The sequence below is a fragment of the Sphingomonas montanisoli genome, assembly GCF_008274695.1.
Classification (GTDB): Bacteria; Pseudomonadota; Alphaproteobacteria; order Sphingomonadales; family Sphingomonadaceae; genus Rhizorhabdus; species Rhizorhabdus montanisoli.
In genome coordinates, this window is the sequence record NZ_VTOU01000003.1 from 443,830 (window position 1) to 498,920 (window position 55,091).

Below are 55,091 nucleotides of genomic sequence, written 5' to 3' on the forward strand. Positions count from 1 at the left end.
CACTACACTCCGTAGCTGCGCTACGCACAGCCGAGACGCAACTCGGCTGAATGTTCAGCGCGTAGGTCAGACCGTGCGACAAGAGGCGAAGCGGTTTGAGATGTGCCCACCGTGAGGGCCTAACCAATCCTCAGCGATCGAGCAGCACTGCGTATACGAGGTCCAGTTGATCAGCAGTCGCCGCGCTCTCCGACGGTCTATCTGACGATCATCGCGAATTACTACTGGCGGACCGGAACAGCTTGGAGCGCACTGTGCTCGCCTGCTTGAGCGTCAATACGCGCAGGAATGATATCGCCTGCCTTAAAGCTCGCATTGCCACCCTTCATAAGCAGGCCCAGAGGTCCCCACGCAATGATCCCCAGTACAACGCCGGCCGTGTTGGATTTTCCTTCCGCGCCCACCAGCCCGGTGATGGGGACAACGCCCCATTGCGTTTCCACGTTGGGCAGGCGCAGGCTGATCTGTCCCTTGCCGCCAGCAGAACCGGTCCCGGATGCTGCCACGATCTCCGCCCAGGCCCAGGCGCCTACAGGTATGGCGACCACACCGTCGATCGAGACCGGCGCGTTCACGCGTAGCTTTACGCGCTCGCCCGGGTGGACATCGCGACTGTTGATCTCGCGGATCACCATGAGCTGCAGCTCGGTGCCGTCGGTCCAGCGAGGCGCTGGCGCAGTCGCCTGGTCGATCGCGACGACCAAGGGCATGGTTTGCGCGGACGCCACCGACGACAACGCCGCACACACGGCCAACATATGTCGACAGAGCCCGCGCATCACCATTATTGTGCGGGCGCAGCAGTTGCGGGCTGCGCGTCGCCAGCCGGCAGGAACTTGACCGCAGTGCCCGTGGCGTTGGTCTTGCCCCAGCTGAACGCCGTGACATGGGCATCACCATATTTGGCATTCACGACGGCGTCAGCGCCGAGTTTCTGTGCGCGTTCCCACAGCTCTCCGTAGATTTTATCCTGCGACGGGGACTTGCTGAACACGGTCGCCTTGCGAACGCCGGCTTCAACCTCACCCAGGACTTTATAAGGCTTGTCGGTGATGACGTACGGATAGACCGGCACCGCTGCTGTCCCGGCAGCCCAGGCTGCAGCGACCGGAATGGCGGCAGGCGTTGCGGCAAGAACGGCCGCTGCGACCAGGATCTTCTTGATCATAAATATCTTCACTTCACTGTTGAACACTTGCGCGCGTCAGCGCTGCATCGCGGTGGTGGTGGGCGCTGGTGCCGCCTGAGTGGCGACGGCCGGAACCACCGCCGGAGCCGGCTGGGCCGCGACAATCGGCGCCGCATCGACGGGCGCACCGGCTACGGGAACGTCTTCGTCGAGGAAGGCCGATACCGCCGAACCTGCGGGGATCTGCGCGCTCGTACCGGTGGTGAAGAAGCCTGCCACCGGGATCAGCGCGATAGCCGCGACTAGCGACTTCGCGTGCAGTCAGTTGATCTTCCGCTGCGTGCAAAGCGATCTCCTGAGCGATCTTGGGCAGGACATAGCGTTTGACTTCGCCAAGATGGTCGAAGCGCGGCTCATAGTTGCCGCCCATGATGCGCTTGGTCTGAAACTCGACGAGACCGAACCGCAGGACGATCAGATCGGCGCCTGAACGGGCGCTCGTCCCGTCCCAAGCCTTCGCAGGCCGGGGTAGGACGAGCTGGCCCAAGGCCACGTATGGCGCCTAATCCCAACCTACTTAATTGGACTCTTGCGTGAGTTACCCTTTTTCAACATCCTACTCGAGCGCGCAACTGACGCTGCTTCTTCAAGCCGAAGCCGGGCGGCTCAGGCTTGAAACGAGAGACAGAAAAAAGAGCATCGCGTGCCGGCTTAGACGCAGCAATAGCGTGAGGCGAGCCGGTGTTCTCAAGTATACCTGACGGAATATAATGACGCGCCAAAAAACCGCTCCTTCCACTGCTCAACTCAAGGCTGCGCAAAACCAACTCCGAGGTGCAAAGAGCCCGAGATCAGGGCTCTCGAAAGCTCGGCCTATGGTGCCGGCGTCTGAAATGGCTGCTTTCGTAAGGTGGCTCCCTACCGTTAAGCGCGCGGGAATTGGATTAGTCTTCGATCACTTTCCTAAGACCGTATCTGAACTATGGCGCAGCGGTACGCTCGCTTCGACGTCATTAGCGCGCGAGATCGCGTGGGCGGGCGCAATATTTCAGATACATGCTTCTACGTTATCGAAATTTCGCCAAGAGGCATTGGAGTACGAAGCCCTTTTGATTCGTAACCGCTTGGATGATTGCGCCAGGCTCCTCTCACAGATCCAAGAACAATTCGGCGTGTCGCTGTGGCTCATCGAGACTAGGTTGGCGCTTATCCAGCGCACGGACGGACTCGAGGCTCAGAAAGCCTTCGCGTCGTCGATACAAGATGCTCGTGCTAGGAATGATGTGATCGCATTTCTCGCCTACCATCTTAGTCGTCGAAACGAACCAAGCACGACGGCCTTTCGTTACGTTCAACATCTTCAAGACCTTATGGGTGAGTGGGAGAACGCGAGCGACCTCGCGTCCTATCTTTTATTCCGCCTTGCGAACCAGGCGCCCCGCTCACCTCGCGATTTTGCAGAAGTACTACGATACGAGTCGAGTGCCGCCCTCGTGGATCATTATGAAACTTTTGTCAGACTGAGCGCATGGGCTGGTTCCGGCGTCGATAAGGCCGTCAGGCAGGCCTTCAACCCCGAGGTAGAAAAGCTCGCACGGTTAATCGCTGACAAGCGTCTAAGTCGTACCGCTTTCCTACTGTCTGGACAGGCGGATTGGCTAGATGCGGCAGATCTCGATGTCGTACTCGCAGAGGATGCGAACCTCGTCGGTGATCAGGAATCCGCTATTTCGTCATTGAAGACGATCCTGCGCAATCGACCCGCCGACGCCTCGTCGTGGCTAACCCTTGCTCGCCTTCGTGCCTGTTCTGTCAATGTAGGCCAAGAACTAACACCCGGAGGTATTGCGGACGAGATAGTGTGCCAAATGGTGTCCGTGATGTCCTTCAACGACGATGCGGATGCGGCAGCAGCTAAGCTGCTGATAGATATCCTGAATCATCGGCTACAAGGCTTTTCGCCCTGGACCGCCGCTGCACTCTGGAAGGAAGCGCAAAGCCCTTTGAGTGGCAACAAGTCCCACGATGCCTTCGCTTTCGCTTACGGTGACTTAATCCGACCCTCCGACGTTAGCCGTATGCCGTCGCGGACTCTGTCCCAGACAGTTGCAAATCGTGTCGCCGAGGCCGCGGTTGGATCGCCGACCTTGGCGAGTGAAGCTGTGCGCGCCAATCTCGGAATGGTGCAGGTTGGCAGTCTTCCGCCTGAGCTGTTGCCTCCTGACGTTCTGCTTGAAGCTCAAATTGACCAAGCCATGAACGGAGAGGACTACGAGGCGGTATTGGGCATGGCCGATCAGATGCCGATCGACACGGATTACATGCGTCGTCGCAGGGTCAGCCGTGCTGTAGGGTTCTCCCTGCTTCAGACTGGTCAGATCGTCGAGCTCACGAATCTAATTGCTAATAGCTGCGTAGCGGACACAGCACTCGCCCGGCTTATGCCGTTGGCGGATTGCGCGAAGCGTCTTGATCGAGACGTGCGGAGGCGCATGGCCGGCGATGTCTCTGTTGCCATTGTTCTCGACCTCTTCTCGCAACGCTTCGATGACACGCTCGATGACGTGCGTGGCTATGCGTATGAGGACTTCCTGTTGGCCAATGGGATAGAAAGGCCTTCACAGCTTGAAGGGCATGAAGATGAGTTCGATCGCTCCCTACTTATCTACTACCTGAGGAACTTGTGTGTGCCAGCGGTGATGCAGATGTCGTCAGCGTTTCAGGGGACGCGAGAACTCGAGGAAGAGAGAAAGCGGGTTCTGTCGCTTCTCGTGAAACTCGACCCCGATTCCGCCAAAACCTACGAGGATGAACTGCGCGAGGTCACAAGAACTCAACTGATAAATCGTGGTGTCAGGCAGGTCGAGCGGAGCAAGATCTTTGTCGATGTTCCTGCCATTAAGCGCGGCTTCGAGAAACGGCATCGCGAGACGTTTCAACGATATCTGGCGCTCAGCCGCGCCGGCATGGGTGCGGACGACGGGGAGATCGGCAAGGCTCTGGAAGAGGCGCTGACCGGCACGCCTCTACCTGCCAAAGTGCTCTACGTTCCGGACGACGAAGCGAGTGACTTACTCAAAGACATGGTGCGGTGGCTATTCTCGGAAAGCACCAACAGCCCGGAGCACGGTTTAGACTGCTACCTTAGTATGCGAATCCGTCACGGCACACTATCCGGTCAGCTTCGGACCCCGGTGGAAGTGGAAAACCTCATAACGCAAAGGGCGGCCGGCACTGACGAATATGAGGTTAATAGATATTGGGCTGACCAGTTTGGCGAGCTCGATGTTGAGACTCGAGAAGCTGCGAGCGCGCGGCTGTCGAAGTTCTCGGCGGACTACGATGCGCTGATTAGCCGCATGGCGAGTGAACTGATTCAGGTGCGCAGTTCTGACAAGCCAGACGGCCTTTTCAGCATGAACCTCAAAGCTGTCAGATTTCGTGTGTGGATCGCTCACATCAATGTCGGGGTAACCTTCGATCAATTCTTCGATAGCGCAATGGAGTTGTTCTGGGAGTCGGTCGACGCCTCCCTCGTTAGCGTTCGTGGTATGATCGATGGGTTCTTCAAGCCAGAGGTGCACGACCTGTTCGCTGACTTGGAGAAAGATATGCAGGGTATCGTGCAAGGCATCGCCATACCAGATCTAGAACGAGCGATTCGTTCTGCCCGTACAGCTGCAATCCAAGCTCTGGATATCGTGAAGGACTGGTTCCGCCTATCGCAGCCGATCTCGGAGCCAGCCTTCCCCATTGGCGATCTGATCGACGTCGGATTGCAGTGCGTCACTGCCATCCATCACGATTTTAACCCAGACGTCAAAAAGGATCTTGACCCGCTCCCACCGTTTGGGAACGGTCTCACGCTGTTCTCAGACATCTTCTTCATACTTTTCGACAATGTGCGACGGCATTCCGGCAAGGGGGCTCGTCCCGAGATAGCTATTGAGGTCCGGGAACGTGAAGACATGCTTCACCTAACTGCGCGTAACAAAGTGGAGCCCCAATCATGTTCCGACGACGCCGTGGCTCGCGTCGAAAAAATTAGAAAAGCTATCGCAGACGGGGATTTCGAACGCGCGATGCGATCGGAGGGCGGCACGGGGCTTATCAAATTACACATGCTCATTAATCGCCGGCAAAGCGAGGACGGTCGGCGCAAACTGGACTTTGGCTTCGACAATGGAGAGTTTTTCGTCTCGTTGGAGATGCGGGTACGTATGAAAGACATGGAGGTCGGTCGGTGAGATTTCTCATCGTTGAGGACGACGAAAATAAGCGGGTGCAACTCGACCGTTTCGTGCGTGAGACCTATCCGTTTGCCGAATTGGAGGAGTCTCGTTCGCTACAGTCCGGCCTTAGACAGGTAAGAACGAAGGCCTTCGACCTCATTCTTTTGGACATGACCTTACCAAATTACGAGGCAGGTCCGGACGAGCCCGGCGGAGGTACGACACATAGTTTCGGCGGTCGCGAGTTTCTAAAGCAAATGGATCGTTTCAACATCCGGACGCCAGTCGTCGTCGTCACTCAATTCGAAACCTTTGGAAAGCCCCCGCAATCGCTCAACCTTGTCGAGCTAGATGCGCAGCTGAACCGAGAACATGCAGTCAACTATCGCGGCGCAGTCTACTACCATGCATCGATTCACGGCTGGCGGGAACGGCTGCGGACTGCCTGCGAGGTAGCCCTCGATGGCGATGGTTCAGCAGGAGCCGAAGCTTGAAAATCCTTGTTGTCGAAGATGATGCCGAGAAACTTCGGCGCGTTACAGTGTGCCTTCTCGAGGTGGCGGGCATAACGCGCGATATGATCCAGGACGCGCGGGACGCCAATGCCGCTAAGCGGCTCCTTCGCACCACTCGTTATGAAGTTCTCATTCTCGACATTAATATTCCGGCGCACACCGACGAGACACCAGATCAGCGGTCGGGCCTCGATCTGCTCAGTGAGATTACCGAGCGTGACATCTTCGAAACACCGGCCCAAATCGTGGGTCTGACAGCCTACGAAGATGTCTTTTCTGCTGTAAAACCACGCTTCGAAGCTGATCTTCTTCAAGTCGTTCAGTATGATGCTTCCTCCACGGCATGGTCGGACCGGCTCAAGCGCCTCGTTCGCCGCGCTGTCGTGCAATCGGAAGGTTCGAACGGGCTGCATATACCGAATGCCCACGTTTGCGTTGTGGCCGCGCTTGCTTCGCCAGAACTCGCGGCCCTTCTAGACCTCCCATGGCATTGGACCCATTATGAGGTCGCGTCAGATCCCACGACCTATCACCATGGTTGGTTTATGCGAGGTGAACAGCGCAAAGAGGTGTTCGCCGCGGCGGCACCGAGAATGGGCATGCAGGCATCTGGCGTCCTTGCAACGAAAATGATCCACACCTTCCGCCCACGGTATCTCGCTATGATCGGGATCCTCGCCGGCATTCGGGGCGAGTGTGAGTTGGGCGACGTCGTAGTCGCTGATCCGAGCTGGGACTACGGAAGTGGGAAGCGTTCCTCAAAGACGGGTGTCGCTGCCTTCGCATCCGCCCCCCATCAAATTGGGCTAGATCCCTTTCTTCGCGGGAAGCTAACTCGAATGTCGCAGGACGCGGCGCTTATGGACAAGATACGGCGAGAATGGGCGGGCGAGCGCCGCAACAGCTTACTGTCAATTAAGATTGGGCCAGTGGCTTCAGGAGCAGCCGTTGTCGAGGATGAGGCCTTCGTCGAAGAGATCAGATCGCAACATCGAAAAACGTTAGGCGTCGAAATGGAAACCTACGGCGTTTTTGTTGCTGGACAGGAGAGTCCTGAACCCCAGCCTCGGGTGTTCTCAATGAAATCGGTGTGCGATTTCGCTGATCCTGAAAAAAACGACGCGCATCAACGTTATGCAGCATATACTAGTGCGTCGGCTTTCCGATTTTTCTGTGAGGATTATCTATAGATCCAGAATGGCAACAGAGAGAGCCTCAGCGCAAGAGAACTCGTGACGATGAAGGCCAGGCTCCGCATCTAGGTAGCACACACTGTTTTAGCGATTGCCGGCTTTACGCTCTTGGCTCCGAAAGCTGTCAGTCAGCGATTGGCCTAATCCCTCTGCCTGAGCGAGACCGCACCAAGACAAAGTCTCCATATCGGATGCAAATGCTCCAGATAGGTTGATCGGAGCCGTAACGATCCCTATCTTTTTTCCTCGTGCGGCGCTGTGAGGTTGGAGAGGGCAATGGCCAAAGCTGTTCCCATGGCGAAGACCACCGCGACAGTGTCAACGCGCACCATATCATTGCGCTTGCTCCGTAAAGACCGGACCGTTGCTGACGCGGTTCGCGACAGCCGTGGCCTTACCGAACATCCCACCCGAACCGGCCGCCTGTTCTACGAGCAGTCCAACGACATGCCGCCGCCCTGGCTCGAGCTCGTCAACCAATTCTCCGCCGATGGCTCGCTACAGTTGCGCAACAAGAGCTGTGCGGCCGTTTTATTTCTCGACGTTGTGTCGGTAGCGGGGGCGCGCACATTTGCGCTCGCGTTTGGCGGCGGTCACCTCGCGCTTCACGCCGATGCGTTCGAGCGCAATTTCGGACTGAAGGTCGCGCTTAATTCCATCGCCAGGGCGGACCTTAAAAATCTCGACGTCGCAACGCTCGAGGCGACCTCGTTCCAAAAGCGCGTTCAGGCCAGCCGCAAATCCGATCTCGGCGATTTCGGCATCGATACCGAGCATGACTTGCTGCGGCTTGCCGGCGGTGTACCGACTGACACCAACTTCGCCAGTTCGCTGTCGGGTAAGGACGCGCTCATGCTGACCGCGAAAATGTCGGCCGACGAGATCTCGACGAAGTGTGCGGCAGCGCTAACTTTGTTCGAGGCGACCGATTATAAGAAGGATTACAGTTTCATCGACCAGATCGCCCCGGTTCGTGAAGCCGATTTAATCGATGCGCTCGACGCGCTGGTTTTCGCCGAGATCCAGCATTTGCTGGTCGGCAAGCCGTCCGACCTGCATCTCACCATCCCCGAGATCATCGATCCTGAAGCAACTCATGAGATCGGCTATTTCGGGCCTGGCTTCCGGCCCGGCGCCAAAACCGGCTATGGCGAGCTGACGATCGAAGATTATGTCGCCGAACTCAGCGCCGGTAAGCCGAACGAGCTGAAGAGCATGGCGGACATCAAGCCAAGTCAGGAAATTCGCGTCGTGATCGACGGGCAGGGCAGCAAGCAGCGCCGCGAGCGCCTCTATGACTGCTTCGTTTTCGAAGCCGTGCACCTTGGGAGGACGTATGTGCTCTTCGCCGGCGACTGGTACTGTATCGAAGACAAGTTTTTCGCTAGTGTTGAGGCGGACTTTCAGAAGCTACTGGCGCCGGTAGCTTTGGTGGCGAGCACCGCCGCGCTCAACGAGCAAGAACTTATCGCTGAGCTTGATAAAGATCCTGACCTGCTCAATTTGGACAAGGTCAAGTCGTCCCCGGCAGGCGCTCCCGGTGCCAATCTCGAGCCATGCGACTTCTTATCGCGCAGCAAGGCATTTATTCATCTGAAGGATGGCCATGGCTCGGCTCCGATCAGTCATTTGTGGAACCAAGGCGTAGTTGCAGCGGAGTCTTTTGTCCGTGACGAAACGTTTCGCAAATCGATGCGAAACGCAGCGATCGTCCGGCAAAAGGCGGCAGGGAAGAAGGGGTTCGAACTGTTGCTTCCTGATGGCAGGTCGAAACCGGTGGCTGCCAACTATAAGGTCATCTACGGCGTCATGCGTCATCGCTATCAGCGCTCGAAAAAGCTCGGCTTGCCGTTTTTCAGCAAGGTCAGCTTGCGGGCGGCGGCTGGCCGCATCGAACTGATGGGGTTTCCGGTCGAGGTGCATCTAATCGAGAAGGTCTGAAGCTCGCGCCTGCCCGTAGTCACCGCTGGATAGTGTGACGAATCTCGCGCGCAACAGGCTTGCCGCGCCGCCTGTTCATGGTTCTGACAGTTGAGGTTCAGTGATGTGACAGACCTCTTTAGGCTAAGCGAACTTTCGCTTTCGCACTGGCTTTCTCAAAAGCTGTCAGTCGCCTAACGGCCCAAATTGCGTTCATACGACGCCGCTCGAATGTATGGCAGATCTTAGTAAACGAGCCAGCCGGCGATAACGTCCGACGTGATGTGGTAATCCCTTTGGTAAGTTGCTGTAACAACGTTCATTGAACAAGCATGAAGCACAGGAGGAAGAGGTGAGAGGCATCGTCGAAATCGAGATTGAGGAAGCAGGTTTCCAAACCTCGATTGCAGCCTGCGATGAGGAGCGCATAGTTGCTTCGTGGTGACAGCGTAACCCGCGACATGCTCGCCGAGCTCATTCGCGGTGCCGTCGATGGCGCTGTCACCAGCCAGATGGCCCGGCGCGCGCAGGAACCGCCGATCTCGAGTCGCGTGGCCTCCGCGCTCGAAAAACGGCTCGATGGGGTGGCGATCAACAATTACCGCGTCACCGTAGTTGCCCAAGATTTCCCCGATCGCGGACGCGAGTCGTGGGAGCACAAGAGCGGCGCCGACCTCTATATCGGCATCCGGGTCGAAACGCCGGGCGCACCTTTCGTGGTGTCGAAGGGGCTATTGGTCCAAGCCAAGAAGGCCAAGCGGATCATCAAGACATCGCTCCGCACAAGCGACAGCGAGGAGCAGGAGAACCTGCTCGACCAATGCGGCAAGATGCTGGCGCGGACCGACAAGGGGGCGTTCGTCTGGGTCTACGGCGCCGGCGGCACGCATGTCGTGCCGGCTTCGGAAGTGCTCAAGCAGCAGTACGTACACCCCGAATATCTCCAGGGCCGCAATGTGGCCGAGCAGTTCCGCGACGTACTCGACTGCTTTTCCGGCGATACCGGCCTCGTCGCGCCGGACATCTTCGAGAATGATTTCGCGCTTGCGGCCTTCCTCGAAGAGATCGCGGTCAAGCGCGGCGTCGCTATCAAGCTTGCGCCTGCCAAGCGGCGCACATGAGTACGTATACTGTCGATCGGCTCGCCCGACGCGGCGCGCGCTATGCGCTCGCGCTTCTGCTTCAGCACATCCGTGACGGCGACGAGCCGTTCGTCACCTACGGCGCGATCGCGCGCCTCTTAGAAACCAAACTCAAGATCCCGCGCGTATTTCCTACCCATATCGGCTCGGTCGCGGGCACGATGATGGACTTGATCGAAGAAGAAGACGCGCAAGCCCCGCTGATCAACGCGCTGGTGACGCGACCGAACGGCATCCCGGGCAAGGGGTTCGGAGGGTATTACAACCGCCGCCTAAGACGTGAGGGCGAGCGAACCTGGGACAAGTTGCCGCGCGGCCGCAAGCTGCAAGTCGTCGCCGAAGTGCGTGCCGAAGTGCGCCGCTATCCAGGTTGGTGCGCGCTCTACATGACACTATTCGGCGCCGCGCCGCCCAAAGCGCCAAAGCCCAAGCGCTACAAGGAGCGCGACGGCAAGCCTGCGGAAACCGATCGCCCGATCGGCAAAGGCGAAAGCCCCGAGCATAAGAAGTTGAAGGACTGGGCGGTCAAGAATCCGGTCGCGCTCGGACTCGCGCGTGCCTTCAAGGGCACGCCCGAGAAGGGGCTGTTGTCGGGCGACCGGATCGATGTCCTGTTCACCGATGGCACATCGTTCGTCGCGGTCGAGGTCAAGTCGACGCTGTCGACCGACGACGATCTGCGGCGCGGCGTTTATCAATGCGTTAAATACCGCGCGGTGATCGCGGCGCAGGAAAGCCCGGTATCGGTCGCGGTACGCACGATACTGCTGACCGAACGCGATCTGCCTGACGATCTGAAGACCCGAGCGCGAGAGTTGGGGGTGCTGCTCAAGGTGCACGCGATCAATTCGCCGCGCAGTCTCTGACCATCGCAAGTCTGAGACAACTTGATGCGACTCACGGACTGCGGATTGCTCCCGTTTAATAGGACGGCGTGATGCTAGCGTTATGCTTCTCCACGATGCCGCTGACTTGTGGGAATGTCCGCTACTCACGGCTTTCACGTCAGAAGCCGCCAGTTGTCATACGGCCCCTTTCGTGCCGCAACGCAAATTTCTCTCGACTTCGTTTCACACCCGAGCATTGGTGCTTGTCACGATCGCAGCCGCTGAAAGCAGGCTGCTGCCCCGACAGCGCTGACTGACGGGGCTCTGCCCGGTGGGAGCGGCAATGTGCGGCATCCCACCGGAGACGATCATGACTAAGCTTACCGACATGCAGCTCGTCCTGCTTTCGACCGCGGCCTCGCGCGAAGACGGTAGCCTTCTTCCACCTGCAGAGAGCATTGGCACACGTGCCGACCGCATCCGTCGCGCCGTCGGAGCTCTGTTGAAGGTCGGGCTAGCAACCGAATTCATTGTTACCGAGAAACCGCGATCGTGGCGCCAGGCAGATGACATCCTCTACGGCGTCAGGATCAGCGATGACGGGCGCTCATTTATTGACGGCGCAACGGCGCAGGCAATGCCGCCGACCAGCACAGCAACTCCTCCGCGTGCCAGTAGCAAGATCTCCGAGGTCATTGCCCTGCTACAGCGTGATAACGGCGCTAGCATAATCGAGATCATGGAAACAACGGGCTGGCTGTCGCACACAACCCGCGCGGCGCTAACCGGCCTGCGCAAGAAGGGGCACGATCTCGGGAAGCGATCCGCGGACGGCGTTACCAGATACAGCATCAAGGTGGTAGCCTAATGCGCGCAGTGGACCTCAGTCGACTGCAGGCGATGTGCCCCGACGATCTCCAGCGGGAATGGTCGCGTGCCTGCGGTACCCCTCCCCCAAATATTGCGCCTGACCTGCTGCGGATGGGAATTGCCTTCGCCCTGCAGGATCGGCGTGATGCCGGAAACCGAATGGATCGCAAACTCGCCAGAGCAGCCGCGCAACCGGTCGAAAAACCGCCCATGCGCAAAACACTAAGCGCTGGCACCCAGCTGATCCGGAGCTGGCAGGGTCGCACGATCAGTGTCGCCGTCACCGACGAGGGCTTCGTGTTCGAGGACAGACGCTACAGTTCGCTGAGCAGGATTGCCTCGGAGGTCACCGGGACCAGATGGTCGGGTCCGCGCTTCTTCGGACTGACCGATCATGGCTGACGGCAAAGTCATTCGCTGCGCAATCTACACGCGCAAATCAACCGACGAGGGGCTGGATCAGGAATTCAACAGTCTCGATGCGCAGCGCGAGGCCTGCGCAGCCTATATTCTCAGCCAGCGTCACGAGGGCTGGAAGCTTGTCGATGCGGCCTATGACGACGGAGCTTTCTCCGGTGGCAATATGGAGCGGCCAGGTCTGAAGCGACTGTTGGCTGACATCCAAGCCGGCCGTGTCGATGTCATCGTCGTCTACAAAGTCGACCGCCTTACCCGCAGCCTCGCCGACTTTGCGAAGATCGTCGATGTGCTCGATGCGCGGGGTGCCAGCTTCGTGAGCGTGACCCAGGCGTTCAACACGACAACCAGCATGGGACGCCTGACACTGAATGTGCTCCTGTCATTCGCGCAGTTCGAGCGCGAGGTGACCGGCGAGCGCATCCGCGACAAGATCGCGGCATCGAAGCGAAAGGGTATGTGGATGGGTGGCCCCGTGCCACTCGGCTACGACGTGCGTGAGCGTAAGCTGGTCGTGAACGAGACCGAGGCTGAACTCGTCCGTCATATCATGCGCAGCTATCTCAAGCTGCAATCGGTAAAGGAACTGGCCGACGCTCTCGGTAAGGAAGGTTACCTCACCAAGGTACAGCAAAGGGCCAGCGGACCGCATAGAGGCGGCGTTGCCTTTCGGCGCGGGACGCTGTTCCACTTACTGCGCAACCGCATCTATCGCGGCGAGATCGTCCACAAAGGCATCGCCTATCCTGGCGAGCATGAGCCGATCGTGCCGCTGGATCTTTGGGAGGCGGTGAAGAGCAAGCTGGACGCCAGGGCAACGTCTGGAGGTTCCGATCGGCGCTCCAGTTCATCCTTGTTCGTTGGCATCATTCATGATGGCCTCGGTAGGTCAATGACACCTGCTCAGGCCAGCAAGAGTGTTCGCCGCTACCGATATTATGTGACTCGTCCTCACCTCGTCACTGACGGTGATCCGGCGTGGCGCGCTCCCGCGCACGATGTCGAGCGCATCGTCATAGCCTGCATCGCGGAATATCTGGGAAGCCCGCACAATATCCAGGGCCTGCTCAACACATCGGGTGCCCGGGTGCTTGCGATTGCGCTTCGCGACGCCGCAGCAACTGTCACGCGCCTGACGTCCGGTCCATCGACAGAACGCAACGAACTGCTTCGGAGTATGATCAACGACGTGCGCCTTGGTGAGAATGCTATCTACGTTCGATGTCGCCGGGCCACCCTTAGCGGTTTAGTGGGTGGTGCGACCGAAGACGAAGGCCTGATCGAGATCGAAACCAGCGCAACACGGGTGCGACGAGGTCACGAGGTTCGGCTGATCATTCCCGGCCAGGAGGTGCCCTCGGTTCCGTCGCCCGCACGCGACGTCAAACTCATCTCTCTGCTTTCCGAGGCGAGGGCGGCGCGTGACCTAATTCTGAGCATGCCCGACCATTCGCTCAACAGCATCGGCAGGCAGACCGGTAGATGCCGGACCCGCCTACGCCAGCTCTTTACCATCAGCTACCTCGCACCCGATATCGTCCAGGCAATTCTGGACGGGAAGCAACCTGCGAAACTTTCATCAGGAACGCTGCTGGAGGTGAAGCTCCCGATTGCATGGGTTGACCAGCGGCGACTACTCGGCGTGAGCTGAACCCACCTGCAGTCTGCGAAATGGGCGCCGGAGACGGCGCCCATTTTTCATGCGCTAAAACTGGAAACCAAGCCGTCTCCGACCACACCCGCTAACCAGACCAACGAGAAGCGCGCGGAACTGCGGGGTTCCTGCTGCCCTAGCAGAAGAACCCCGTATTCCAGTTGTCACTAAGGACTGGGTGGTGCCCACGCAGATACGCGAACTTCCCCGTCTCCATCACCACAACATGCATCACGGCCAGAATGGGCGATTTTCTGCGGAGCGCCTCAACTCGCCAGTGTAGTGGAGAGTTCGTTTCAGACTCTACGGTCTAGCTCTTAATCGGCCACAATATCCCGACCACATCACAACGATCTTGCAGTCAGAATTTTTCGCCGCGGAGACTGCCGACGTTAGGGCGACCCAATTTGGTGAGATTAGAGACCGAATCGTCTGCACCGTCGTCCCCGACGACTGCAAAGCCACGGAAAAAGGGCAAGAATTTCTCCCTTTCGGGAGAAATCTCATTCCATTCCAACTACTTACGACTGGGTGGTGCCCACGCAGCTACGCGAACTTCCCCGTCTCCATCACCACAACATGCATCAAGGCCAGAATGGGCGATTTCTGCGGAGCGCCTCAGCTCGCCGGTGTAGTGGAGAGTTCGGTTCAGACTCTACGGTCTAGCTCTCACTCGGCCACAATATCCCGACCACATCACAACGATCTTGCAGTCAGAATTTTTCGCCGCAGAGACTGCCGACGTTAGGGCGACCCAATTTGGTGAGATTAGAGACTGAATCGTCTGCACCGTCGTTCCCGACGACTGCAAAGCCACGGAAAAAGGGCAAAAATTTCTCCCTTTCGGGATAAATCTCATTCCATTTCAACTACTTACGACTGGGTGGTGCGGCCAAGAAGACTCGAACTTCCACGGGCTTTCGCCCACAACGACCTCAACGTTGCGCGTCTACCAATTCCGCCATGGCCGCACACCCAGTAGGATCCCGGCGGGCCGGGATGCTGGTAGGCGGGTGCCCCTAGCAAAGCGATCGGGGGGACGCAACAACCTTTCGGATCAATAGAGAAACATCGGCATGCCGCGGATGTGAATGAGCTTCGGGCGATAGGTCTCGGGATCGTACAGCGCGTCGACATCGACGGTCTTCGTGCTCTTGAGCAGCGTGTCGATCGGCACGTCGCAATAATTGCCGTCGCGCAGCGCGAGCATGCGTCCGGTCTCTCCACTGCCGATCATCTGGATCGCCATGGCGCCGAAGGCGAAGCCGACCATCCGGTCGAGCGCATCGGGCTCGCCGGCACGCATGAGGTATGCGAGTTGCTGGACGATCGTGCCCTGCCCGGTCTTGTCCTCGATCGCACGCGCCAGCCGCCCGCCGACCGCCTCGGCCTGCCGCTGGGTGGCGGAAAGGGCGCGGTCGTCGGTTGCGCTCTGCGACCCCGCGATCGTCGCGCCTTCCGAGATCACGCACATCGCGTAGCGGCCAGGGCGGCTCAGCCGATCCTCGACGAGCAGCGGGATCAGCCGGTCGAGATCGATCGGGACTTCGGAAATGACCGTGCGATCGACCTGCGCGAGGAAGCCCGACAGCAAGGCGGTCTCGCCCGAGCGACGCCCGAACAGTTCGACCACCGCGATCCGCTCATGGCTTTCGGCTGTCGTGCGCAGCGCGTTGATTGCGGTGACGGAGCGGGTGATCGCGGTGGAAAAGCCGATGCAATAGTCGGTCCCGAACACGTCGTTGTCCATCGTCTTGGGGATCGAGATGACCGGGAAACCCTGTTCGGACAGATGCGCCGAGAAGCGCAGCGTGCCATCTCCCCCTAACGTGATGATCGCGTCGACGCCGAGCTTGTCGAGGACATCGAGGACATGTTTCGTCCTGTCGCCTTCCTTCACGGTGCGTGGATCGGTGCGTGAGGTGTGGAGCATCGTGCCGCCGACCCGATCGATGCCGCGCACCGCCTCACGATCGAGTGCGACGGTGTGGGTGGCGACGCTCTGTGGGTCGGCCGGATCGATTTCGAGGAAACCCTGCCAGCCGCGTCGGAAACCAACGACCTCCCACTGGCGATCGAGCGCGGAGAGCACCACCGACCGGATACAGGGATTGAGCCCCGGCACGTCGCCGCCGCCCGTCAGGATACCGATCCGCATATATGCTCCTTCGCCTCGTCCGTGATCCTAACCGGCGAGAAGCGATCCGGTTCAGTCGCCGGTGGGCCCCACGAAGCTGAGATGAAGGTTCTTCGCGCCGCGCGGGATATCGACCGCGGCGCTGTCGAAGTCGGCCGATCCGCCTGCGGGGATGGTCGCGACGGGGCGCGTGATCGTCCAGCTATAGACCGTCTTGCCCTGGGTATCGCGCAGCTCGGCGCGGATGTCGCGCACCGTCTGGGTCGTCTGGGTCGGGTTGACGATGCGGCCCGCGACGACGAGCAGTTCGTTGCCGCTCGCGGTCTCGCGTCGATCGGGGTTGCGCGTCATCTTGATGAACAATGGTTCGGGCGCAGGCGTGATGCCCACCGTCTTCGCCAGCATATCCGGCCCGATCGCGAAGACCGCGCCGATCGCGGCGAGCAGCAGCAGCGCGATGATCGCCGCCATGATCGTGAACAGCTTGGTCGTGTTGCGGCGCGGGCGGCGGTGCGCGATCGACGTGGTGACCGGATCGGGCGTTGTTGCCGCGTCGCCACCATAATTGGCGACAACCTCAGGCTCGGGCATGCTCGGCGCGGGCGGAGGCGCGACCACCGGGTTGGGCAGCGCGGCGGGCACGGGGGCCGTGGGGGGCGCTGCCGTTTGGGCCAGATCGAGCTCGGGCGGCTCCTGAAACCAGCTGTTGCGGCAATTGGCGCAGCGAACCTGTCGGCCGGTCGGGCCGACGGCGGTGTCGGGAACGAGGTAGCGCGTATTGCACGCCGGGCAGGAAATGATCATCTGCACATCACCCTAGACCCGCCACTGACTCACCCGCAAGCCCAGACTCTCTGCAAGCATTGTCGCGCCGCAACCGCTATGTCATGGGCTGGCAGGCACAGGAACGAGGCTCCCTCCCTTATGGTTTCGGCGGATGCCGGCAACATCGTCCAGTTCGACAATGTCGGCCTTCGCTATGGCAGCGGGGTCGAGACGCTGTCGGACCTGAACTTCAGCCTTGCGGCGGGCGCCTTCTATTTCCTGACCGGGCCTTCGGGCGCGGGCAAGAGCAGCCTGCTGCGCCTGATTTATCTCGCGCAGCGGCCCAGCCGGGGCGTGATCCGCATGTTCGGTGAGGATGTCGTGACCCTGCCCCGCCAGCGCATGCCCGGCTTCCGCCGGCGGATCGGCGTGGTCTTCCAGGATTTCCGCCTCGTCCCGCATTTGTCGGCCTATGAGAATATCGCGTTGCCGCTGCGCGTGAACGGCGTCGCCGAGGCCGACATCGATCAGCCGGTGCGCGAGATGCTCGAGTGGGTGGGCCTGTCCGGCCGCGCCAATGCCAAGCCGCCGACGCTGTCAGGCGGCGAACAGCAGCGCGTCGCGATCGCCCGTGCCGTGATCGGCCGCCCCGAGATCCTCGTCGCCGACGAACCCACCGGCAACGTCGATCCCGAAATGGCCGAGCGGCTGCTCTACCTGTTCGAAGCGCTCAACAAGCTGGGCACGACGATCCTCGTCGCGACCCACGACCTGCACCTCGTCCCCCGCGTGCCGAGTGCGCAGCTGATGCGGCTCGACAAGGGACATATCGCCGATCCCACCGGCATGTTGCGTTATCCGCCGAGGCGCGGCTGATGGCGGGCGGACACGATCAGTGGGTCAGCGGCCGCGCCGCACGGCGGCTGCTGCCCGAAGGCTGGCCGTCGGGGCCGATGCCGTGGGTGATCGCGATCATGATGTTCCTGATGGTGCTGGCCGCCGCCGCCGGCCTCGCGCTCGGCCTCGCGGCCAATTCGCTCGACCGGAGCCTGACCGCGCAGGTGACGATCCAGATCGTCGACGCCAACCAGGCCCGCCGCGACGCTGCCGCCGCGCGCATCATTGCCGGCGCAAAGGCGGTGCCCGGCGTCGCCCGCGTCGACCGGGTGAGCGATGCGGCGATGACCGAGCTGCTGCGCCCCTGGCTGGGCGGCGGGCTGGCCGACACCGATCTGCCCGTCCCCGCGATGATCGACATCGCCTTTGCGCCCGCGCCGGGGAACGCGCCCGCCGCCGTCCGCGCGCTGGCCATGCGGATCAGCCCTGCGGCGCGGATCGATGACCATGCGCAATGGCTGCGGCCGCTGGCGGGCCTCATGGGCTCGCTGCGCTGGCTGGCGGGCGTGCTCGTTCTGATGATGGCGGCGGCGGCCGCGTTCACCGTCGTCCTCGCGGCGCGCGCCGCGCTCAATACGCACCGCTCGACGATCGAGGTGCTGCACCTGCTGGGATCGACAGACGGGCAGATCGCATCGCTGTTCCAGCGCCGCATCGCGCTCGATGCGCTGACCGGTGGAATGGTGGGCCTGCTGCTTGCCAGCCTCGTCATCGTCACGGTCGGTGAGCGGATCGTGGCGGTCGGATCGGACCTTCTCGGCACGATCGGGCTGCCGGTCGCGGCCTGGGGTCTCTTGGCTTTGCTGCCCATCGCAGGCACCGTGCTGGCCATGTTCGCGGCCCGCATGACCATTCTCGCATCTTTGAGGCGACGGCTGTGATCGTAAGGATCATCGGCCTGGGCGCGGTGCTGTGGATGGCGGGCTTCCTGATCTTCGCCCTGTTCCTGCCGCAGCCGGCGCCCGACGAGGTGGTAACCGACGGCATCGTCGTGATGACGGGTGCGTCGGGCCGGATCGAGCGCGGGATCAAGCTGCTCGAGGCCAGGCGCGCCAGGCGTCTGCTCGTCTCGGGGGTCGATCGCCGGGTGAAGCCGCACGAATTCGCCAAGCAGTTCAAGGCGCCGGTGCGGCTCATGGATTGCTGCATCGATCTGGGCCAGGAATCGGTCGACACCCGTTCGAACGCGACCGAGGCATCGGATTGGGTGAAGGCGAACCGCTACAGATCGATCCGGCTCATCACTTCCGACTGGCACATGACGCGCGGGCGTTTCGACCTGAGCGATGCCATCGACGGGGTCACGATCGTGCCCGATGCGGTGCCGAGCGAGCCGGGGCTCGTCCTGCTTGTTCGCGAATATGACAAATATCTGCTGCGGCGGGTGGCGGCGTTGGTAGGAATATGATCACGTTCATCCGATCGGCGGCCTTCGCCTTCGCCTTTTACGTCGGCACGGCGCTGATGGTCTTGTGGGCGGTTCTGATCATGCCGGTCGTGTCGCGCGATCGGATCGTCGCCGGTATGATCTGGTCCCGTTTCCATCGCTGGTGCGCGCGCGTGTTGGTGGGAATCGAGACCCGCGTCGAAGGGACGCTTCCGCCCGGCCAGTACCTGATCGCCTCCAAACATCAGTCGATGTACGAGACGATCGAGTTGATCCTGATCGGCCATGCGCCGATCGCCGTGCTGAAGCGCGAGCTCACCACCATACCTTTATTCGGCAGCGTCACCCGCCAATATGGATCGATCGCCGTCGATCGCGCCGGTTCGGCCACCGCGTTGCGGGCGATGCTGAAGGCGGCGACGGTGGCCAAGGCGTCGGGCCGTTCGATCATGATCTTTCCCGAAGGAACACGGGTCGCGCCGGGCGACCAGCCGCCGCTGCAGGCGGGCTTTGCCGGGCTCTACAAGGCGTTCGGCCTGCCGGTGATTCCGGTGGCACTCGACAGCGGGCGCGTGGCCCCGCGCAATCGCTTCCTGAAACGCCCCGGCGTGGTGACGATGCGGCTGGGCGAGATCATCCCCCCCGGCCTGAAACGCGACGAGATCGAAGCGCGGGTACACGCCGCGATCAATGCGCTCGAAACGGCTTAGTGCGAGCGGCCGAAGTCGGGCGCGGCGTCGTCCTGACCCTGTTCGATGATCGAGCGGCGGATCGCGCGGGTGCGGGTGAACAGATCGAACAGTTGATCGCCGTCGCCCCAGCGGATGGCGCGCTGTAGCGCGGTCAGATCCTCCGAGAAGCGCTGAAGCATCTCAAGCACCGCATCCTTGTTCGTCAGGAAGACGTCGCGCCACATCGTCGGATCCGACGCGGCGATGCGCGTGAAATCGCGGAAGCCGCCGGCCGAGAATTTGATCACCTCACTGCGCGTCACCTCTTCCATGTCGGAAGCAGTGCCGACGATCGTGTAGGCGATGAGGTGCGGCAGGTGGCTGGTGACGGCGAGGACGAGATCGTGATGCTTGGCATCCATCGTCTCGACATTGGCGCCGAGCCGCTGCCAGAAGGCTATCACGCGCTCGACCGCGGTCGGATCGGCGCCTTCGGGCGGAGTGACGATACACCAGCGACCGTTGAACAGGGTCGCGAAGCCTGCTTCCGGGCCACTATTCTCGGTGCCTGCAACGGGGTGCGCAGGAATGATCGTGGCGCCGGGGAGCGCGGCGGTGAGCGCGTTGAGGATCGTCTCTTTCGACGAACCGACGTCGCTGACGATCGCATCGGCGGGCAGATCGGCCGCAATCTCCGCCCCGACCGCACCCATCGCGCCAACGGGCACGCACAGGATCACCAGATCGGCATCGATCACCGCCGCGCCCGCCGTGTCGGCGACGTCGTCGAGAAACTCGAGCGCGTCGGCGCGCGCGCGCACATCGGCATCGCCGTCATAGCCGGTGATGCGCACCGTCGGCATCGTCGCACGGACGGCGCGCGCCACGGAGGAGCCGATCAGCCCGAGGCCGATGATCGAGACGCGCGCGAAGGGCAACATCAGCCGGCGTTCTCGACCAGCTTGCGCAGCGCCGCGATCATGCCCTTCACTTCATCCTCAGTGCCGATCGTGATGCGCAGCGCATTGGGCAGCCCCTGCCCCGGCAGCCAGCGAACGATATAGCCCGCGTCCATCAGCCCCTTGAGTGCGACTTCGGCGGTCAGCTTTCCCTCGAACAGCACCAGCGAGAAGTTCGCCTTGCTCGGCACCGCGCGCAGCCCAGCATTGCCCAGGCCCGCAATCTGATCCTCGAACCAGCGCAGCCACTTGGCGTTATGCGCGCGGCTCGTGTCGACGAAGGCGGTGTCGGCGACAGCCGCGATCGCGGCGGACTGACCGCCGGTCGTGACGTTGAACGGCGCACGGATTTTGTGGAGCGCGTCGATGATCTCGGCCGATGCATAGCCCCAACCGATCCGCTCCGCCGCCAGCCCGTAGATCTTCGAGAAGGTGCGCGTGACGAGCACGTTCGACGCGGTCATCGCCAGCGCCAGCGCGCCATCATCCTCCCCGGCCTCCAGATATTCGGCATAGGCCTGATCGATCACCAGCAGGCAATCGGCCGGCACTGCGGCGTGAAGCCTTGCGATCTCGGCCTTGCCCGCGAAGGTGCCGGTCGGGTTGTTCGGATTGGCGACGAAAATGACGCGCGTCTTCGGCGTGATGCGCGCGATGAGCGCGTCGACGTCCGTCGCATAATCCTTGTCGTCGGCCTCCACCGGCTCGGCACCGACGCGGCGCGCCGCGATCGGATAGACCGAGAAGCCGTAGCGGACGAACAGCACTTCGTCGCCCAACCCGGCGAAGGCGCCGGTCGCGAGATGCAGGATCTCGTCCGATCCGGTGCCGTAAATGATCCGCGCCGGATCGAGCCCGTGCTGTACCGCGATCGCCTCGCGCAGCGCCGAAGCCGAGGCATCGGGATAGCGGTCGAGCGTAGCGGCCGCGGAGGCATAAGCGGCGCGCGCCCGATCGCTGGTGCCGAGCGGATTTTCGTTCGACGAGAGCTTGGAGACCTTACGGCCGTCATCGGTGGTCGAACGGCCCGGCACATAAGGCGCGATCGCGTCGATCCAGGGTTTTGGAGCAAGCTTTGACATGGGCTGGCGCTCTATGCCCCGACGCTCCGATTGACAAGGCGGGCGGCGGGAGCTTAGCCCCCGCTTCCCATGTCCGACGACGCCCGCTTCGGCCTAGCCCGCACCGTCTCGCTGCCCGGCCCGTTGGCGCTGGACGGCGGGGCGCGCCTGTCGCCGGTCGAGATCGCCTACGAAACCTACGGCACGCTGAATGCCGACGGCTCCAACGCGATCCTGATCTGCCACGCGCTGACCGGCGATCATCATGTCGCATCGACCCACCCGATCACCGGCAAGCCCGGCTGGTGGACGCGGATGGTGGGCGCTGGCAAGCCGATCGATCCGGCGCGCCATTTCATCATCTGTTCGAACGTGCTGGGCAGTTGCCTGGGTTCGTCCGGCCCCGCGTCGAAAGATCCGGGCGGCGCGCCTTATGCGATGCGCTTCCCGGTCATCACGATCCGCGACATGGTGCGCGCGCAGGCGATGCTGGTCGATCATCTCGGCATCGGCACGCTGCAGGCCGTGGTCGGCGGATCGATGGGCGGGATGCAGGTGCTCGAATGGGCGGCGACCTATCCCGATCGCGTCCGCAGCGCCGTCGTGATCGCATCGGCCGCACGCCATTCCGCGCAGAACATCGCCTTTCATGAGGTCGGACGGCAGGCGATCATGGCCGACCCGCAATGGCGCGGCGGCGATTATTATGCCGATGGCAAGGCGCCGACCGCCGGCCTCGCGGTCGCGCGGATGGCGGCGCACATCACCTATCTGTCCGAAGCGGGGCTGACCGAAAAATTCGGCCGTCGCCTCCAGAAACGTGACGCCAAGAGCTTCGGCTTCGACGCCGATTTCCAGATCGAATCCTATCTGCGTCACCAGGGGATCAGCTTCGTCGATCGCTTCGACGCGAACTCGTACCTCTACATCACCCGCGCGATGGACTATTTCGACCTGGCGGAAGAGCATGGCGGCCTGCTCGCCAATGCGTTCAAGGGCACGAATACGCGCTTCTGCATGGTGAGCTTCGACACCGACTGGCTCTACCCGACATCGGAATCGCGCGCTGTGGTCCACGCACTCAACGCGGCGGGTGCGGCGGTGAGCTTCGTCGAGCTGTCCTCGCCCTTCGGCCACGACGCCTTCCTGCTCGACGTGCCCGAACTCAACCGGGTGGTCGACGGCTTCCTGAGGGCCGGCGAATGAGTTCCCCTTCCCCGTTCGTGTCGAGCGCAGTCGAGACACGCTGGCTGGGCGCGCGGGGCAGTGTCTCGACTGCGCTCGACACGAACGGGACGAAGAGGGCCGGCGAATGAGCGAGAACATCCTGCTCTCCGACGATCCCGCGCGGCTCCAGTTCGACCGGATTCATGCGTGGCTCGCATCGAGCTACTGGTCGCCGGGGATCGAGCGCGAATTGGTCGAAAAGGCGGCGGCGGGATCGCACTGCCTGGGGGCCTATCGCGGCGTCGAACAGATCGGATATGCTCGCATGGTCACCGATCGCGCGACCTTCGGCTGGATCGCCGACGTATGGATCGACGAGGCCGAGCGCGGAAAGGGTCTGGGCCGGCATATGGTCCGTTGGTTCGTCGAGCATCCCGACTATGCCGACCTGCGCCGCATAGGTCTCGTCACCAAGGACGCGCACGGCGTCTATGAGGCGTTGGGCTTCCACGCGCCGATCCGGCCGCAAAATTATATGGAACGGCTTTCGCCCGATTTCGCAGCGTCGCTGAGGGAGCCGACATGAGCCTGCGTCCCGACCTTGCGATCATCGCGAACAATGTCGCGAGCGGATCGCGCGTGCTCGATATCGGTTGCGGCGACGGCGAGCTGATGGCGGTGCTGCGCGACGCGAAGGGATGCGACGCGCGCGGGATCGAGATCGACGGCGCGAACGTCAGCGCCGCGGTCGCGCGCGGCCTGTCGGTGATCCAGGGCGACGCCGATACCGACCTGATCAACTATCCCGACGACACCTATGATTATGCGATCCTGAGCCAGACGCTGCAGACCGCACGCTCGCCCGACCGGGTGCTGGACGACCTGCTGCGCATCGGCCGCCGCGCCTTCGTATCCTTCCCCAATTTCGCTTATTGGCGGGTGCGCTGGTCGCTGATGTGGAGCGGACGGATGCCGGTAACGGCGGCCTTGCCGGTCAGCTGGTACGAGACCGAGAATATCCACCAGCTCACGATCGAGGACTTCCGCGCCTTCGTCGCCGAACGCGGGATCACCGTGGAGAATGCGTGGTTCCTGAGTGGCGATCGTCGTCGCGGTGCGGCCGCCGCGAACCTGCGCGCCGAACAGGCGGTGTTCCTGCTGCGGCGCTGACCAGCACTACAACGAAAAAGCCCCGCCGAAGCGGGGCTTAGACTTACTGATCCAGGAAAGACCGCATCTTGCGGCTGCGGCTCGGATGCTTGAGCTTGCGGAGCGCCTTCGCCTCGATCTGGCGGATGCGTTCGCGGGTCACGCTGAACTGCTGGCCGACTTCCTCGAGCGTATGATCGGTGTTCATGCCGATGCCGAAGCGCATGCGCAGCACGCGCTCCTCACGCGGGGTGAGGCTCGCCAGGACGCGGGTAACCGTTTCCTTGAGGTTCGCCTGGATCGCCGCGTCGACCGGGATGATCGCGTTCTTGTCCTCGATGAAATCACCCAGGTGCGAATCCTCTTCGTCGCCGATGGGCGTTTCGAGGGAGATTGGCTCCTTGGCGATCTTCATCACCTTGCGGACCTTTTCGAGCGGCATAGACAGCCGCTCGGCCAGTTCCTCGGGCGTCGGCTCACGGCCAATTTCGTGGAGGATCTGACGCGAGGTACGCACCAGCTTGTTGATAGTCTCGATCATGTGGACCGGGATGCGGATCGTGCGCGCCTGATCGGCGATCGAGCGCGTGATCGCCTGACGGATCCACCAGGTTGCGTAGGTCGAGAATTTGTAGCCGCGGCGATATTCGAACTTATCGACCGCCTTCATCAGGCCGATATTGCCTTCCTGGATGAGGTCGAGGAACTGCAGGCCGCGGTTCGTATATTTCTTCGCGATCGAGATCACGAGGCGCAGGTTGGCTTCGACCATTTCCTTCTTGGCGATGCGCGCCTCGCGCTCGCCCTTCTGGACCATGTTGACGATGCGACGGAACTCGACCAGCGCCATGCCGGTCGCCTGGCCGATTTCGGCGATCTCACCGCGAATCCGTTCGACCGCGTCGACCTCGTTCGTCGCGAACGCCGCCCACTTCTTGTCGATGCCGGCGACCTTCTCGAGCCAGCCTTCTTCCATCTCGTGGTTGATGTAGCGATCGAGGAAGTCCTTGCGCGGTACCTTGTGGCGCTCGGCCAGGCGCAGCATCTGGCCGCCCAAAGTCGTCAGGCGACGGTTGAACGAATAAAGCTGGTCAACGAGATATTCGATCTTCGCGCCATGGAACTGGACGCTCTCGACCTCGGCGGTGAGCTGCTCGCGCAGTTCCTGATAACGCTCCTCTTCACGCGCCGCGAAGTCGTTGCCGACACCCAGCGCATTGAGGCGGGCTTCCTGCACCGCGGAGAACGTCTTGTAGAGATCGGTGATGGTCGCGAACTTTTCGAGCGCGAGCGGCTTGAGCTGCTCTTCCATCTGCGCGAGGCTGAGGGTGTTGTCCTCCTCCTCGTCATCCGACGGACGCGGCGCGCGGCGCTCGGTCATCGAATCCTCGTCGTCGCCTTCGGGCGCCGCCTCTTCCTCGGGCTCTTCTTCTTCCTTGAAGCTGGGGCCGGCCGTTTCGGCGGAGATTTCTCCGCCCTCTTCCGCACCCTCGACCTGTTCGGCCGTCGGGCCCTTCGAGAGCATCGCATCGAGATCGAGGATCTCGCGCAACTGCATCGTGCCTTCGTTGAGCTGGGTCGACCAGTCGATGATCGCGTTGAACGTGATCGGCGATTCGCACAGGCCCAGGATCATCGTGTCGCGACCGGCCTCGATCCGCTTGGCGATCGCGATTTCGCCTTCGCGCGACAGGAGCTCCACCGCCCCCATCTCGCGCAGGTACATGCGGACGGGATCGTCGGTGCGATCGACCGTTTCCTTCTTGGTGACGTTGGTCAGCGTCGGGGCGGTCTCGCCCTCCTCGGACGCGGCGGCCTCATCGGCGCTGTCGTCCTCGGGCTCGGCATCCTCGCCCGCATCCTCGTTCTCGACGATGTTGACGCCCATTTCGTTGAGCGCGGACATGACGTCTTCGAGCTGATCCGAGGACATCTGGTCCTGCGGAAGCGCTTCGTTGAGCTGGTCGTAGGTGATGTAGCCCTTGCGCTTGGCCCGCGCGATGAGCTTCTTGAGCGAGGCTTCGTTGAGGTCGATCAGGGGCGCATCGCCACTCTCGTTACGCTCAGCCGCTTCGCTACCGTTCGATTTCGCCATCTAAATACCTAGCCCTCAGCGGAGATACCGCTAATTTTGTACCCGCGCTCCCTTAGCTCCGCTTCGGCGAGACGCAATGTTTTCAGGGCCGATTCTACCGCTTGGTAGTCGGCCTCCGATAAATCTGCAACCAGCTGCGCTTCCAGCCGGTTCCACTCTTCCCTTATCGCCTGTCCCCGGCTCAGCTGCTCGATCATGCCCGAAAGCTGCATCGATGCATCCTCGCTGGGCGTACCCGGCTTCAGAAACGAATATGGCAGCTCTGCCTGAATGCCTCGCCGTTGCCGCGCCGTCAGCTTCAACGAGTCCAATATGGACTCCATCGCGTCGCTATCAAGACCCGGGCGAGTAATTGCCGCGTTGAAAATGGCCCGATGCCAATTCGAGAGTTCCTTGTCTTCGATCTCGAGCTGCGCGATTTCCTCGGCATGTTTGCCGATCAATTGCGGCTGGCGAGACAATCCGATCAACAATGCTCGCATGAACATCTCAGGCAACGGGGTCTGTTCGGTCGCTTTCGTGCGAAGGGTCGCATTCGCGATCGCCACACGTTCCTGCTTCTTCCACCCGAATTGCTCGTAGAACATGTCGCGGAAGGCCCGCTTATATTCGGCGGCGATGATCTGGTTCGGGCATGTCGCCGCGAACTCGTCCAGCTTGAACCGGAGGTTCGCCCTGTCGTCCGGATTGGCGCTGTCGATGTCGGCAGCCTCGGCATCCCACACGATGTCGATGATCGAGCGGGGGCGCGCCAGATAGGCCTCGAAAGCATCACGGCCATTGGCTTTCAGAAAGTCGTCCGGGTCCTGCCCGCCCGGCAGCGTGATGAAACCCAGTGACTTGCCCGGCTGCAAGATCGGAAACGCCCGCTGGGCCGCGCGCAGCGCCGCCTTCTGCCCCGCCTTGTCGCCGTCGAAGCACAGGATCGGCGCGTCGGCGAGGCGCCACAGTCGCTCCATCTGCCCTTCGGTCAGCGCGGTGCCGAGCGGGGCGACGGCCTCGTCGATGCCCGCCTTCGCCAGCGCGATCACGTCCATATAGCCTTCGACCACGATGATCCGGTCGGCCTTGCGCGATGCGGGTCCTGCGCGATCGATGTTGAAGAGGCTGCGCCCCTTGTCGAACAGCGGCGTTTCCGGGCTGTTGAGATATTTGGGCTCGCCGGTGTCGAGGATGCGCCCGCCGAATGCGATCGTGCGCCCGCGCTGATCGCGGATCGGGATCATCACGCGACCACGGAAGCGATCGTAAGGCTCCTTGCCCTCGACCTGGATCAGCATCCCGGTCTCGACCAGCGGGCCGTCACCATATTGCTTGAGCGCGGCCTTGAGCTTGCCGCGGGAATCGGGCGCGAAGCCTATGCCGAACGCCTTCTGCAGCGCCTCGTCGATCCCGCGCCGCTTGAGATAGGCGCGCGCCTCGGCACCTTCGATACCGCCCAGTTGATCGACGAACCAGCGTTCGGCGGCGCCGGTGACCTCGTGCAGCCCCAGCTCGCGTTCGTGCCGTTCGGCGGCGCGCGGATCGGGCGCGGGCATCTCCATGCCGGCGGCGGCGGCGAGTTCCTTGACCGCATCGATGAAGGGCAACCCCTGCGATTCGGTCAGGAAACGGATCGCATCGCCATGCGCCGAACAGCCGAAACAGTGATAGAAGCCCTTGTCGTCGTTGACGTAGAAGCTCGGCGACTTCTCGTTATGGAACGGGCAGCAGGCCTTATATTCGCGCCCGGCCTTGGTGAGTTTTACGGATTTGCCGATGAGGGTCGACAGCGTCGTGCGGGCGCGGATTTCATCGAGGAACTGGGGGGAGAGGGACATGCTTACTCCCCCAACGGTGTCTCGACTTCGCTCGACACGAACGGAGTTGGGTTGCGGCGGCTCTCTTCCACCCCGTTCGTGTCGAGCGAAGTCGAGACACGTTCACGCGGGGGCCGTGCGAAAAACGATACTCGCTGCCAATCGCCAGCAAAGAGCGCTTCCTTCTTGGCACGCGACCAGCCCTTGATCCGCAGCTCGGAATCGAGCGCTTCGTACCGGCTCGGGAAATCCTGCGCCCACATCAGCTTGACGGGCCGTCGGCGGCTGGTGAATTCGCAGTAACCCCCGTGCATATGCTCACCGATCCGGCGGTCGAGATCGTCAGTGTGCCCAGTATAGTAGAGGCCATCAACACAGCGCAGGATATATGCCCAGAAAGCCATATGCCTTTGTCTGATAAACCCCCGTTCGTGTCGAGCGAAGTCGAGACACGCTGGCCGGCATTGTGAACGTGTCTCGACTTCGCTCGACACGAGCGGGGTGGGGAGGCGGGCAGAGGCGTAGAAACCTCCGCGTCCTCCACTTACCCCAACCGCGCCTTCACCAGCCCACTGGCCTTGGCCATGTCCATCTGGCCCGCATGACGCTCCTTGAGCGCGGCCATCACCTTGCCCATGTCCTTGACGCTCGACGCGCCGAGTTCGGTCGCGATCGCGTCGATCGCGGCCTTGGCTTCGTCCTCGGACATCTGGGCGGGGAGGAAGCGTTCGATCACAGCCACCTCGGCCGCTTCGGCGTCGGCGAGTTCCTGGCGGCCGCCCTTTTCGAACATCTCGATCGATTCGCGGCGCTGCTTGATCATCTTCTGCAGCACTTCGGTGACAAGCAGATCGTCGTCGGGCTGCGTCGTGGCGGTGCGCAGTTCGATGTCGCGATTCTTGATCGCCGACTGGATCAGGCGGATCGCGGCCGTCGTGGTCGCCTCGCGCGCCTTCATAGCGACGACGAGCGCCGTCTTGATATCGTCTCGAATCATGGGGATGCCTGTTCAGGATCGTAAAGCGGGACTGCTAGCACGTTCGGCCGCATTTTAATAGAATTGACCCGCCCCCATCCCCCACCTAGTTACGCCGCCGTTTGCCCACCCGCCGACCCCAACAAAAGGAGCCCAAAGTGGCCGAAACCGATAGCGCGCGTCTGACACCACCCAAGGGTGCCACCGGCGTATTGGTTTTGGGCGACGGCACCGTCATCTGGGGCCGCGGCTTCGGGGCCGAAGGCGATGCGGTGGGCGAGGTATGCTTCAACACCGCAATGACCGGCTATCAGGAGGTCATGACCGACCCGAGCTATGCCGGGCAGATCATCGCCTTCACCTTCCCGCATATCGGCAATGTCGGCACCAACCCCGAGGATATCGAGGCGATCAACCCCCACGCGCTGGGCATGATCGTGCGCGAGGACGTGACCGCTCCGGCCAACTTCCGCAACACCCAGCATCTCGACGCCTGGCTCAAGCATAATGGCCGCATCGGCATTTCGGGGGTCGACACCCGCGCGCTGACCCGCGCGATCCGCATCGGCGGCGCGCCCAACGGCGTGATCGCGCATAATGCCAAGGGCGAGTTCGACGTCGCCGCGCTGATCGAGAAGGCCAAGAGCTGGCCCGGCCTCGAAGGCATGGATCTGGCGAAGGACGTGTCGGCGACGCAAAGCTATCAATGGCGCGACGGCCTCTGGACGCTGGGCCAGGGCTATGATGTCGACGCGGCGGGGCCGGATGCGCCGCATGTCGTCGCGATTGACTATGGTCTGAAGCGCAACATCCTGCGCAACCTCGTCGCCGCCGGCGCGCGGGTGACGGTGGTCCCCGCGACCGCGACCTTCGACGAGGTGATGGCGCACAATCCCGACGGCGTGTTCCTGTCGAACGGCCCCGGCGATCCCGCCGCGACCGGCGAATATGCGGTGCCGGTGATCAAGAAGCTGCTCGAGGTCGGCAAGCCGATCTTCGGCATTTGTCTCGGCCACCAGATGCTCGGCCTCGCCGTGGGCGCGCGCACCTTCAAGATGCACCAGGGCCATCGCGGCGCGAACCACCCGGTCAAGCGCACCGATGACGGCCGGGTCGAGATCACCTCGATGAACCACGGTTTCGCGGTCGACACCGACAGCCTGCCTGCAAACGCCGAGGCGACCCACATCTCGCTGTTCGACGGATCGCTCGCGGGCCTGCGCCTTACCGACAAGCCCGCCTTCAGCGTCCAATACCACCCCGAAGCCAGCCCCGGCCCGCAGGACAGCCACTATCTGTTCGAGCAATTCGTGGGTCAGTTGAAGAAGACAGCTTAAGATATGCCCAAACGCACCGACATCTCCTCCATCCTCATCATCGGTGCCGGTCCGATCGTCATCGGGCAGGCGTGCGAGTTCGATTATTCGGGGACGCAAGCGTGCAAAGCGCTGCGCGAGGAGGGCTATCGCATCGTCCTCGTCAATTCGAACCCCGCGACGATCATGACCGATCCGGACATGGCCGACGCGACCTATGTCGAGCCGATCACGCCCGAGATCGTCGCCAGGATCATCGAGAAGGAGCGGGAGCTTCATCCTGACGAGGTCATGGCCGTCCTGCCGACGATGGGCGGGCAGACCGCGCTGAACACCGCGCTGGCGCTGTTCAACGACGGCACGCTGGAAAAGTACGGCGTCATCATGATCGGCGCCGATGCCGAGGCGATCGACAAGGCCGAGGACCGGATGAAGTTCCGGCAGGCGATGGACAAGATCGGCCTCGAAAGCCCACGTTCCGAAGCCGCGCACAGCATCGACGAGGCGCTGCGCGCGCTCGACTATGTCGGCCTGCCCGCCATCATCCGCCCCAGCTTCACCATGGGCGGCACCGGCGGCGGCATCGCGTATAACAAGGACGAGTTCATCCGCATCGTGACCGGCGGTCTCGATGCGTCCCCCACCACCGAAGTGCTGATCGAGGAATCGGTGCTGGGGTGGAAGGAATATGAGATGGAGGTCGTCCGCGATCGGAACGACAACTGCATCATCATCTGTTCGATCGAGAATGTCGATCCGATGGGCGTCCACACGGGCGACTCGATCACCGTCGCGCCGGCGCTGACGCTGACCGACAAGGAATATCAGATCATGCGCAACGCGAGCATCGCGGTGCTGCGCGAGATCGGGGTCGAGACGGGCGGTTCGAACGTCCAGTTCGCGGTGAACCCCGCCGATGGTCGTCTGGTCGTGATCGAGATGAACCCGCGCGTGTCGCGCTCGTCGGCGCTCGCCTCCAAGGCGACCGGCTTCCCGATCGCCAGCGTCGCCGCCAAGCTCGCGGTCGGCTATACGCTCGACGAGATCATGAACGACATCACCGGCGCGACGCCGGCGTCATTCGAGCCGACCATCGATTACGTGGTCACCAAGATCCCGCGCTTCGCGTTCGAAAAGTTCAAGGGCGCCGAGCCGCTGCTGTCGACCGCGATGAAGTCGGTCGGCGAGACGATGGCGATCGGCCGCAATATCCACGAATCGATGCAGAAGGCACTGCGCGGTCTGGAAACCGGCCTGGTCGGTTTCAATGTGATCGACGAATTGAGGGGCGCGCCCAAGGCCCGCATCGAGGCCGAACTGGCGCGTGCGACCCCCGATCGTCTGCTGGTCGCCGCGCAGGCTTTGCGCGAAGGGCTGACCGTCGACGAAATCCACAAGATCGCGAAGTTCGAGCCCTGGTTCCTCGATCGCCTTGCCGAGATCGTCGCGGCCGAGGAAAGCGTATGCCGTGACGGCCTGCCAAACGACGCCGAAGGCTTGCGAAAGCTGAAAGCCATGGGCTTCTCCGACAAGCGGCTCGCCTGGCTGGCGCTGCAGTCGGGCAACCTTGCGGGCAATGCGACCGGGCAGGCGCGCGGCGGCGGCATCGTCCACGATGCGCTGAAGGCCATGACCGGCGGCATTACCGAAAAGGAGGTGCGCGCGCACCGCCACAAGCTGGGCGTGCGCCCGGTCTTCAAGCGGATCGATACCTGCGCGGCCGAGTTCGAAGCCAAGACGCCCTACATGTATTCGACCTATGAAGCGCCCAGCTTCGGCGAGCCCGAGTGCGAGAGCAACCCGACCGATCGCGAGAAGATCGTGATCCTGGGCGGCGGACCCAACCGGATCGGCCAGGGGATCGAGTTCGACTATTGCTGCGTCCACGCCTGCTTCGCGCTGGCCGAGGCGGGCTATGAGACGATAATGGTCAACTGCAACCCGGAGACCGTCTCGACCGATTACGACACGTCGGACCGCCTCTATTTCGAGCCGCTGACCGCCGAAGATGTGCTGGAGATCCTGCATGTCGAGATGTCCAACGGCACGCTGAAGGGCGTCATCGTCCAGTTCGGCGGGCAGACCCCGCTCAAGCTCGCGCAGGAGCTGGAGGATGCGGGCATCCCGATCCTGGGCACCTCGCCCGACGCGATCGACCTGGCCGAGGATCGCGAGCGTTTCGCCGCGCTCGTTTCCGATCTGGGCCTCAACCAGCCGCGCAACGGCCTGGCACGCAGCCGGGAAGAGGCGCTCGCCGTCGCCGAGCGGGTCGGCTATCCCGTCCTCATGCGCCCGTCCTACGTTCTGGGCGGCCGCGCGATGGAGATCGTCGAGGATCCCGCGCAGCTCGAGCAATATATCACCACCGCGGTGCAGGTGTCGGGCGACAGCCCGGTCCTGATCGATCAATATTTGCGGGACGCGATCGAGGTCGATCTCGATGCGATCTGCGACGGCGATGATGTCGTGATCGCAGGCGTGATGCAGCATATCGAGGAAGCGGGCGTCCATTCGGGCGACAGCGCATGCACCCTGCCCCCCTATTCGCTGCCCAAGGACATCATCGACGAGATCAAGCGTCAGGCCGATGCATTGGCCCGCGCGCTGATGGTCCGCGGCCTGATGAACGTCCAGTTCGCCGTGAAGGACGGCACGGTCTATCTGATCGAGGTCAACCCGCGCGCCAGCCGCACCGTGCCCTTCGTCGCCAAGGCGATCGGCATCCCCATCGCCAAGATCGCGGCGCGGGTGATGGCGGGCGAGAAGCTGAAGGCGCTGCCCAAGATCGACATCGACATCAAGCATATCGCGGTCAAGGAAGCGGTGTTCCCCTGGGCGCGCTTCCCCGGCGTCGACCCCGTTCTGTCGCCGGAAATGAAGTCGACCGGCGAGGTCATGGGTATCGACAGCGATTTCGCGACCGCCTTTGCCAAGGCACAACTCGGTGCCTTCACGAAGCTGCCGCTGGCCGGCACCGTGTTCGTCTCGGTCAAGGATGGCGACAAGCCGCAGATCCTGCCCGCTATCGGCAAGCTGCTCGACATGGGCTTCCGCGTGATCGCGACCAGCGGCACCGCCGATTATCTGCAGAATGCGGGTCTCCAGATCGAAAATGTCCTGAAGGTCCAGCAGGGTCGACCCAATATCGTCGACAAGATCAAGGACGGCGATGTCGACCTGATCTTCAACACGACCGAGGGCTGGCAGTCGCTGCAGGACTCGCAGTCGATCCGCACGACGGCGCTCTACGGCAAGGTTCCCTACTTCACGACGGCAGCCGCGTCGGTCGCCGCGGTGGAGGCGATTGCGGCCCTTCGCGAGCGCAAGCTTGAAGTACGGGCGCTCCAATCCTATTATTCTGCCCCTCACGCCTGATCCCCCGCAATTGCAGGAACAGTGTGGGCGGCCCGAAAGGGCCGTCTTGGGACGGGCATTCGGACGAAAGGGTTAAAGGCAAATGGCCAGCGTTGAGAAGTTGCCGATGCTTCAGGAAGGCTATCGCATGCTGACCGATGAGCTCGCGCGTCTCAAAATCGAGCGGCCGCAGATCGTCGATGCGATCGAGGAAGCGCGCGCCCATGGCGACCTTTCGGAAAATGCCGAATATCATGCCGCCAAGGAGCGCCAGGGCCAGATCGAGGCGTCGATTAGCGACATCGAGGATCGGCTGAGCCGCGCGCAGGTGATCGATCCGCGCGACCTTTCGGGCGATCGCATCGTATTTGGTGCGACCGTCACGATGCTCGACGAGGACGACAAGCCGGTAAAGTATCAGATCGTGGGCCAGACCGAGGCGAACGCCAAGGACGGCAAGATCAGCTACAACTCGCCGCTCGGCCGTGCTCTCATCGGCAAGAAGGTCGACGACGATGTCGAAGTGACCGTGCCGTCGGGCGAGCGCTTCTACGTCGTGTCGAAGATCGAGTTCATCTGATCCCCCGGGCCGATGGTTCCCGGTCGGTTCGACCATGAAACTGCCGCCCGCGCGGGCCACCACCCTGATCGCCGCGGCGACGGTCGCCAGCTATTTCATCCTGGCGATCACCGGCCTTTCGCAGACTGCCGACTTCATCGGCGGTTTCATTCCCGCGCGGCTCGGCGGGATCGAGCTGGACGGCGCACTGCCCGTCTGGATCACACCGCTCAGCGCGACATTGCTCCACGCGGGCATCGTCCACCTCGGCTTCAACCTGTTGATCCTGGTCTATTGCGGGCGCGCGACGGAGGCGGCGGTGGGGACGTTCGGCACCTTGCTGCTCTATCTGATCGGCGCTTATGCCGCCGCGCTTGCCCAGTATCTCGCCTCTCCACTCGACATGTCACCGATGGTGGGGGCGAGCGGCGCGATCTCCGCGTTGTTCGGCGCGTATGCGCTGCTGTTCGGCCGCCCGCGCGACAGCAACATGCCGCCGCGCGTCGCTTATGCGCTCAACGTCGTGTGGCTTGCGGTGGCGTGGGTGGGCATCCAGCTGCTGATCGGCTTCGCGATGCCCGGCGCTGGCTTCACCGTGGCGATCTGGGCGCATATCGGCGGCTTCCTCGCCGGCCTTCTGCTCGCGCGACCGCTGCTGTTGTTGCGGTATCGCGGCGCCTGACCGCCAGAAACTCGTCATTGCGAGCGGAGCGAAGCAATCCATTCCGGAGTGCGGAGTGGATTGCTTCGTCGCCTGCGGCTCCTCGCAATGACGAGGAGCGCGGGGTTCAACCGAGGTCCGGCTCCAGCAATTTGTGGAGATGGACGATCACGTACTTCATCTCGGCATCGTCAACGGTGCGCTGGGCAGCGCCCCGCCAGGCATTTTCCGCCGCCTTATAATCGGGGAAGAAGCCGACGACGTCGATCTTCGACAGGTCTTCATAATCGAGCCCGCGCGGATCGGTGACCCGACCGCCAAACACCAGATGCATCTTGCTCATATCAATCTCCTGCGCCTGCAGGGCGATCCTCTTATGGGCGGTGCTTTAGCCGCGTGCCTTCATCATCGCAACGAGCGCGTCGAAGCCTTTGCGCTGGATGATCGCATCGAAATCCTGCGCCTGGGTCATCGCCAGGTTGATGTTGGCGACGGTCAGGTTGGTGACCTTGAACGCACCCCCGACCTGCGCGACCGACCACACGGCGTTGATCGGCTGCGCGCCGGGCTTGGAAACGACCGTCGTGACGTTGAAGCCGCTGCCTGCGGGCGCGGTGCGGATGACCTTCATCGTCGCCTTCGAATAATCATAAAGATTGTCCGAATAGGTGCCGATGATGAACGTGGGGATCGCGGCCTTGTACGCGGCCTTCTGAGCCGGCGTGATCTGATTGGACCAGCGTCGGATCAACCGGTCGCCGATCGCGTCGATCGCGAAATGGGTCGAGAGCAGCTCGCGAAACTTTGTGCGGACGGCCGCCTTATTGCCCGTTTTAAGCACCGCGAAGCTTTCTTCGCCCAGCGTACTGATGAACGTGCCGGCGTCCTTGTTCGCGACGACGGCGGCCGAGGCGGGAGCCGCCATCGGCACGACCAGGCCGGTCGCCAGCATCGCGGCGGTGCCGAGGGAAAGCAGGGTTTTCTTCATTCAAAATCTCCGTGGCCGGGCGGCGCGTGCCGCCCGTTTGATGTGCGGTTAGCTGCCTGGGCGTGAACCCGGCTTGAACCTTTATTTCCTGACGGCGCCGATCGCCGCGCTGCCCGCCGTCTCCGCGACCTTTGCGATCGATTCGATCAGCTTGCCGACCTGCTTGCCCGCCGCATCGGTGCTGAACCCTGCGGCGTCGAGCTCGGCCTTGCCCGCGTCCTTGCCCGCCGTCAGCGCGGCCTTGGCGCGATCGACGATCTCGCCGCCATATTCGCCCAGCAGTTCGCCTTCCTTCTTCGTCTTGGGAAGGAGCGCACCGACCACCGCGCCGACCGCGATCCCGGCCGCCAGCGCGACCACCGGGAAGCTGTCGACGCCTCCGCCGACCTTCGCCTTGGCCGTTTCATAGCCGGCCTTCACCGCGTCGGCCGACTCACTCAATTTCGCACTCGCCAGCGTTGCAGCACGCTCGGCGCTATCCTTGACCTTCGTCATCGACCAGTCTCCTCGGAAGCGGGCGGTTGCGCCGGCGTAACGGCGCCCTCGCCCCTGTAACCAACGGCGCCGGTTCGGGTTGCACCGAGCCTTTGCGCCACCTTGAATGCAAAGCTGCCCAATCGCGGACGGACCACCAGCAGCACCCCGCCGGCTACCCAGAGGATGGTGCGGAAAGGCTGCTGCCGCACCTTGTCGACCGCACGATGAGCCATAGTCTGCGCATGATCGAGCACCTCTTCGGTCACGTCCTCGAGCAACGTGCGCGGATGGAGGCGTGCCTGCGCGTCGCCGATCGCATCGAGAACGGCGGCGCGCGCGGTGCGGCTGCGGGCGCGGGCGCGCTCGATCAGCGGCTCGATCGCGCCCTGCGGCCTTTCATCGCTGTCATCCTCGATCATCGAGACGAGGCGCTTCATGCCCATTTTCGCGCACAATGCCGCCGCGCCCGCGCCGACCAACGCCGCAACCATCGCCCCGCCGAACGGGGTGAGATAGGGCGACAGCGCGAAAGCCAGCGACATCAGCAGCACCACCGCCGCCGCCTGCCCGAGCAGGAGCGCACCGACGATCAGCACGATCGCCAGCTTCGCGCGCGCAACCCGCCGATAAAAATCGATACGGACAAGCGCGATCTCGGCGTCGATCATCGTGCGGATGTCGGCCGTCAGCCGTGTGAAGAGCGCGCGGATCGGCTCGTTGCCGCCGGCGGTCGCTGCTTCGCCTTCCCGATCCGCCAAGATCAACCCTTCGGCTTGGCTTCGGACTCCGACGCCGGCGGATCGAAGGCGGTCGGTTCGGCGACGGGACTTCCGCCCACGCCTTCGCCGCCGGTTTCGGGGAAGCCCGCCTTCACGACCCGCGCGACGGCGAACCCGATCGCGGCGGCCGCTGCGATCGCAATCGCCGGGCTGCTGCGGATCATGCCCTTGGCATCTTCGAACAACTGTTCGGCATCCTTGCCCTTCAGATTGTCCGAAAAGCCCGTCACCGCCTCAGCCGCCTGTCGGACATAGCCCGCATATTGGGCGCCCAGTTTCTCGTCGACGGCATTGGCCGCGTCGCTGATCAGCGTCGCGACATTGTCGAGCGCTTCGGTGGTGCGGTCCTTGCCCTGCACCGTGAATTCCTTGGCCTTTTCGTTGGCCGTGTCTGCGAAGCCCGAAAATGTCGAGCTGAACGCATCCTTCGCGCCATCGAATGCCGATCCGTTGCTGCCTTCAGCCGCCATCTTCGATCTCCCTGCCGGGTGGTTCAAACCATTGTCCAACAAACCATGTGTGGACGATAGCGTTCCCTTTCCAGACCCGAAACGACTTCATATTTGCCTAACGCCCATCCCCCCGATACAGCGCCGCCATCTTCTAGCACAGCCACGAAAGGTTCGCCCCCGAAATGACCGCCATTATCGAGGTTCACGGCCGCCAGATCATCGACAGCCGCGGCAATCCGACCGTCGAGGTCGACGTGCTGCTGGAAGATGGCAGCTTCGGCCGCGCGGCGGTCCCGTCGGGCGCGTCGACCGGCGCCTATGAGGCCGTCGAGAAGCGCGACGGCGGCAAGCTGTGGCTGGGCAAGGGCGTCGCCGACGCGGTCGAGGCCGTGAACGGCGAGATCGCCGAAGCGCTCGTCGGCATGGAGGCCGAAGACCAGTCCGAAGTCGACCTGCGCATGATCGAGCTGGACGGCACCGAGAATAAGAGCCGCCTGGGCGCCAACGCAATCCTGGGCGCGAGCCTGGCGATCGCCCGCGCCGCCGCCGATGCGCGCGGCCTGCCGCTCTATCGCTATGTCGGCGGTGTCCAGGCGCAGGTGCTTCCGGTTCCGATGATGAACATCATCAACGGCGGCGCGCATGCCGACAATCCGATCGACTTCCAGGAATTCATGATCATGCCGGTGGGCGTGGATTCGATCTTCGACGCGGTCCGCTGCGGCTCGGAAATCTTCCACACGCTCAAGAAGGCTCTGCACGAAAAAGGTCTGGCGACTGCGGTCGGCGACGAAGGTGGGTTCGCTCCCAACCTCGCATCCGCGCCCGACGCGCTCGACTTCATCATGTCGTCGATCGAAAAGGCCGGCTATCGCCCGGGCGAGGACGTTGTGCTGGCGCTCGACTGTGCGGCGACCGAGTTCTTCAAGAACGGCGTCTATGATTTCCACGGCGAAGGCGTGAAGCGCTCGCCCGCCGAAATGGCCGATTATCTGGCCGACCTCGCCGCGCGCTATCCGATCGTGTCGATCGAGGACGGCATGTCGGAGGACGATTTCGAAGGCTGGAAGATCCTGACCGACAAGATCGGCGGCAAGGTGCAACTGGTCGGCGACGACCTGTTCGTGACCAACCCGAAGCGCCTGGCGCAGGGTATCAAGGATGGGCTGGCCAACTCGCTGCTCGTCAAGGTCAACCAGATTGGCACGCTGACCGAGACGCTGGAAGCCGTCACGATGGCGCAGCGCGCGGGCTACACCGCCGTCATGTCGCACCGTTCGGGCGAGACCGAGGATTCGACGATCGCCGACCTCGCCGTCGCCACCAACTGCGGCCAGATCAAGACGGGCTCGCTCGCGCGGTCGGATCGGCTCGCCAAGTATAACCAGCTGATTCGCATCGAGGAGCAGCTGGGCCCGGTCGCGACCTATGCCGGCCGCTCGGCGCTGAAGGCGCTCGCCTGACCAAAGCCCCTCCCCGTCGCGCGCGGGGAGGGTTGTTTCGCTGCCGATTCGATGAATCGCGCCGCCGCATCGCCACAAGGGCTTGATGCGGCGGCGATTTCGTGATTCTCCTTTTTGGTGATGAACCGCGCGCCAATCCTTCAAATGGTCAAGACCGCAGCGATCCCCGCGGCGGCGATCCTGATCATCGGCTATTTTGCCAGCGCCGCGCTGATCGGTCCCAACGGGCTGTTCGCGCTGGGCGGCTATCGCACGCAGCTCAAGGACAAGCAGGCGCAGCTCAAGACAGCGCAGGATTATCGCGCGACGCTCCAGCACCGCGCCGAACTGCTCGATCCGCGCCATGTCGATGCCGACTATGGCGACGAGATCGTCCGTCGCACGACGGGTCAGGTGCGCCCTGACGAGGTCATCATTCCCCGCGACTGACGAAAAGTTTGATACCGGTATCACCATTTGGTGATCCGGCCGTTGCGGTAACGCGATCGGCCCGCCTATAAAGCCGGCAAAAATATAGCTCCCGGCAAAGGAACCCGACTTGGCCAAAGCAGCCTCTCCGCGCGCAGCCACTCCCGCGCGCAAAGCTCCCGCCCGAAAAGCGCCCGCCGCCCAGGCTGCGCCGACATCCGCGACCGTGTCCAACCGCGAACGCCCCGCCGATCCGACGCGCTACGAAGCGTCGAAGGCGGAGATGCTCGAATTCTACCGGCAGATGCTCCTCATCCGCCGGTTCGAGGAAAAGGCTGGTCAGCTCTACGGCCTCGGCCTGATCGGCGGCTTCTGCCACCTTTATATCGGGCAGGAGGCGGTCGCCGTCGGCCTGCAGTCTGCGCTCGAAGTCGGCAAGGACTCGGTGATCACCGGCTATCGCGATCACGGCCACATGCTCGCCTACGGCATCGACCCCAAGGTCATTATGGCCGAACTGACCGGCCGCGCCGCCGGTATTTCGAAGGGCAAGGGCGGATCGATGCACATGTTCTCCGTGGAGCATCGCTTCTACGGCGGCCACGGCATCGTGGGCGCGCAGGTCTCGCTGGGCACCGGTCTCGCCTTCAAGCATAAATATGCGGGCGATGGCGGCGTCGCGATGGCCTATTTCGGCGACGGCGCCGCGAACCAGGGCCAGGTGTACGAAAGCTTCAACATGGCCGAGCTGTGGAAGCTGCCGATCATCTTCGTGATCGAGAACAACCAATATGCGATGGGCACGAGCGTCAACCGCGCCTCGTCCGAGGATCAGCTCTATCGCCGCGGCGAAAGCTTCAGAATCCCGGGCATCCAGGTCGACGGCATGGACGTGCTCGCAGTGCGCGGTGCCGCCGAAGAAGCCGTCGCGTGGGTCCGCGCCGGCAAGGGTCCGATCCTGCTCGAGCTCAAAACCTATCGCTATCGCGGCCATTCGATGTCCGATCCTGCCAAATATCGCTCACGCGACGAAGTGCAGGCGGTGCGCGACAAATCCGACCCGATCGACCATCTCAAGAAGGAGCTGGAGGCCGTTGGCGTCACCGAGGACGAGCTGAAGAAGCTCGAAAAGGATATCCGCACGATCGTCGCCGAAGCGGCGGATTTCGCGGAGGAGTCGCCCGAGCCCGAGGCCGGCGAACTCTACACCGACGTGCTGGTGGGAAGCTACTGAGATGCCGATCGAACTGAAAATGCCCGCCCTCTCCCCCACGATGGAGGAGGGCACGCTCGCCAAATGGCTCGTCAAGGAAGGCGACACCGTCAAATCGGGCGACATCCTGGCCGAAATCGAAACCGACAAGGCGACGATGGAATATGAAGCCATCGACGAAGGCACGATCACGTCGATCGCGGTCGCCGAAGGCACCGAGGGCGTGAAGGTCGGCACCGTCATCGCGACGCTGACCGAGGAAGGCGAAGATGCCTCCGCCGCCACGCCGGCGCCGAAGAAGGAAGCGGCCAAGGCCGAGGAACCGAAAGCCGAGGAGCCCAAGGCCGAAAAGGCGGAGGTGCCCGCACCCGAGGGCGGCGCACCCCGGCAGATGGAGACCGGCGCGCGCGATCTGGTCGCAGCGGTTGAGGCGACGAGCGACGATCCCGAGGTCCCGGAAGGCACCGAACTGGTTAAGACCACCGTCCGCGAAGCGCTGCGCGACGCGATGGCCGAGGAGATGCGCGCTGACGGTGACGTCTTCGTGATGGGCGAGGAAGTCGCGCAATATCAGGGCGCCTATAAGGTCACCCAGGGCCTGCTCGACGAGTTCGGCGACAAGCGCGTCATCGACACGCCGATCACCGAATATGGCTTTGCCGGCATCGGTTCGGGCGCGGCGATGGGCGGTCTCAAGCCGATCATCGAATTCATGACGTTCAACTTCGCCATGCAGGCGATCGATCACATCATCAATTCGGCCGCCAAGACCAATTATATGTCGGGCGGCCAGATGCGCTGCCCGATCGTGTTCCGTGGCCCGAACGGCGCCGCCGCCCGCGTGGGCGCGCAGCACAGCCAGAACTATGCCCCCTGGTATGCCGCGGTTCCCGGCCTGATCGTCATCGCCCCCTATTCGGCGGCGGACGCGAAGGGGCTGCTCAAGGCCGCGATCCGGTCGCCCGATCCGGTCGTGTTCCTCGAAAACGAACTGCTCTACGGCCAGAGCTTCGACGTGCCCAAGCTGGATGACTATGTCCTGCCGATCGGCAAGGCGCGCATCGCAAAGGCCGGCACGGACGTCACGATCGTCAGCTATTCGATCGGCGTGGGCCTCGCGCTCGAAGCCGCCAAGCAGCTTGCCGAGGAAGGCATCGACGCCGAGGTTATCGATCTGCGCACGATCCGTCCGCTCGACAAGGCGACCGTGCTCAAGAGCCTGAAGAAGACCAACCGCATGGTCGTGGTCGAGGAAGGCTGGCCCGTCTGTTCGATCGCGTCCGAGTTGATGGCAATCGCGATGGAGGACGGCTTCGACGATCTCGATGCGCCGGTGAAGCGCGTCACCAACGAGGACGTGCCAATGCCTTATGCCGCCAATCTGGAAAAGGCGGCGTTGGTCAACGTTGCCGATGTTGTGGGTGCGGCAAAGTCTGTGTGTTACAAGGGTTAAACCAAACCGGACGACTCACGAGGCAACGAGGCGCGCGGATGATGTACGGCGGTTACGATCTTGCGCCCTGTGCGGATGGGCTGATGCTCATCCGCGCGTCGGCAGCCATCATCGGGCATCCCGATAGTGTGCAGCCGTCCGCCGGCGGCATGCCCCGCACGCGCGAAGCATCGGCGCTCGACGAACTGACGTTCGACGCGCGCATGCTCTTCGTCGAGGATGACGAACATATCGCCGATGTGATCGGCATCATGCTCGAGGATCTGGGTTTCGATCTGGTCCACGTCCCCAGCGGCGAAGATGCGCTCGCGATGATCGACCGCGACAAGGACGGCTTCGACATCGTGATGACCGACGTCATCATGGGTGGCATAAGCGGCGTGAGCCTCGCCAAGAAGGTCCGATCGATGCACCCGGCTTTGCCGATCATCCTCGCCTCGGGATACAGCGACGAGATCGTCGGAGGCTACAACACCGGCTTCGAACTCATCCGCAAGCCGTTCTCGCGGCGCGAACTGATCGCCTGCCTCGCACGGCACCTGAAAGCCGACGGCGCGGCTTGACCCCGCTTATCGTGGCTGACCCGGAGCGCAGGCTCGCGCTCGCTTATGCCCCTGCCCATGCCCGCCCCGCGATCGAAACGCTGTGGCTGATCGACGAGCGGATGGGTGCGATCGTCGCGGCCGCGCGCGAACCCGCGATCGGGGCGATGCGCCTCATCTGGTGGCGCGACGCACTCGCCGCTCTCGACCAACGCGAGGCGCCGGCAGAGCCGCTGCTCGCGCGGGTTTCCGCCGCGCTGCTGCCCACCGGGATCGCCGGCTCGGATGTGTCGGCGATCGAAGAGGGATGGTCCGCACTGCTCGACGGCGAGACGCCCGACGAGGAGATGATGCGCCTCCATGCATCGCGCGGGGCGGTGCTGTTCGCGCTGGCAGCCCGCGCCCTCCGCGCCGACGCGAGCGACGTCACGACAGCCGGTGAAGGCTGGGCGCTCGCCGATCTTGGCCACCGCATCAGCGTAGCTGCGCCTGCCGCACAAGCGCGTGGGATGGCGGCCGAGCGCCTGGCGACCGTCAACCCGCATCGCTGGCCCCGCGCGTTGCGAGCTTTGGGCCTGCTGACGCTGCTGGCGACCCGTGACGCGGGCACCGAAGAGCGCCGTCAGGGATCACCCGCCCGCGTCCTGCGCGGCGCGCTCTACGGCCTCACCGGGCTCTAGCGGGCATAATCCGCCATCACGCTGTTCGTCAGCGTACTGGCGCTGTGGCACAGCCGGTCATCGACCATGAACTCGGGCATCTCGCAGTCGAACCAGCGGTCGACGTGCCCCCAGTGATAAGCGCTCGACATGTAGAGCCCGCGCAGGCCGTCGAGTGACGCATATTCCTGTTCCCACACATAGTGCCACCTTTTGGCTCCACGCGCCTTCACGACCGGATTGAGCGCCCAATTGACGATCGTATCGATATAATCGGGCATCGCCGCGACCTCGTCGCCGAACTGTTTCTCGATCGCCGGATCAACCGTCTTGAAGAAGCTGAGGAAGAGGGCGCGATAGACACCGTTGGCAAGCGCGGGTTGCGGCACCGAGAAGCGCGAGACAGCATAAGCCGCAGCATCGAGTTGCTGTACGATCGGATCGGCCTCGATCGCATCGAGCACCGCATCGATCCCACTCGCGACCCAGGCTGCCTCGTTGGCGAAGTGGGTATGCCAGACCTTGTCGCCGCCGTTGAAGCTGACGGGCAAGCCGTCGCCGACATAGTTGAGGTCGGCCTGCACCTGCGCAGTAGCGCGAGCGATCAGCGCGTCGCGCGCGCCAGCATCGCTATCGGGGGCGAAGGTGATGAGCGCGGTCTGCTTAAACATGGGCCGCAGCCTCCTCATGCGCGCGGCGGTCGCGCCAGACGACCAAAGGCGCGATCTTCGCCCAGAAGCCCCGCACCGCCGGCATGCCCGCACCACCCAGCCGCGCTTTCCAGAAGCCGGCCGTGTCGGGCACGCTCCACACGAAGGTCAGCCGATTTGATTGGCCGGTCAGGTAGATGGGCGGGCTGATCAGCGCCTGCTCCAACTCCATGCCCCGCGTCCGCGCGGTCGGCGCATATTCGTCCATATAGGCTTTGTGCACCTCGGCCGCGCGCCCGGGCACGGCATCGATGATATCTGTGATGGTGATCTTCGCCATGCCTCTCCCCAGCCTCTGTCTGCGGTTATCGAATCACGACCTAGCAAACGGAGAATGCTCCGGATAGCTGGTCTGGGGTATTCGGGATCAGATCTTCCGGTCGACGATCCGGTCCTCGGTGAACTCCGTCACGACCTGGCGCTCAGCTATGCGCCAGCCCTGGGCGGTGCGGGCGTAGCGATCATGATAGGTGATATGCATGATGAAATCGTCATGCCTGCCGTCGTCACGTGGCGTCAGGTGATGCGCGAGCGAGTAAATCTCGCCGGCCCCTGCGTCCCCATCGACCACGATCCGTTTGTTGAGGACGGTGTGATAGGTCCGCACGTAGCGGTTGAGCTGCGGCGGAATTTTGGCGAGGTCGGCACCGCGATATTCGAAGCCTGCGCCGAACAGTCGGGCATCCGGCGCGAACTGCGCAGTGAAGGTCTCCGGGCTGCGCGTATCGACGCCATGCGCATAGCCCAACACCAGCTTCTCGATCGCGCGCTCGTCCGCAATCCCCTGCACGTCCGCCATATCCCTCTCCTCATGCTTCGTTTTGCGGATAGCATCAGGCAGTGCCGGACCAATCGGTCCGGCCGCAGTTTTCCGGCGATGTGGGGAAGATGGTGGATGGGGCTGGATTCGAACCAGCGTACGCTTGCACGGGCAGATTTACAGTCTGCTGCCTTTAACCACTCGGCCACCCATCCAGAGGCGCCAAAAGCGAGGCGCGTCTTTGGCAACCCGAACCCCGCCTGTCAACGCAGCGGACGCAGAAATAATGACGTTCAGCCCGAAGCTTGCATCATAAGGCCCGAACGACGATAGCGCGGCCATGCGCAAAGGCCATCGTCCGTCCCAGCCCGCCAGCGGCAAACCCCGTTTCTGGGGGCGTCATGCCGTCATCGCGGCGCTCGCCAATCCCGAACGCACCGTGCGCCGTATCTGGGCGACGCGCGAGGCGATCGCGGCGCTCGATATCCCGCCGATCATCCCTGTCACCTTCGCCGATGTCGCGGATCTCGGCCGGATGGTGCCATCCGATGCGCCGCATCAGGGCCTGGTGGCGGAAGTCGATCCGCTGCCCGACATCTGGCTGGGCGACCTGCTGGAGCGCGGGCGCGACGATCGCCGCCCGCTCGTGGTCCTCGACGGCGTGACCGATCCGCACAATGTGGGCGCGGTGCTCCGTTCCGCCGCCGCGTTCGACGCGCTGGGCATCGTCACGCAGGATCGCAACGCGCCGACCGAATCGGGCGCGCTCGCGCGGTCGGCGTCCGGCGCGCTCGAACTGGTGCCGTGGGTGCGCGTGGTGAACCTTGCCCGCGCGCTCGACGAGATCGCCGAGGCCGGCTTCTGGCGCGTGGGCCTGACCGGAAAGGCCAGGGGCACGCTGGCGCAGGTGATGGGCGAATCGCGGATCGCGATCGTGTTGGGCGCCGAAGGCGAAGGAATGCGCCAGAACACCGAGGCGCATTGCGACGAACTCGCCAAGCTGCCGATTTCGCCGCGCGTCGAGAGCCTCAATATCTCCAACGCGGCCGCGATCGCCCTCTACGCCATTGCCACGAGGGGCTGACCTAGAGCCCGGCAACGGGCCGCAGGCCCACAAGGCCGAAAGGCCGCCCGCGCTTATTGCGCGGACGCCAAGGCGGGCGGATGCCCGCCGCCCGGCACCTGACGGCTAAATCAAAAAATCAATCTTCCGGCGCAATCGTCACGATCATGCCATCGAGGTCATCCTTCATGATCACCTGGCACGACAGGCGCGAGCCTTCGACGCGGTGATCGGAGCTGTCGAGGAGCTCGTTTTCATCATCGCTCATTTCGGGAAGCAGGCTGGCGAAGGCCGGATCGACGATCACATGGCAGGTCGCGCACGAACAACAGCCGCCGCACAGCGCCAGTAGCTCGTCGACGCCATTGTCGCGAATGACTTCCATCACCGACAGGCCGTCCTCGGCCTCGAAGACCGATTCGTCGCCTTCGCGGGTGATCACGACCAACTTTGCCATTAAACGCTCCCCAGAAACCCTTTAACGAGGCGGCTATCGTGCCCGTCGCGCGAAATCAAGGGAGCGGAGACGTCATGGGCCTGACAGCCGAGCAATTGCAGCGCAGCCTCGACGCGATTGCCGGGATCGAGCCGGTGATCGAACGCCGATTGGCGGAAATCGGCTACCCCGAGCCCCGCATCCGCGATCGTGGCTATCAGACGCTGCTGCGCACGATCGTAGGCCAGCAGGTGAGCGTGGCCGCCGCCGCATCGATCTGGGCCAAGCTGGAATCGGTTGTGGGATGCGATCTGGTTCCCGAGGCGGTGGCGGCCGCACCCGACGATCTGCTGCGTTCGGCAGGGCTTTCGCGGCAAAAGGCGGGCTATGCCAAGAGCCTGGCCGAGCATGTCGCGAGCGGCTCGATCGATTTCGCCAACCTGCCCGCTGACGATGAGGAAGCGATTGCGCAGATGACGGCGATCAAGGGAATTGGGCGCTGGTCGGCCGAGATCTACCTGCTGTTCGCCGAGGGGCGCGGTGATATCTGGCCGGCGGGGGACCTGGCCGTGCAGATCGAGATGGGTGTATTGTTCGGTCTGCCCGAGCGCCCGTCCGAGCGCGAGACTCGCCGGATGGCGGCCCACTGGAGCCCACATCGCGGCGCGGCGGCGGTTTTCGCCTGGCACGCTTATGGCACCCGCCTGAGTGGCGAAAAAGCGGGCAAACTTCCCCTCTGACCGCTTGCCTCTGCTTTCCTGTGGCGACATTGTGCGTCGCAACAGGAAAGCAGAGGCAACATGACGGACATCGGCAGACGGGGACTGTTGGCAGCGGGCATTGGCGGAGCGGTCGCCGCCGGATTGTCTGGCGGGCGCGCTGAAGCGGAATCGAAGCCTCGCGCGCCTGCGATCAACAGGAAGTTGCCCGACATCGTCGTGGTAGGCGCGGGCGCGTTCGGCGCGTGGACCGCGCTGGAGCTGCGCGAGCGCGGCGCGCGCGTCACGCTGCTCGACAGCTATGGCGCGGGCAATGCGCGCGCGACATCGGGCGACGAAACCCGCCAGATCCGCTCTGCTTATGCCGATCGCGAAATCTATAGCCGCTGGGCCGACCGCGCCTTCACGCTATGGCACGAGCGGCAGGCCGAGTTCGGGCGGCGCCTGATCTTCGCCAATGGCGTCCTCTCCCCCAACGAACCGATCAACCAGTTCGAAGCGGAGAGGCGTATCTTCGCGAAGCTCGGCATCCCGTTCGAGGTGCTGGATGCGGACGAGTGTCGCAAGCGCTGGCCGCAGGGCGGCTTCGACGGCGACGAGCGCGCCCTCTACGAGCCGCGCGCCGGTACCGTGAAGGCGCGCGAAAGCCTGATCGCGGTCACAGAGACCTTCGTCGCCAAGGGCGGGGAGGCGCGGATCGCCATGGCGAAGCCGGGCGCGAACGCGGGTGGGCGTATCAGCGACCTTGCCCTGTCCGATGGCAGCCGCCTGTCGTGCGGGGTCGCGCTGTTCGCCTGCGGCCCGTGGCTGCCGACCGTTCTACCCGACATCTTGACCGGCTTCGTGCGTCGCACCCGATCGGAGGTCTTCTACGTCGGATCGCCGCCGGGAGATCTGAGCTACCATTGGGAGCGCTTTCCCAACATCTGGCACGGGGGTGGCGGCTATTCGCTCTCCGATGTGGACTATGGCTATAAGATCGCGCCCGGCATGGGGGTGAACCTGCCGATGGATCCCGATCGGGACGAGCGAATCGTATCGCCGATCATGTGGGATATCGCCCGCCGCTTCGTCGCACGACGCACGCCGGGCCTTGTCGGACAACCGATGGTCGCGAGCCGGGTCTGCTCGCTGGAAAATAGCGACAACAGCCATTTCATCATCGATCGCCACCCCGGCCTCGCGAACCTGTGGGTCGCAGGCGGCGGATCGGGCCACGCTTTCAAGATGGGGCCGATGACCGGCCGTTACATCGCCGAGCGCATACTGGGCATCGCCGATCCCGCCGAGGAACGCGCGCTGTTCGCGCTATCGGCGCACAAGCCCTGGCCCGCGCCGACGACGCCCGCCTGATCCCCAAAAGAAAAAGGCGCGGTGGAAAGGGACCACCGCGCCTTAGGGGGCTTTCGCTTAGGGGATTATCAGAACTTGATGGTCGCTTCGACGCCGTAGGTCCGCGGCATGTTGAAGTTGCCATACTCGCCCAGCACGTTCGCGATGCTACCCGTGCGGACGTTTGTCGCGGTCGGGCCACTCGGCAGAGCCTGGGTCGGATCGCGACGATAGACGTAGGCGGTGTTGAACAGGTTGCGACCCCACACGCCGACGGTCAGCTTCTGATCGCCGTCGCCCATGTTGATGTCCGCCAGCGAGATGCGGCCGTTGAACACCAGCGAGGAGTCGTTCTTCCGCGCATAAGCGTCGAACGTCTGCGTAGCCTGCGCATAGTTGCCATCGAAGTGGAACTTCAGCGTGGTGTCACCGCCGCCGACCGGCAGAGCATAGTCGATCGAGCCGCTGGCCGCGTTACGCGGGGTGAACACGACGTAGAACTGCTGGTTCACGGTGGTCGAGTCGGTCACCACGCCAGCACCGTTGCGCACCGAGTAGGTGATCGGCGTCAGCGGCAGCTTGGTGTAGGTGTAAGCATAGCTGGCGTTCAGCGTCAGGCCTTCGACCGGACGGACGGTCAGATCGGCTTCGATACCGCGGATCTTCGCCTTCCCCGGAAGATTGATCGTCTCCAGGTTGTTGAAGGTGCTGGTGCCGAAATACAGGAAGCTGTTGATGTCGACCTGGCTGTCCTTGCGATCCATGATGTAGCCGGTCAGGTTGAAGCGGGCGCGGCGATCCCAGAAGTCCGCCTTGATGCCGGCTTCGTACGACTTCACCGATTCCGGATCGAACGGCAGGTAGTTGATGGTGCGCGAGCTGGCGCCACCGGCGCGGTAGCCGCTGGCATATTTCGCATAGACATGAACGTCGCTGCTCAGGTCATAGGCGACCGTGACCATCGGGTCGAAGCGGTTCCAGGTGCGATCGAGCGGGGCGTAGCCGCGCGCAGCGCCGAGCGCCGGATTGGCCTGATAGTTGACGCCGCCGGCGATCAGAAGATCACCGTGCTTCTTGTCCTTCGTGTAACGGCCGCCAGCCGTCAGGTGCAGCGCTTCGGTCGCATGCCAGGTCGCCTGGCCATAGACCGCGTAGCTGCGCGAGCGAACTGCCGATGCGCGGTCGATCGTGGCGAACGGGTTGGTGAACACGGCCGGGTTGATCGTGTAGCGCAGGCCATCCGCACCGACGTCGGGCTGGCCGTCGCCATTGGCGTCGGCGTTCCAGCGGTTGGAGCTCGGCGTTGCCGCGTCGTCGCTGACGCGCTCGTTGAAGTAGAACAGGCCCGCGACATAGTCGAAGTTGCTGATCGAGCCGACGGCCTGCAGTTCCTGGCTGAACTGGCGCTGGCGCAGGTTCGCAAGGCTGTAACGGCTGAAGAGGCTGCCAGGCGTGTAAACAGGCGGACGGTGCGCGCCGCCGGCATTGTCCCACTGCTCAACATTCACGCCGCGCCATGCGGTGATCGAGCGGAGTTCGATTTCCGGGGCGAGCTTCCACTTGAAGCTGTTGGTCAGGCCGAAGGTCTTGTCGACGCTGGGCTGCTGCACCACGCCGATATCGGCATTGCGCATCAGGGTCTTGCCGTTGGTGACGACGCCGGTCGGAACCGGGCGCACGACGCCGGTCAGGCTGGTGTAGTTGGTGCCGGGCAGCACGCAGCGCGGCGAAGCCGCCTGGGTACCAGCGGCGCAACCATAAGGGTTGAACGCCAGCAGCTGGCTGTAGAACGGCGAGTTCTTGTCCTGCGCCTTGTCGAACGAGATGTCGTTGGTGATGCCGTCGATCGGCTGCCAACGGACGGCGATGCGGCCGCCGATGCGGTCGTAATAACCCCAGCCGGTCTGGCCTTCGAGCGGGTTCTTCGTCGTCGGGCCCTGATACTGCTTCACCGCGTCGATCTTGACGGAGAAGTTGTAGAATTCGGGCAGGTCGACGTGCGCGGCGCCGTTATAGGCACCGAGATTGCCGAAGCCGCCTTCGAAGCGGCCACCAAACTTGCCGCTCGGCGCCTTGGTGACGATCGAGAGCGCGCCGCCTTCGGTGTTACGGCCGAACAACGTGCCCTGCGGACCCTTGAGGACTTCGACCCGCTCGGTGTCGAACAGCGCGGCGTTCAGGCCGTGCTGGCGGCCGAGATACACGCCGTCGATGTAAACGCCCACGCCCTGCTCACGGGCAGGCTGGTTGGCGTCGAGCGGCACGATGCCGCGGATACCGATGGTGAGCGCCGACTGGCGCGCTTCGAAGGTCGTCACGCGCAGCGAGGGGACGCCGCCGTCGGCGAGGTCGAACAGGCTCTGAACGTGACGATCCTTGATCATCTCCTGGTTCACGACGCTGATCGAGATCGGGGTCTTCTGGAGGCTCGTCTCGCGCTTCGTCGCGGTCACGACGATGTCGCTCAGGCCCGTGACGTCCTCAGGCGCAGCGCCCGGCGTCGCAGCTTCCTGCGCATTTGCGATGACAGGCATGGCGAGCATGGCGGCGGCGGCACCACCGATGAGCAGCTGCCGGCGAAGACCGGTATCAAAACGCATGAGAGAGTTCCCCTTTGACAGGACTTGCTGTCCCGTTGGGGGCGGCCTCTACACAGCGTGTGAGACACTTTTGTTGCACTCGCCGTCATCGAATGACAGCATCGACTTCGCATTTGCGCCATCTATGCTGCAGCGCCGAAAAGAGCGTGGGTTTCCGTGTTTTTTCGACGCCCGATCGCGCCTGAGTATATTCGCCACACCGAATCTTTTTCGTTCGACCGGCTTTGGGCGGTCGAAAATCCACGCGTTTCGACAGCGGACGCGAAACATCTGCACGAATCGCCCGCCAAGCGCCGCGAAACACTCGCCAAATAGCTGATATGTTTTGGAAAGTGGTGCCCGGGGACGGGGTCGAACCGCCGACACTGCGATTTTCAGTCGCATGCTCTACCAACTGAGCTACCCGGGCACGGGAGCGTTGGAGCGCGTGCCTATAGGGTCGTCATTCCGGGACGTCCAGCCCCCAATTTCGGCCGACCCAAATCAGTCATAGTCGCGCTCCCCGGCGTCCGGATCGGCGGGCGGGCCGGGAATGCGATAGCCTTCATCGAGCCATTGCAGCAGATCGCGATCGCGACAGCCCTGGCTGCAGAAGGGGTCGGTCGCGGCAACGCTCGGCTTGCCGCAGAGCGGGCATTTAGGGGTTTTGGGCTTCCGCATGTCCCGCCGATATGGCGAGACCCGGCTCGCCCCGCAAGCGCACCGGCGCGCCGATCCGCCGTTCGAGCTCGGCGATCCAGTCGGGGCGGCGCTCGATCGCGGCGATCACGACGGGGGCGGCCGTCAGCGTGCGTGGGCCGATGCCGTGCGCACGCTCCGCCCGGCGTAGCAGCGCGCGGGCCGCCGAACCGACCGGATCATGATGCAACCGCTCGGGGATCGACATCCGCGCCCGCCGCCGCACGATCTGGAGAAAGCCGAAACCGTTGACGGCGGTGCGATCGAAAGGCTGGGGCAGGATCGCGTCGACCGCCTCCGCTGCCGCCAGCCGCGCGGCCTTGCCCTCGACGGTCGGAAGGTCGATGCCGATCGACCCGCCGATATCGTGCCGGCGGATCAGCGTCGCGGCCGCCCATGCTCCGGCCACCGCGAGGTCTGCGATCGGCAGCCAGCCGTCGACGTCGATCAACGTCATCGCCGGGGTCAGCGACAGGCGCAGCGCCCCGCCGTCGAAATCGGCATGGCCGCTCGCCGCTTCCTCGATCAGTTCGGACCAGCCAGCGGCTTCGAGCAGATCGGGGCCGAATGTCCCCAGCTCGCGCACGGGCACGCCATCCGCCGCGATCCGTGCGCGCAGGTCGGGACCGGGCACGGCCACCGCGTCGGCGACAGCCGCCCGCGCGATTGCCAGCTTGGCGCGCCCCGGTTCGGCAATCGCGGCGCGTGCGATTTCGACCAGCAGTCGCCCGCCCTCGGTCACGCCGCGGGGCAGCGGCTCGATCATCGCCTCGGTGCCGTCTTCGAGCGTCACGATCCCGCGTCGCCCCGGCGCGGTAATCCGCGTCAGCCGCGCCGGGGCGATCGTGCCCGCGCGCAGGCCGTCGTCATCGGCCTCGATCGCTGCCTGTATAATAGAGTCATTGTCGACGAGCGCGGCCCGCGCCTCGCCAATGCCGGCTTCATAGAGCCACTCAGGCATTGCCATCCGTGGGGACGCCCGCCGCGATCAGCAGCGCACGAGTTTCGAACAGAGGCAGGCCCATCACACCCGAATAGCTGCCCGACAACATCCGCACCCAGCTTTCGGCATAACCCTGGATCGCATAGGCGCCCGCCTTGCCCTGCCATTCGCCCCGCGCGAGATATGCGTCGATCTCGGCATCCGAGAGCGGCTTGAACGCGATAATGCTCGAAGAGACGCGATGCCGTGCGGCCCCGGCCGCGTCGATCACCGTCACTGCCGAATGGCAGCGATGCCGCCGCCCGCCGAGCAGCTTGAGGAAGGTACGCGCCTCGGCTTCCTCATCGGTCTTGTGGAGGAGCCGTCGTCCCGCCGCGACCACCGTGTCGGCGCCCAGCACCACCGCACCCGGATGCCGAGCCGCGACGATCGCCGCCTTTTCCGCTGCGATGCGCTTCACATAGGCAAGCGGAAGCTCACCCTTGCGTTCGGTTTCGTCGATGTCGGCGGGATCGATCGCGTCGGCTTCGATCCCCAACCGGCCGATCAGTTCGCGGCGGCGCGGGGACGAGGATGCGAGGATCAGGCGCGGGCGCGCGACGACATCGGCCATGCGCCCGTTCACCTTATTTGAAGCGATAGGTAATACGGCCTTTGGTCAGGTCGTAAGGGGTCAGTTCGACCAGCACCTCGTCGCCCACCAGCACGCGGATGCGGTTCTTGCGCATCTTGCCGGCGGTGTGGCCGAGGATCTCGTGATCGTTTTCCAGTCGGACGCGGAACATCGCGTTGGGCAGGAGTTCGACCACCTGGCCGCGCATCTCCAGCAATTCTTCTTTCGCCAAACCTTGCCTCTATGTGTTTGAACCGTCGAAAGTCGCGCCGCCCATAGCCTTATGGCCGCAAAAAGAAAAGCCGGGGGGCTTTGCGAAAGCGGGATGAGCGGCTAGCGGGGGAGTGAAACAGTTAGAGGAATAGATGGTGACCGAAGAGGCGCTGAGCAACGGCTTCCGACAGGCAATGCGCCGGCTGGCGACCACGGTCGCGCTGATCACTTCGGGCCGGGATGAGAATTGGGCGGGGATGGCGGCGACTGCCGTCGTCTCGGTCTGCGCCGAACCCCCGACGATCCTGGTCGCGGTCAATCGTTCGGCCAGCCTCTATCCCACGCTCCACGCCGAAAAGCGCTTTTGCGTTAACCTGCTGTCCGAACGGCACAAGGAACTGGTCGGGATCTTCAGCGGCCAGAAGAAAGGTTTCGCCCGCTTCGAGACCGGCGGCTGGGAAGCCGGCCCCGGTGGCCTGCCCGTCTTGCCCGACGCGCTGTCGGCACTCATCTGCAACACGGTTTCGACCGTCGACGTCGGCACCCACACCCTGTTCATCGGCCAGGTCGAATCGATCATCAACCATATGGACATCGATCCGTTGATCTGGGTCGACGGCGGGATGGCGAGCGCGGCGCGCTAACCTTCCAACTCGTTCCGGGGGCTGCTATCCCCCGCGCCATGTCTTCCAATCATCTCTATCTGGTCGACGGCTCGGGCTACATTTTCCGCGCCTATCACCGCCTGCCGCCGCTCACGAATCGGCACGGCACCCCCGCGGGCGCGGTGTTCGGCTTCACGACGATGCTGTGGAAGCTGGTCGACGAGTTGCACAAGACCGACGGCCCGACCCATCTCGCCGTGATCCTCGACGCTTCGTCGAAGACATTCCGCAACGAGATGTACGATCAGTACAAGGCACACCGCCCGCCGCCGCCCGAAGACCTGGTCCCGCAGTTTCCGCTGATCCGCGACGCCGTTCGCGCCTTTTCGGTGCCATGCATCGAGGAATTGGGGCTGGAGGCCGACGACATCATCGCCTGCTATTCCGAAGCGGCGATGGCGGCCGGATGGAAGGTGACGATCGTGTCATCGGACAAGGATCTGATGCAGCTGATCCGTCCCGGTCTCGACCTGCTCGACACGATGAACAATCGGCGACTGGGCCGCGAGCATGTGCTGGAGAAGTTCGGCGTCGAACCGGAGCAGCTGGGCGACGTGCTGGCACTGATGGGCGACAGCGTCGACAACGTCCCCGGCGTTCCCGGCATCGGCCCCAAGACCGCGAGCCAGCTGATCCAGCAGTTCGGCGATCTTGCCACCGTCCTCGCCTCGACCGACGCGATCACCAAGCCCAAGCTCAAGCAATCGCTGATCGACCATGCCGACAATGCCCGCCTGTCGCGCGAACTCGTCCGGCTGAAATGCGATCAGGCGCTGCCCGAGCCGCTCGACGACCTCGCACTCAAAGGCCTGCCGCCCGAGCCGCTTCGCGCCTTCCTGGAGGATATGGGATTCAAGTCGCTGCTCGCGAAGGTGGGCGGCACGTCGACCGGCGGCCCGACCGTGCTCGCGCTCGCCCCGACCGGGCAGGAGGCTCCACCCCCGCCACCCAAGCTCGACGCGGTGCCGTTCAGCCACAAGGATTATGAAGCTGTCGTCGACGAAGATGCGCTCGATCGCTGGATTGCCGAGGGCTTCAAATGCGGTCGCATCGCGGTCGACACCGAAACCGAT

The 55,091-nt window shown here is 63.2% G+C and carries 58 protein-coding genes and 3 tRNA genes (2 of these 61 only partly in view); 33 read left to right on the plus strand and 28 right to left on the minus strand.

Annotated elements, in window-relative coordinates; genetic code table 11:
* A protein-coding gene (locus FYJ91_RS13365; RefSeq protein WP_219822601.1) for a DUF2235 domain-containing protein crosses the window boundary here: on the plus strand, positions 1 to 15 show its end. It extends 1,140 nt beyond the left edge of the window; the window shows 15 of its 1,155 coding nt (coding positions 1,141-1,155); the start codon falls outside the window, past its left edge; its stop codon occupies positions 13 to 15.
* A 206-nt stretch (positions 16 to 221) separates the two neighbouring features.
* On the opposite strand, the gene FYJ91_RS13370 is transcribed toward FYJ91_RS13365, so the two are convergent.
* The 3 genes from FYJ91_RS13370 to FYJ91_RS13380 form a co-directional block, all read right to left on the minus strand.
* The gene (locus FYJ91_RS13370; RefSeq protein WP_149522770.1) at positions 222 to 710 is read right to left on the minus strand and encodes a hypothetical protein; all 489 of its coding nucleotides are present in this window, start codon (positions 708 to 710) and stop codon (positions 222 to 224) included.
* Positions 711 to 784: 74 nt separating this feature from the next.
* Complete coding sequence (locus FYJ91_RS13375) at positions 785 to 1,168, minus strand: heavy metal-binding domain-containing protein (RefSeq protein ID WP_149522771.1); 384 nt, start codon at positions 1,166 to 1,168, stop codon at positions 785 to 787.
* 36 nt (positions 1,169 to 1,204) lie between these two features.
* The gene (locus tag FYJ91_RS13380; RefSeq protein WP_149522772.1) at positions 1,205 to 1,408 is read right to left on the minus strand and encodes a hypothetical protein; all 204 of its coding nucleotides are present in this window, start codon (positions 1,406 to 1,408) and stop codon (positions 1,205 to 1,207) included.
* 61 nt (positions 1,409 to 1,469) lie between these two features.
* Between FYJ91_RS13380 and FYJ91_RS20685 the strand changes: the two genes are divergently transcribed.
* The 10 genes from FYJ91_RS20685 to FYJ91_RS13425 all read left to right on the plus strand — a co-directional run bounded on the left by FYJ91_RS20685 (position 1,470) and on the right by FYJ91_RS13425 (position 13,896).
* Entirely contained in the window at positions 1,470 to 1,619 is a 150-nt protein-coding gene (locus tag FYJ91_RS20685; protein ID WP_181008508.1) for a hypothetical protein, read from the plus strand.
* Positions 1,620 to 2,220: 601 nt separating this feature from the next.
* Positions 2,221 to 5,376: a HAMP domain-containing histidine kinase gene (locus tag FYJ91_RS13385; protein ID WP_181008509.1), complete on the plus strand. Its 3,156-nt coding sequence runs from the start codon at positions 2,221 to 2,223 to the stop codon at positions 5,374 to 5,376.
* Positions 5,373 to 5,855 (plus strand): response regulator, encoded by a 483-nt coding sequence (locus tag FYJ91_RS13390; RefSeq protein WP_149522774.1) that lies wholly within the window; start codon positions 5,373 to 5,375, stop codon positions 5,853 to 5,855. Before FYJ91_RS13385 ends, FYJ91_RS13390 begins: the two co-directional genes overlap by 4 nt.
* The gene (locus tag FYJ91_RS13395) at positions 5,852 to 7,066 is read left to right on the plus strand and encodes a phosphorylase family protein (RefSeq protein WP_149522775.1); all 1,215 of its coding nucleotides are present in this window, start codon (positions 5,852 to 5,854) and stop codon (positions 7,064 to 7,066) included. Before FYJ91_RS13390 ends, FYJ91_RS13395 begins: the two co-directional genes overlap by 4 nt.
* A 297-nt stretch (positions 7,067 to 7,363) precedes the next feature.
* A complete protein-coding gene (locus tag FYJ91_RS13400; protein ID WP_149523363.1) occupies positions 7,364 to 9,010 on the plus strand; it encodes a DUF6119 family protein in 1,647 nt (548 codons plus the stop codon).
* A 410-nt stretch (positions 9,011 to 9,420) separates the two neighbouring features.
* Complete coding sequence (locus tag FYJ91_RS13405) at positions 9,421 to 10,110, plus strand: hypothetical protein (RefSeq protein WP_149522776.1); 690 nt, start codon at positions 9,421 to 9,423, stop codon at positions 10,108 to 10,110.
* On the plus strand, positions 10,107 to 10,997 hold the full coding sequence (locus FYJ91_RS13410) for a hypothetical protein (RefSeq protein ID WP_149522777.1): 891 nt from the start codon (positions 10,107 to 10,109) through the stop codon (positions 10,995 to 10,997). The genes FYJ91_RS13405 and FYJ91_RS13410 overlap by 4 nt, the downstream gene beginning before the upstream one ends.
* Positions 10,998 to 11,328: 331 nt before the next feature.
* Complete coding sequence (locus FYJ91_RS13415) at positions 11,329 to 11,826, plus strand: DUF3489 domain-containing protein (protein WP_149522778.1); 498 nt, start codon at positions 11,329 to 11,331, stop codon at positions 11,824 to 11,826.
* The gene (locus FYJ91_RS13420) at positions 11,826 to 12,230 is read left to right on the plus strand and encodes a DUF2924 domain-containing protein (protein ID WP_149522779.1); all 405 of its coding nucleotides are present in this window, start codon (positions 11,826 to 11,828) and stop codon (positions 12,228 to 12,230) included. Before FYJ91_RS13415 ends, FYJ91_RS13420 begins: the two co-directional genes overlap by 1 nt.
* Positions 12,223 to 13,896 carry a recombinase family protein gene (locus FYJ91_RS13425; protein ID WP_149522780.1) on the plus strand — a complete coding sequence of 558 codons (1,674 nt, stop codon included), beginning with the start codon at positions 12,223 to 12,225 and terminating at the stop codon, positions 13,894 to 13,896. Before FYJ91_RS13420 ends, FYJ91_RS13425 begins: the two co-directional genes overlap by 8 nt.
* Before the next feature lie 887 nt (positions 13,897 to 14,783).
* Here FYJ91_RS13425 and FYJ91_RS13430 read toward each other — a convergent pair.
* The 3 genes from FYJ91_RS13430 to FYJ91_RS13440 form a co-directional block, all read right to left on the minus strand.
* A tRNA-Leu gene (locus FYJ91_RS13430) sits at positions 14,784 to 14,870 on the minus strand.
* An 86-nt stretch (positions 14,871 to 14,956) separates the two neighbouring features.
* Positions 14,957 to 16,057, minus strand: a complete 1,101-nt coding sequence (locus FYJ91_RS13435; RefSeq protein WP_149522781.1) for a 6-phosphofructokinase — start codon at positions 16,055 to 16,057, stop codon at positions 14,957 to 14,959.
* A gap of 51 nt (positions 16,058 to 16,108) precedes the next feature.
* Positions 16,109 to 16,840: a zinc-ribbon domain-containing protein gene (locus tag FYJ91_RS13440; protein WP_149522782.1), complete on the minus strand. Its 732-nt coding sequence runs from the start codon at positions 16,838 to 16,840 to the stop codon at positions 16,109 to 16,111.
* Between the two features lie 120 nt (positions 16,841 to 16,960).
* Between FYJ91_RS13440 and ftsE the strand changes: the two genes are divergently transcribed.
* The 4 genes from ftsE to FYJ91_RS13460 are packed head-to-tail and all read left to right on the plus strand — an operon-like array spanning position 16,961 to position 19,795.
* A complete protein-coding gene (ftsE, locus tag FYJ91_RS13445) occupies positions 16,961 to 17,677 on the plus strand; it encodes a cell division ATP-binding protein FtsE (RefSeq protein ID WP_149522783.1) in 717 nt (238 codons plus the stop codon).
* Positions 17,677 to 18,579 (plus strand): cell division protein FtsX, encoded by a 903-nt coding sequence (locus FYJ91_RS13450; RefSeq protein WP_149522784.1) that lies wholly within the window; start codon positions 17,677 to 17,679, stop codon positions 18,577 to 18,579. The genes ftsE and FYJ91_RS13450 overlap by 1 nt, the downstream gene beginning before the upstream one ends.
* Positions 18,576 to 19,106 (plus strand): YdcF family protein, encoded by a 531-nt coding sequence (locus tag FYJ91_RS13455; protein ID WP_181008510.1) that lies wholly within the window; start codon positions 18,576 to 18,578, stop codon positions 19,104 to 19,106. The genes FYJ91_RS13450 and FYJ91_RS13455 overlap by 4 nt, the downstream gene beginning before the upstream one ends.
* Entirely contained in the window at positions 19,103 to 19,795 is a 693-nt protein-coding gene (locus FYJ91_RS13460; protein ID WP_149522785.1) for a lysophospholipid acyltransferase family protein, read from the plus strand. The genes FYJ91_RS13455 and FYJ91_RS13460 overlap by 4 nt, the downstream gene beginning before the upstream one ends.
* On the opposite strand, the gene FYJ91_RS13465 is transcribed toward FYJ91_RS13460, so the two are convergent.
* On the minus strand, positions 19,792 to 20,697 hold the full coding sequence (locus tag FYJ91_RS13465; RefSeq protein WP_149522786.1) for a prephenate/arogenate dehydrogenase family protein: 906 nt from the start codon (positions 20,695 to 20,697) through the stop codon (positions 19,792 to 19,794). The two genes, FYJ91_RS13460 and FYJ91_RS13465, sit on opposite strands and share 4 nt — an antisense overlap.
* The gene (gene hisC, locus FYJ91_RS13470; protein WP_149522787.1) at positions 20,697 to 21,797 is read right to left on the minus strand and encodes a histidinol-phosphate transaminase; all 1,101 of its coding nucleotides are present in this window, start codon (positions 21,795 to 21,797) and stop codon (positions 20,697 to 20,699) included. Before hisC ends, FYJ91_RS13465 begins: the two co-directional genes overlap by 1 nt.
* A 69-nt stretch (positions 21,798 to 21,866) precedes the next feature.
* Between hisC and metX the strand changes: the two genes are divergently transcribed.
* From metX to metW, 3 genes are all read left to right on the plus strand, one after another.
* Positions 21,867 to 22,982, plus strand: a complete 1,116-nt coding sequence (gene metX, locus FYJ91_RS13475) for a homoserine O-acetyltransferase MetX (RefSeq protein ID WP_149522788.1) — start codon at positions 21,867 to 21,869, stop codon at positions 22,980 to 22,982.
* 106 nt (positions 22,983 to 23,088) lie between these two features.
* Entirely contained in the window at positions 23,089 to 23,529 is a 441-nt protein-coding gene (locus FYJ91_RS13480; protein ID WP_149522789.1) for a GNAT family N-acetyltransferase, read from the plus strand.
* Positions 23,526 to 24,113 carry a methionine biosynthesis protein MetW gene (gene metW / locus FYJ91_RS13485; RefSeq protein WP_149522790.1) on the plus strand — a complete coding sequence of 196 codons (588 nt, stop codon included), beginning with the start codon at positions 23,526 to 23,528 and terminating at the stop codon, positions 24,111 to 24,113. The genes FYJ91_RS13480 and metW overlap by 4 nt, the downstream gene beginning before the upstream one ends.
* Before the next feature lie 43 nt (positions 24,114 to 24,156).
* Here the strand turns inward: metW and rpoD are convergent, their stop codons facing one another.
* The 4 genes from rpoD to FYJ91_RS13505 all read right to left on the minus strand — a co-directional run bounded on the left by rpoD (position 24,157) and on the right by FYJ91_RS13505 (position 28,983).
* On the minus strand, positions 24,157 to 26,187 hold the full coding sequence (gene rpoD / locus FYJ91_RS13490; protein WP_149522791.1) for an RNA polymerase sigma factor RpoD: 2,031 nt from the start codon (positions 26,185 to 26,187) through the stop codon (positions 24,157 to 24,159).
* An 8-nt stretch (positions 26,188 to 26,195) separates the two neighbouring features.
* Positions 26,196 to 28,007 (minus strand): DNA primase, encoded by a 1,812-nt coding sequence (dnaG, locus tag FYJ91_RS13495; protein WP_149522792.1) that lies wholly within the window; start codon positions 28,005 to 28,007, stop codon positions 26,196 to 26,198.
* Positions 28,008 to 28,009: 2 nt separating this feature from the next.
* Positions 28,010 to 28,390: a GIY-YIG nuclease family protein gene (locus FYJ91_RS13500; RefSeq protein ID WP_149522793.1), complete on the minus strand. Its 381-nt coding sequence runs from the start codon at positions 28,388 to 28,390 to the stop codon at positions 28,010 to 28,012.
* 140 nt (positions 28,391 to 28,530) lie between these two features.
* Positions 28,531 to 28,983 carry a GatB/YqeY domain-containing protein gene (locus FYJ91_RS13505; protein ID WP_149522794.1) on the minus strand — a complete coding sequence of 151 codons (453 nt, stop codon included), beginning with the start codon at positions 28,981 to 28,983 and terminating at the stop codon, positions 28,531 to 28,533.
* A 137-nt stretch (positions 28,984 to 29,120) separates the two neighbouring features.
* On the opposite strand from FYJ91_RS13505, the gene carA reads away from it, so the two are divergent.
* From carA to FYJ91_RS13525, 4 genes are all read left to right on the plus strand, one after another.
* Entirely contained in the window at positions 29,121 to 30,299 is a 1,179-nt protein-coding gene (carA, locus tag FYJ91_RS13510) for a glutamine-hydrolyzing carbamoyl-phosphate synthase small subunit (protein WP_149522795.1), read from the plus strand.
* Between the two features lie 3 nt (positions 30,300 to 30,302).
* Positions 30,303 to 33,653, plus strand: a complete 3,351-nt coding sequence (gene carB / locus FYJ91_RS13515; RefSeq protein WP_149522796.1) for a carbamoyl-phosphate synthase large subunit — start codon at positions 30,303 to 30,305, stop codon at positions 33,651 to 33,653.
* Between the two features lie 82 nt (positions 33,654 to 33,735).
* Entirely contained in the window at positions 33,736 to 34,212 is a 477-nt protein-coding gene (gene greA / locus FYJ91_RS13520) for a transcription elongation factor GreA (protein ID WP_149522797.1), read from the plus strand.
* Between the two features lie 34 nt (positions 34,213 to 34,246).
* Complete coding sequence (locus tag FYJ91_RS13525) at positions 34,247 to 34,873, plus strand: rhomboid family intramembrane serine protease (protein ID WP_149522798.1); 627 nt, start codon at positions 34,247 to 34,249, stop codon at positions 34,871 to 34,873.
* Between the two features lie 106 nt (positions 34,874 to 34,979).
* On the opposite strand, the gene FYJ91_RS13530 is transcribed toward FYJ91_RS13525, so the two are convergent.
* The 5 genes from FYJ91_RS13530 to FYJ91_RS13550 form a co-directional block, all read right to left on the minus strand.
* Entirely contained in the window at positions 34,980 to 35,195 is a 216-nt protein-coding gene (locus FYJ91_RS13530) for a DUF4170 domain-containing protein (RefSeq protein WP_149522799.1), read from the minus strand.
* 45 nt (positions 35,196 to 35,240) lie between these two features.
* Complete coding sequence (locus tag FYJ91_RS13535; RefSeq protein WP_149522800.1) at positions 35,241 to 35,840, minus strand: MlaC/ttg2D family ABC transporter substrate-binding protein; 600 nt, start codon at positions 35,838 to 35,840, stop codon at positions 35,241 to 35,243.
* A gap of 81 nt (positions 35,841 to 35,921) precedes the next feature.
* Positions 35,922 to 36,335, minus strand: a complete 414-nt coding sequence (locus FYJ91_RS13540; RefSeq protein ID WP_149522801.1) for a hypothetical protein — start codon at positions 36,333 to 36,335, stop codon at positions 35,922 to 35,924.
* Complete coding sequence (locus tag FYJ91_RS13545) at positions 36,332 to 37,075, minus strand: phage holin family protein (RefSeq protein WP_149522802.1); 744 nt, start codon at positions 37,073 to 37,075, stop codon at positions 36,332 to 36,334. The genes FYJ91_RS13540 and FYJ91_RS13545 overlap by 4 nt, the downstream gene beginning before the upstream one ends.
* A 2-nt stretch (positions 37,076 to 37,077) precedes the next feature.
* Positions 37,078 to 37,566 carry a hypothetical protein gene (locus FYJ91_RS13550; protein WP_149522803.1) on the minus strand — a complete coding sequence of 163 codons (489 nt, stop codon included), beginning with the start codon at positions 37,564 to 37,566 and terminating at the stop codon, positions 37,078 to 37,080.
* A gap of 164 nt (positions 37,567 to 37,730) precedes the next feature.
* Here FYJ91_RS13550 and eno point away from each other — a divergent pair, with 164 nt between their 5' ends.
* The 6 genes from eno to FYJ91_RS13580 all read left to right on the plus strand — a co-directional run bounded on the left by eno (position 37,731) and on the right by FYJ91_RS13580 (position 43,307).
* Positions 37,731 to 39,011 carry a phosphopyruvate hydratase gene (gene eno / locus FYJ91_RS13555; RefSeq protein WP_149522804.1) on the plus strand — a complete coding sequence of 427 codons (1,281 nt, stop codon included), beginning with the start codon at positions 37,731 to 37,733 and terminating at the stop codon, positions 39,009 to 39,011.
* A 144-nt stretch (positions 39,012 to 39,155) separates the two neighbouring features.
* Positions 39,156 to 39,440 (plus strand): FtsB family cell division protein, encoded by a 285-nt coding sequence (locus FYJ91_RS13560; RefSeq protein WP_246152623.1) that lies wholly within the window; start codon positions 39,156 to 39,158, stop codon positions 39,438 to 39,440.
* Between the two features lie 109 nt (positions 39,441 to 39,549).
* On the plus strand, positions 39,550 to 40,653 hold the full coding sequence (gene pdhA / locus FYJ91_RS13565) for a pyruvate dehydrogenase (acetyl-transferring) E1 component subunit alpha (RefSeq protein ID WP_149522806.1): 1,104 nt from the start codon (positions 39,550 to 39,552) through the stop codon (positions 40,651 to 40,653).
* A gap of 1 nt (position 40,654) precedes the next feature.
* Positions 40,655 to 42,085 carry a pyruvate dehydrogenase complex E1 component subunit beta gene (locus tag FYJ91_RS13570; protein WP_149522807.1) on the plus strand — a complete coding sequence of 477 codons (1,431 nt, stop codon included), beginning with the start codon at positions 40,655 to 40,657 and terminating at the stop codon, positions 42,083 to 42,085.
* A gap of 38 nt (positions 42,086 to 42,123) precedes the next feature.
* A complete protein-coding gene (locus FYJ91_RS13575; RefSeq protein WP_149522808.1) occupies positions 42,124 to 42,648 on the plus strand; it encodes a response regulator in 525 nt (174 codons plus the stop codon).
* Positions 42,645 to 43,307, plus strand: a complete 663-nt coding sequence (locus tag FYJ91_RS13580) for a hypothetical protein (RefSeq protein WP_246152624.1) — start codon at positions 42,645 to 42,647, stop codon at positions 43,305 to 43,307. Before FYJ91_RS13575 ends, FYJ91_RS13580 begins: the two co-directional genes overlap by 4 nt.
* On the opposite strand, the gene FYJ91_RS13585 is transcribed toward FYJ91_RS13580, so the two are convergent.
* The 4 genes from FYJ91_RS13585 to FYJ91_RS13600 form a co-directional block, all read right to left on the minus strand.
* Entirely contained in the window at positions 43,304 to 43,957 is a 654-nt protein-coding gene (locus tag FYJ91_RS13585) for a Dabb family protein (protein WP_181008511.1), read from the minus strand. The genes FYJ91_RS13580 and FYJ91_RS13585 overlap by 4 nt on opposite strands.
* A complete protein-coding gene (locus tag FYJ91_RS13590; RefSeq protein ID WP_149522810.1) occupies positions 43,950 to 44,276 on the minus strand; it encodes a hypothetical protein in 327 nt (108 codons plus the stop codon). Before FYJ91_RS13590 ends, FYJ91_RS13585 begins: the two co-directional genes overlap by 8 nt.
* An 87-nt stretch (positions 44,277 to 44,363) precedes the next feature.
* The gene (locus FYJ91_RS13595; RefSeq protein WP_149522811.1) at positions 44,364 to 44,795 is read right to left on the minus strand and encodes a nuclear transport factor 2 family protein; all 432 of its coding nucleotides are present in this window, start codon (positions 44,793 to 44,795) and stop codon (positions 44,364 to 44,366) included.
* Positions 44,796 to 44,885: 90 nt separating this feature from the next.
* Positions 44,886 to 44,971: transfer RNA gene (locus tag FYJ91_RS13600), tRNA-Tyr, on the minus strand.
* 125 nt (positions 44,972 to 45,096) lie between these two features.
* On the opposite strand from FYJ91_RS13600, the gene rlmB reads away from it, so the two are divergent.
* Positions 45,097 to 45,840 (plus strand): 23S rRNA (guanosine(2251)-2'-O)-methyltransferase RlmB, encoded by a 744-nt coding sequence (gene rlmB, locus FYJ91_RS13605; RefSeq protein WP_149522812.1) that lies wholly within the window; start codon positions 45,097 to 45,099, stop codon positions 45,838 to 45,840.
* 118 nt (positions 45,841 to 45,958) lie between these two features.
* Here rlmB and FYJ91_RS13610 read toward each other — a convergent pair whose 3' ends face one another.
* Positions 45,959 to 46,276, minus strand: a complete 318-nt coding sequence (locus FYJ91_RS13610; protein ID WP_149522813.1) for a 2Fe-2S iron-sulfur cluster-binding protein — start codon at positions 46,274 to 46,276, stop codon at positions 45,959 to 45,961.
* Positions 46,277 to 46,350: 74 nt separating this feature from the next.
* Here FYJ91_RS13610 and FYJ91_RS13615 point away from each other — a divergent pair, with 74 nt between their 5' ends.
* A complete protein-coding gene (locus FYJ91_RS13615; RefSeq protein ID WP_149522814.1) occupies positions 46,351 to 46,995 on the plus strand; it encodes a DNA-3-methyladenine glycosylase family protein in 645 nt (214 codons plus the stop codon).
* A 60-nt stretch (positions 46,996 to 47,055) separates the two neighbouring features.
* Positions 47,056 to 48,327 carry an NAD(P)/FAD-dependent oxidoreductase gene (locus tag FYJ91_RS13620; protein WP_149522815.1) on the plus strand — a complete coding sequence of 424 codons (1,272 nt, stop codon included), beginning with the start codon at positions 47,056 to 47,058 and terminating at the stop codon, positions 48,325 to 48,327.
* 68 nt (positions 48,328 to 48,395) lie between these two features.
* Here FYJ91_RS13620 and FYJ91_RS13625 read toward each other — a convergent pair whose 3' ends face one another.
* The 6 genes from FYJ91_RS13625 to infA all read right to left on the minus strand — a co-directional run bounded on the left by FYJ91_RS13625 (position 48,396) and on the right by infA (position 53,372).
* Entirely contained in the window at positions 48,396 to 50,906 is a 2,511-nt protein-coding gene (locus FYJ91_RS13625; RefSeq protein WP_149522816.1) for a TonB-dependent receptor, read from the minus strand.
* A 333-nt stretch (positions 50,907 to 51,239) separates the two neighbouring features.
* Positions 51,240 to 51,315, minus strand: a tRNA-Phe gene (locus tag FYJ91_RS13630).
* A 74-nt stretch (positions 51,316 to 51,389) separates the two neighbouring features.
* The gene (locus tag FYJ91_RS13635) at positions 51,390 to 51,566 is read right to left on the minus strand and encodes a DNA gyrase inhibitor YacG (protein ID WP_149522817.1); all 177 of its coding nucleotides are present in this window, start codon (positions 51,564 to 51,566) and stop codon (positions 51,390 to 51,392) included.
* A complete protein-coding gene (locus FYJ91_RS13640; RefSeq protein WP_149522818.1) occupies positions 51,544 to 52,545 on the minus strand; it encodes a ribonuclease in 1,002 nt (333 codons plus the stop codon). The genes FYJ91_RS13635 and FYJ91_RS13640 overlap by 23 nt, the downstream gene beginning before the upstream one ends.
* Positions 52,538 to 53,140, minus strand: a complete 603-nt coding sequence (locus tag FYJ91_RS13645; RefSeq protein ID WP_149522819.1) for a Maf family protein — start codon at positions 53,138 to 53,140, stop codon at positions 52,538 to 52,540. The genes FYJ91_RS13640 and FYJ91_RS13645 overlap by 8 nt, the downstream gene beginning before the upstream one ends.
* A gap of 13 nt (positions 53,141 to 53,153) precedes the next feature.
* A complete protein-coding gene (gene infA / locus FYJ91_RS13650) occupies positions 53,154 to 53,372 on the minus strand; it encodes a translation initiation factor IF-1 (protein ID WP_003049127.1) in 219 nt (72 codons plus the stop codon).
* A 133-nt stretch (positions 53,373 to 53,505) separates the two neighbouring features.
* Between infA and FYJ91_RS13655 the strand changes: the two genes are divergently transcribed.
* Together FYJ91_RS13655 and polA are read left to right on the plus strand one after the other, a co-directional pair.
* Complete coding sequence (locus FYJ91_RS13655) at positions 53,506 to 53,997, plus strand: flavin reductase family protein (protein ID WP_246152625.1); 492 nt, start codon at positions 53,506 to 53,508, stop codon at positions 53,995 to 53,997.
* A gap of 38 nt (positions 53,998 to 54,035) precedes the next feature.
* Positions 54,036 to 55,091, plus strand: partial view of a DNA polymerase I gene (polA, locus tag FYJ91_RS13660; protein ID WP_149522820.1) — the 5' end (the start) only. It continues 1,722 nt past the right edge of the window; 1,056 of the gene's 2,778 nt are visible here — the first part of the coding sequence; the start codon lies at positions 54,036 to 54,038; its stop codon lies beyond the right edge, outside the window.

What these genes read in the sequence shown, in the direction of transcription:
- FYJ91_RS13370 (WP_149522770.1), bottom strand. Translation starts at nt 710, where the DNA reads ATGCCCTTGGTCGTCGCGATCGACCAGGCGACTGCGCCAGCGCCTCGC.
- FYJ91_RS13375 (WP_149522771.1), bottom strand. Translation starts at nt 1,168, where the DNA reads ATGATCAAGAAGATCCTGGTCGCAGCGGCCGTTCTTGCCGCAACGCCT.
- FYJ91_RS13400 (WP_149523363.1), top strand. Translation starts at nt 7,364, where the DNA reads ATGGCGAAGACCACCGCGACAGTGTCAACGCGCACCATATCATTGCGC.
- FYJ91_RS13410 (WP_149522777.1), top strand. Translation starts at nt 10,107, where the DNA reads ATGAGTACGTATACTGTCGATCGGCTCGCCCGACGCGGCGCGCGCTAT.
- FYJ91_RS13415 (WP_149522778.1), top strand. Translation starts at nt 11,329, where the DNA reads ATGACTAAGCTTACCGACATGCAGCTCGTCCTGCTTTCGACCGCGGCC.
- FYJ91_RS13420 (WP_149522779.1), top strand. Translation starts at nt 11,826, where the DNA reads ATGCGCGCAGTGGACCTCAGTCGACTGCAGGCGATGTGCCCCGACGAT.
- FYJ91_RS13425 (WP_149522780.1), top strand. Translation starts at nt 12,223, where the DNA reads ATGGCTGACGGCAAAGTCATTCGCTGCGCAATCTACACGCGCAAATCA.
- FYJ91_RS13435 (WP_149522781.1), bottom strand. Translation starts at nt 16,057, where the DNA reads ATGCGGATCGGTATCCTGACGGGCGGCGGCGACGTGCCGGGGCTCAAT.
- FYJ91_RS13440 (WP_149522782.1), bottom strand. Translation starts at nt 16,840, where the DNA reads ATGATCATTTCCTGCCCGGCGTGCAATACGCGCTACCTCGTTCCCGAC.
- ftsE (WP_149522783.1), top strand. Translation starts at nt 16,961, where the DNA reads ATGGTTTCGGCGGATGCCGGCAACATCGTCCAGTTCGACAATGTCGGC.
- FYJ91_RS13450 (WP_149522784.1), top strand. Translation starts at nt 17,677, where the DNA reads ATGGCGGGCGGACACGATCAGTGGGTCAGCGGCCGCGCCGCACGGCGG.
- FYJ91_RS13460 (WP_149522785.1), top strand. Translation starts at nt 19,103, where the DNA reads ATGATCACGTTCATCCGATCGGCGGCCTTCGCCTTCGCCTTTTACGTC.
- FYJ91_RS13465 (WP_149522786.1), bottom strand. Translation starts at nt 20,697, where the DNA reads ATGTTGCCCTTCGCGCGCGTCTCGATCATCGGCCTCGGGCTGATCGGC.
- hisC (WP_149522787.1), bottom strand. Translation starts at nt 21,797, where the DNA reads ATGTCAAAGCTTGCTCCAAAACCCTGGATCGACGCGATCGCGCCTTAT.
- metX (WP_149522788.1), top strand. Translation starts at nt 21,867, where the DNA reads ATGTCCGACGACGCCCGCTTCGGCCTAGCCCGCACCGTCTCGCTGCCC.
- FYJ91_RS13480 (WP_149522789.1), top strand. Translation starts at nt 23,089, where the DNA reads ATGAGCGAGAACATCCTGCTCTCCGACGATCCCGCGCGGCTCCAGTTC.
- metW (WP_149522790.1), top strand. Translation starts at nt 23,526, where the DNA reads ATGAGCCTGCGTCCCGACCTTGCGATCATCGCGAACAATGTCGCGAGC.
- rpoD (WP_149522791.1), bottom strand. Translation starts at nt 26,187, where the DNA reads ATGGCGAAATCGAACGGTAGCGAAGCGGCTGAGCGTAACGAGAGTGGC.
- dnaG (WP_149522792.1), bottom strand. Translation starts at nt 28,007, where the DNA reads ATGTCCCTCTCCCCCCAGTTCCTCGATGAAATCCGCGCCCGCACGACG.
- FYJ91_RS13500 (WP_149522793.1), bottom strand. Translation starts at nt 28,390, where the DNA reads ATGGCTTTCTGGGCATATATCCTGCGCTGTGTTGATGGCCTCTACTAT.
- FYJ91_RS13505 (WP_149522794.1), bottom strand. Translation starts at nt 28,983, where the DNA reads ATGATTCGAGACGATATCAAGACGGCGCTCGTCGTCGCTATGAAGGCG.
- carB (WP_149522796.1), top strand. Translation starts at nt 30,303, where the DNA reads ATGCCCAAACGCACCGACATCTCCTCCATCCTCATCATCGGTGCCGGT.
- greA (WP_149522797.1), top strand. Translation starts at nt 33,736, where the DNA reads ATGGCCAGCGTTGAGAAGTTGCCGATGCTTCAGGAAGGCTATCGCATG.
- FYJ91_RS13525 (WP_149522798.1), top strand. Translation starts at nt 34,247, where the DNA reads ATGAAACTGCCGCCCGCGCGGGCCACCACCCTGATCGCCGCGGCGACG.
- FYJ91_RS13530 (WP_149522799.1), bottom strand. Translation starts at nt 35,195, where the DNA reads ATGAGCAAGATGCATCTGGTGTTTGGCGGTCGGGTCACCGATCCGCGC.
- FYJ91_RS13535 (WP_149522800.1), bottom strand. Translation starts at nt 35,840, where the DNA reads ATGAAGAAAACCCTGCTTTCCCTCGGCACCGCCGCGATGCTGGCGACC.
- FYJ91_RS13540 (WP_149522801.1), bottom strand. Translation starts at nt 36,335, where the DNA reads ATGACGAAGGTCAAGGATAGCGCCGAGCGTGCTGCAACGCTGGCGAGT.
- FYJ91_RS13550 (WP_149522803.1), bottom strand. Translation starts at nt 37,566, where the DNA reads ATGGCGGCTGAAGGCAGCAACGGATCGGCATTCGATGGCGCGAAGGAT.
- eno (WP_149522804.1), top strand. Translation starts at nt 37,731, where the DNA reads ATGACCGCCATTATCGAGGTTCACGGCCGCCAGATCATCGACAGCCGC.
- FYJ91_RS13560 (WP_246152623.1), top strand. Translation starts at nt 39,156, where the DNA reads ATGGTCAAGACCGCAGCGATCCCCGCGGCGGCGATCCTGATCATCGGC.
- FYJ91_RS13570 (WP_149522807.1), top strand. Translation starts at nt 40,655, where the DNA reads ATGCCGATCGAACTGAAAATGCCCGCCCTCTCCCCCACGATGGAGGAG.
- FYJ91_RS13575 (WP_149522808.1), top strand. Translation starts at nt 42,124, where the DNA reads ATGATGTACGGCGGTTACGATCTTGCGCCCTGTGCGGATGGGCTGATG.
- FYJ91_RS13585 (WP_181008511.1), bottom strand. Translation starts at nt 43,957, where the DNA reads ATGTTTAAGCAGACCGCGCTCATCACCTTCGCCCCCGATAGCGATGCT.
- FYJ91_RS13590 (WP_149522810.1), bottom strand. Translation starts at nt 44,276, where the DNA reads ATGGCGAAGATCACCATCACAGATATCATCGATGCCGTGCCCGGGCGC.
- FYJ91_RS13595 (WP_149522811.1), bottom strand. Translation starts at nt 44,795, where the DNA reads ATGGCGGACGTGCAGGGGATTGCGGACGAGCGCGCGATCGAGAAGCTG.
- rlmB (WP_149522812.1), top strand. Translation starts at nt 45,097, where the DNA reads ATGCGCAAAGGCCATCGTCCGTCCCAGCCCGCCAGCGGCAAACCCCGT.
- FYJ91_RS13610 (WP_149522813.1), bottom strand. Translation starts at nt 46,276, where the DNA reads ATGGCAAAGTTGGTCGTGATCACCCGCGAAGGCGACGAATCGGTCTTC.
- FYJ91_RS13615 (WP_149522814.1), top strand. Translation starts at nt 46,351, where the DNA reads ATGGGCCTGACAGCCGAGCAATTGCAGCGCAGCCTCGACGCGATTGCC.
- FYJ91_RS13620 (WP_149522815.1), top strand. Translation starts at nt 47,056, where the DNA reads ATGACGGACATCGGCAGACGGGGACTGTTGGCAGCGGGCATTGGCGGA.
- FYJ91_RS13625 (WP_149522816.1), bottom strand. Translation starts at nt 50,906, where the DNA reads ATGCGTTTTGATACCGGTCTTCGCCGGCAGCTGCTCATCGGTGGTGCC.
- FYJ91_RS13635 (WP_149522817.1), bottom strand. Translation starts at nt 51,566, where the DNA reads ATGCGGAAGCCCAAAACCCCTAAATGCCCGCTCTGCGGCAAGCCGAGC.
- FYJ91_RS13640 (WP_149522818.1), bottom strand. Translation starts at nt 52,545, where the DNA reads ATGCCTGAGTGGCTCTATGAAGCCGGCATTGGCGAGGCGCGGGCCGCG.
- FYJ91_RS13645 (WP_149522819.1), bottom strand. Translation starts at nt 53,140, where the DNA reads ATGGCCGATGTCGTCGCGCGCCCGCGCCTGATCCTCGCATCCTCGTCC.
- FYJ91_RS13655 (WP_246152625.1), top strand. Translation starts at nt 53,506, where the DNA reads ATGGTGACCGAAGAGGCGCTGAGCAACGGCTTCCGACAGGCAATGCGC.